At 62.0% G+C, this 56680-nt stretch carries 53 protein-coding genes (1 of these 53 only partly in view); 28 read left to right on the forward strand and 25 right to left on the reverse strand.

All coding sequences use genetic code 11. The annotated features are described in order from the left end of the window. The 5 genes from NKH99_RS04245 to amaB all read left to right on the forward strand — a co-directional run. Positions 1-514, forward strand: partial view of a transglutaminase family protein gene (locus tag NKH99_RS04245; protein ID WP_352448166.1) — the 3' portion only. The gene continues 371 nt to the left of window position 1, outside the view; only the last 514 of its 885 coding nucleotides appear in the window; its start codon lies off the left edge, out of view; the stop codon is at positions 512-514. Positions 515-632: 118 nt separating this feature from the next. Beyond that, positions 633-1754 (forward strand): DNA topoisomerase IB, encoded by a 1122-nt coding sequence (locus tag NKH99_RS04250; RefSeq protein ID WP_353012799.1) that lies wholly within the window; start codon positions 633-635, stop codon positions 1752-1754. Positions 1755-1838: 84 nt separating this feature from the next. Further along, positions 1839-2213: a YciI family protein gene (locus tag NKH99_RS04255; protein ID WP_254817007.1), complete on the forward strand. Its 375-nt coding sequence runs from the start codon at positions 1839-1841 to the stop codon at positions 2211-2213. Next, positions 2210-3484: an RNA polymerase sigma factor gene (locus tag NKH99_RS04260; protein WP_352448164.1), complete on the forward strand. Its 1275-nt coding sequence runs from the start codon at positions 2210-2212 to the stop codon at positions 3482-3484. The genes NKH99_RS04255 and NKH99_RS04260 overlap by 4 nt, the downstream gene beginning before the upstream one ends. Positions 3485-3667: 183 nt before the next feature. Then, complete coding sequence (gene amaB, locus NKH99_RS04265) at positions 3668-5182, forward strand: L-piperidine-6-carboxylate dehydrogenase (protein WP_352501921.1); 1515 nt, start codon at positions 3668-3670, stop codon at positions 5180-5182. Between the two features lie 59 nt (positions 5183-5241). Here the strand turns inward: amaB and NKH99_RS04270 are convergent, their stop codons facing one another. Continuing rightward, positions 5242-6114, reverse strand: coding sequence for a hypothetical protein (locus NKH99_RS04270; RefSeq protein WP_353012802.1), 873 nt, complete (start codon positions 6112-6114; stop codon positions 5242-5244). A 718-nt stretch (positions 6115-6832) separates the two neighbouring features. On the opposite strand from NKH99_RS04270, the gene NKH99_RS04275 reads away from it, so the two are divergent. Further along, positions 6833-7645 (forward strand): nucleotidyltransferase family protein, encoded by an 813-nt coding sequence (locus NKH99_RS04275; RefSeq protein ID WP_352539322.1) that lies wholly within the window; start codon positions 6833-6835, stop codon positions 7643-7645. Further along, entirely contained in the window at positions 7638-8390 is a 753-nt protein-coding gene (locus NKH99_RS04280) for a metallophosphoesterase family protein (protein WP_352488808.1), read from the forward strand. The genes NKH99_RS04275 and NKH99_RS04280 overlap by 8 nt, the downstream gene beginning before the upstream one ends. 4 nt (positions 8391-8394) lie before the next feature. Here the strand turns inward: NKH99_RS04280 and NKH99_RS04285 are convergent, their stop codons facing one another. From NKH99_RS04285 to NKH99_RS04295, 3 genes are all read right to left on the reverse strand, one after another. Next, the gene (locus NKH99_RS04285; protein ID WP_352448160.1) at positions 8395-8562 is read right to left on the reverse strand and encodes a hypothetical protein; all 168 of its coding nucleotides are present in this window, start codon (positions 8560-8562) and stop codon (positions 8395-8397) included. A 91-nt stretch (positions 8563-8653) separates the two neighbouring features. Then, complete coding sequence (locus NKH99_RS04290; RefSeq protein ID WP_353012806.1) at positions 8654-10267, reverse strand: DHA2 family efflux MFS transporter permease subunit; 1614 nt, start codon at positions 10265-10267, stop codon at positions 8654-8656. Then, on the reverse strand, positions 10264-11223 hold the full coding sequence (locus NKH99_RS04295; protein WP_353013114.1) for an HlyD family secretion protein: 960 nt from the start codon (positions 11221-11223) through the stop codon (positions 10264-10266). The genes NKH99_RS04290 and NKH99_RS04295 overlap by 4 nt, the downstream gene beginning before the upstream one ends. A 484-nt stretch (positions 11224-11707) precedes the next feature. On the opposite strand from NKH99_RS04295, the gene NKH99_RS04300 reads away from it, so the two are divergent. Beyond that, complete coding sequence (locus tag NKH99_RS04300; RefSeq protein ID WP_023675469.1) at positions 11708-12139, forward strand: hypothetical protein; 432 nt, start codon at positions 11708-11710, stop codon at positions 12137-12139. A gap of 286 nt (positions 12140-12425) precedes the next feature. On the opposite strand, the gene NKH99_RS04305 is transcribed toward NKH99_RS04300, so the two are convergent. The 3 genes from NKH99_RS04305 to NKH99_RS04315 form a co-directional block, all read right to left on the reverse strand. Next, on the reverse strand, positions 12426-13616 hold the full coding sequence (locus NKH99_RS04305) for an NADH-quinone oxidoreductase subunit D (RefSeq protein ID WP_352501918.1): 1191 nt from the start codon (positions 13614-13616) through the stop codon (positions 12426-12428). A 66-nt stretch (positions 13617-13682) separates the two neighbouring features. After that, the gene (locus tag NKH99_RS04310) at positions 13683-14108 is read right to left on the reverse strand and encodes a hypothetical protein (RefSeq protein ID WP_352469585.1); all 426 of its coding nucleotides are present in this window, start codon (positions 14106-14108) and stop codon (positions 13683-13685) included. Between the two features lie 146 nt (positions 14109-14254). Continuing rightward, positions 14255-14929, reverse strand: coding sequence for a DUF2161 domain-containing phosphodiesterase (locus NKH99_RS04315; protein WP_352488814.1), 675 nt, complete (start codon positions 14927-14929; stop codon positions 14255-14257). 341 nt (positions 14930-15270) lie between these two features. Between NKH99_RS04315 and NKH99_RS04320 the strand changes: the two genes are divergently transcribed. The 7 genes from NKH99_RS04320 to apnL all read left to right on the forward strand — a co-directional run bounded on the left by NKH99_RS04320 (position 15271) and on the right by apnL (position 23612). After that, complete coding sequence (locus tag NKH99_RS04320) at positions 15271-16098, forward strand: phosphogluconate dehydrogenase C-terminal domain-containing protein (RefSeq protein ID WP_352469587.1); 828 nt, start codon at positions 15271-15273, stop codon at positions 16096-16098. 263 nt (positions 16099-16361) lie between these two features. After that, on the forward strand, positions 16362-17303 hold the full coding sequence (locus NKH99_RS04325; RefSeq protein ID WP_353012811.1) for a D-ribose ABC transporter substrate-binding protein: 942 nt from the start codon (positions 16362-16364) through the stop codon (positions 17301-17303). Between the two features lie 113 nt (positions 17304-17416). Beyond that, positions 17417-18070 (forward strand): DUF2291 family protein, encoded by a 654-nt coding sequence (locus tag NKH99_RS04330; RefSeq protein ID WP_352682588.1) that lies wholly within the window; start codon positions 17417-17419, stop codon positions 18068-18070. Beyond that, complete coding sequence (locus NKH99_RS04335; RefSeq protein ID WP_353012814.1) at positions 18067-19611, forward strand: sugar ABC transporter ATP-binding protein; 1545 nt, start codon at positions 18067-18069, stop codon at positions 19609-19611. The genes NKH99_RS04330 and NKH99_RS04335 overlap by 4 nt, the downstream gene beginning before the upstream one ends. Then, positions 19608-20672, forward strand: coding sequence for an ABC transporter permease (locus NKH99_RS04340; RefSeq protein WP_353012817.1), 1065 nt, complete (start codon positions 19608-19610; stop codon positions 20670-20672). Before NKH99_RS04335 ends, NKH99_RS04340 begins: the two co-directional genes overlap by 4 nt. Position 20673: 1 nt before the next feature. Next, positions 20674-21708: a Gfo/Idh/MocA family protein gene (locus NKH99_RS04345; RefSeq protein WP_352926817.1), complete on the forward strand. Its 1035-nt coding sequence runs from the start codon at positions 20674-20676 to the stop codon at positions 21706-21708. Then, complete coding sequence (gene apnL, locus NKH99_RS04350; RefSeq protein WP_353012820.1) at positions 21705-23612, forward strand: D-apionate lactonase; 1908 nt, start codon at positions 21705-21707, stop codon at positions 23610-23612. Before NKH99_RS04345 ends, apnL begins: the two co-directional genes overlap by 4 nt. A 76-nt stretch (positions 23613-23688) precedes the next feature. Here the strand turns inward: apnL and NKH99_RS04355 are convergent, their stop codons facing one another. Both NKH99_RS04355 and NKH99_RS04360 read right to left on the reverse strand, forming a co-directional pair. Next, positions 23689-24657, reverse strand: coding sequence for a GlxA family transcriptional regulator (locus tag NKH99_RS04355; protein ID WP_352469593.1), 969 nt, complete (start codon positions 24655-24657; stop codon positions 23689-23691). Positions 24658-24961: 304 nt separating this feature from the next. After that, positions 24962-25675: a transcriptional regulator NanR gene (locus NKH99_RS04360; RefSeq protein ID WP_292663135.1), complete on the reverse strand. Its 714-nt coding sequence runs from the start codon at positions 25673-25675 to the stop codon at positions 24962-24964. A gap of 181 nt (positions 25676-25856) precedes the next feature. On the opposite strand from NKH99_RS04360, the gene oiaX reads away from it, so the two are divergent. Further along, on the forward strand, positions 25857-27119 hold the full coding sequence (gene oiaX / locus NKH99_RS04365) for a 3-oxo-isoapionate-4-phosphate decarboxylase OiaX (RefSeq protein WP_352469595.1): 1263 nt from the start codon (positions 25857-25859) through the stop codon (positions 27117-27119). A gap of 4 nt (positions 27120-27123) precedes the next feature. Beyond that, complete coding sequence (locus tag NKH99_RS04370; RefSeq protein WP_352682599.1) at positions 27124-28458, forward strand: four-carbon acid sugar kinase family protein; 1335 nt, start codon at positions 27124-27126, stop codon at positions 28456-28458. A 109-nt stretch (positions 28459-28567) separates the two neighbouring features. On the opposite strand, the gene NKH99_RS04375 is transcribed toward NKH99_RS04370, so the two are convergent. Continuing rightward, positions 28568-29065, reverse strand: coding sequence for a hypothetical protein (locus tag NKH99_RS04375; protein WP_352682601.1), 498 nt, complete (start codon positions 29063-29065; stop codon positions 28568-28570). 278 nt (positions 29066-29343) lie between these two features. Between NKH99_RS04375 and NKH99_RS04380 the strand changes: the two genes are divergently transcribed. The 3 genes from NKH99_RS04380 (at position 29344) to NKH99_RS04390 (ending at position 33123) form a co-directional block, all read left to right on the forward strand. Further along, positions 29344-30861 carry a S10 family peptidase gene (locus NKH99_RS04380; protein ID WP_352469598.1) on the forward strand — a complete coding sequence of 506 codons (1518 nt, stop codon included), beginning with the start codon at positions 29344-29346 and terminating at the stop codon, positions 30859-30861. 148 nt (positions 30862-31009) lie between these two features. Next, entirely contained in the window at positions 31010-32452 is a 1443-nt protein-coding gene (locus NKH99_RS04385) for a sensor histidine kinase (protein ID WP_352682603.1), read from the forward strand. Further along, positions 32449-33123: a LuxR C-terminal-related transcriptional regulator gene (locus tag NKH99_RS04390; protein WP_352682605.1), complete on the forward strand. Its 675-nt coding sequence runs from the start codon at positions 32449-32451 to the stop codon at positions 33121-33123. The genes NKH99_RS04385 and NKH99_RS04390 overlap by 4 nt, the downstream gene beginning before the upstream one ends. Positions 33124-33162: 39 nt before the next feature. Here the strand turns inward: NKH99_RS04390 and NKH99_RS04395 are convergent, their stop codons facing one another. Continuing rightward, a complete protein-coding gene (locus tag NKH99_RS04395; protein ID WP_352682607.1) occupies positions 33163-33621 on the reverse strand; it encodes a hypothetical protein in 459 nt (152 codons plus the stop codon). 894 nt (positions 33622-34515) lie between these two features. Here NKH99_RS04395 and NKH99_RS04400 point away from each other — a divergent pair. From NKH99_RS04400 to NKH99_RS04420, 5 genes are all read left to right on the forward strand, one after another. Then, on the forward strand, positions 34516-35520 hold the full coding sequence (locus NKH99_RS04400) for a LacI family DNA-binding transcriptional regulator (RefSeq protein WP_352469815.1): 1005 nt from the start codon (positions 34516-34518) through the stop codon (positions 35518-35520). Positions 35521-35593: 73 nt separating this feature from the next. Next, the gene (locus tag NKH99_RS04405; protein ID WP_352682609.1) at positions 35594-36949 is read left to right on the forward strand and encodes an ABC transporter substrate-binding protein; all 1356 of its coding nucleotides are present in this window, start codon (positions 35594-35596) and stop codon (positions 36947-36949) included. 21 nt (positions 36950-36970) lie between these two features. Then, a complete protein-coding gene (locus NKH99_RS04410) occupies positions 36971-37897 on the forward strand; it encodes a carbohydrate ABC transporter permease (protein ID WP_031211400.1) in 927 nt (308 codons plus the stop codon). Beyond that, a complete protein-coding gene (locus NKH99_RS04415; protein WP_352682611.1) occupies positions 37890-38732 on the forward strand; it encodes a carbohydrate ABC transporter permease in 843 nt (280 codons plus the stop codon). The genes NKH99_RS04410 and NKH99_RS04415 overlap by 8 nt, the downstream gene beginning before the upstream one ends. A 24-nt stretch (positions 38733-38756) precedes the next feature. Beyond that, the gene (locus NKH99_RS04420) at positions 38757-39953 is read left to right on the forward strand and encodes a glycoside hydrolase family 172 protein (RefSeq protein WP_353012826.1); all 1197 of its coding nucleotides are present in this window, start codon (positions 38757-38759) and stop codon (positions 39951-39953) included. 76 nt (positions 39954-40029) lie between these two features. Here the strand turns inward: NKH99_RS04420 and NKH99_RS04425 are convergent, their stop codons facing one another. Next, positions 40030-40455, reverse strand: a complete 426-nt coding sequence (locus NKH99_RS04425) for a VOC family protein (RefSeq protein WP_352469607.1) — start codon at positions 40453-40455, stop codon at positions 40030-40032. Between the two features lie 342 nt (positions 40456-40797). Between NKH99_RS04425 and NKH99_RS04430 the strand changes: the two genes are divergently transcribed. Both NKH99_RS04430 and NKH99_RS04435 read left to right on the forward strand, forming a co-directional pair. Next, positions 40798-41028: a hypothetical protein gene (locus NKH99_RS04430; RefSeq protein ID WP_353012829.1), complete on the forward strand. Its 231-nt coding sequence runs from the start codon at positions 40798-40800 to the stop codon at positions 41026-41028. Between the two features lie 120 nt (positions 41029-41148). Beyond that, entirely contained in the window at positions 41149-41589 is a 441-nt protein-coding gene (locus tag NKH99_RS04435) for a DUF2267 domain-containing protein (RefSeq protein WP_352448133.1), read from the forward strand. Between the two features lie 12 nt (positions 41590-41601). Here NKH99_RS04435 and NKH99_RS04440 read toward each other — a convergent pair whose 3' ends face one another. The 12 genes from NKH99_RS04440 to NKH99_RS04495 form a co-directional block, all read right to left on the reverse strand. After that, a complete protein-coding gene (locus NKH99_RS04440) occupies positions 41602-42597 on the reverse strand; it encodes a LacI family DNA-binding transcriptional regulator (protein ID WP_353012832.1) in 996 nt (331 codons plus the stop codon). A gap of 68 nt (positions 42598-42665) precedes the next feature. Then, on the reverse strand, positions 42666-44000 hold the full coding sequence (locus NKH99_RS04445) for a sulfatase family protein (protein WP_353012835.1): 1335 nt from the start codon (positions 43998-44000) through the stop codon (positions 42666-42668). Between the two features lie 22 nt (positions 44001-44022). Then, entirely contained in the window at positions 44023-44838 is an 816-nt protein-coding gene (locus NKH99_RS04450) for a carbohydrate ABC transporter permease (protein ID WP_352539303.1), read from the reverse strand. A 7-nt stretch (positions 44839-44845) separates the two neighbouring features. Further along, entirely contained in the window at positions 44846-45799 is a 954-nt protein-coding gene (locus tag NKH99_RS04455) for a carbohydrate ABC transporter permease (protein ID WP_023675501.1), read from the reverse strand. A 4-nt stretch (positions 45800-45803) separates the two neighbouring features. Continuing rightward, positions 45804-47051 (reverse strand): ABC transporter substrate-binding protein, encoded by a 1248-nt coding sequence (locus NKH99_RS04460; RefSeq protein WP_353012838.1) that lies wholly within the window; start codon positions 47049-47051, stop codon positions 45804-45806. Positions 47052-47251: 200 nt separating this feature from the next. Then, positions 47252-48064: an SDR family NAD(P)-dependent oxidoreductase gene (locus NKH99_RS04465; RefSeq protein ID WP_353012841.1), complete on the reverse strand. Its 813-nt coding sequence runs from the start codon at positions 48062-48064 to the stop codon at positions 47252-47254. Continuing rightward, positions 48061-49062 carry a sugar phosphate isomerase/epimerase family protein gene (locus tag NKH99_RS04470; RefSeq protein WP_353012844.1) on the reverse strand — a complete coding sequence of 334 codons (1002 nt, stop codon included), beginning with the start codon at positions 49060-49062 and terminating at the stop codon, positions 48061-48063. The genes NKH99_RS04465 and NKH99_RS04470 overlap by 4 nt, the downstream gene beginning before the upstream one ends. Positions 49063-49099: 37 nt before the next feature. Further along, the gene (locus NKH99_RS04475; RefSeq protein WP_502899997.1) at positions 49100-49873 is read right to left on the reverse strand and encodes an SDR family NAD(P)-dependent oxidoreductase; all 774 of its coding nucleotides are present in this window, start codon (positions 49871-49873) and stop codon (positions 49100-49102) included. Positions 49874-49877: 4 nt separating this feature from the next. Beyond that, positions 49878-50975, reverse strand: coding sequence for an ABC transporter ATP-binding protein (locus NKH99_RS04480; protein WP_352918172.1), 1098 nt, complete (start codon positions 50973-50975; stop codon positions 49878-49880). A 10-nt stretch (positions 50976-50985) separates the two neighbouring features. Beyond that, positions 50986-51888 carry a carbohydrate ABC transporter permease gene (locus tag NKH99_RS04485; protein WP_352539299.1) on the reverse strand — a complete coding sequence of 301 codons (903 nt, stop codon included), beginning with the start codon at positions 51886-51888 and terminating at the stop codon, positions 50986-50988. Then, a complete protein-coding gene (locus NKH99_RS04490; protein WP_352466746.1) occupies positions 51881-52819 on the reverse strand; it encodes a carbohydrate ABC transporter permease in 939 nt (312 codons plus the stop codon). The genes NKH99_RS04485 and NKH99_RS04490 overlap by 8 nt, the downstream gene beginning before the upstream one ends. A 57-nt stretch (positions 52820-52876) precedes the next feature. Next, positions 52877-54142, reverse strand: a complete 1266-nt coding sequence (locus NKH99_RS04495) for an ABC transporter substrate-binding protein (RefSeq protein WP_023675509.1) — start codon at positions 54140-54142, stop codon at positions 52877-52879. A 101-nt stretch (positions 54143-54243) separates the two neighbouring features. On the opposite strand from NKH99_RS04495, the gene NKH99_RS04500 reads away from it, so the two are divergent. Then, positions 54244-55482: an ROK family transcriptional regulator gene (locus NKH99_RS04500; RefSeq protein WP_353012850.1), complete on the forward strand. Its 1239-nt coding sequence runs from the start codon at positions 54244-54246 to the stop codon at positions 55480-55482. A gap of 68 nt (positions 55483-55550) precedes the next feature. Here NKH99_RS04500 and NKH99_RS04505 read toward each other — a convergent pair whose 3' ends face one another. Continuing rightward, a complete protein-coding gene (locus NKH99_RS04505) occupies positions 55551-56510 on the reverse strand; it encodes a DMT family transporter (protein WP_352539483.1) in 960 nt (319 codons plus the stop codon). Positions 56511-56680 lie beyond the last annotated feature (170 nt).

Raw genomic sequence — 56680 nt, forward strand, 5'->3', positions numbered from 1 at the left:
TGCCGGCATCGACGCGGCAATCACTGCCTATGCGAAAGGCAGTGCCGGCAGTTCGACAGTCGGCACGGCCATGGCTCTGTGCAACCGCATTCACCGCGATTTCACCTATGACGGCGAGGCGACCACCGTGCAGACGCGGGCCAGCGACGCCTTTGGCCTGAAGCGCGGCGTCTGCCAGGATTTTTCCCACATCATGATCGCCGGCCTGCGCGGCCTCGGTATTCCCGCGGGCTATGTCAGCGGGTTCCTGCGCACCATCCCGCCGCGCGGGAAGCCGCGGCTCGAAGGTGCCGACGCCATGCACGCCTGGGTCAAGGTGTGGTGCGGGCGCGATGCCGGCTGGCAGGAATTCGATCCGACCAATGGCATGCGGGCAAGCAACGACCATATCACGGTCGGCTACGGCCGCGATTACTCCGATGTGGCGCCGATCGTCGGCGTGCTGAAAACCACCGGCGGGCAGGTCGGCGAGCAAGCGGTCGACGTCATTCCGGTCGTGCTCGAAAAGGCGTGACGACGCACGTCTTCGTTGCACGGCGACGTCGATAGGCTGTTCTGGAACCAAGAGATCAAGAGGCGTTGGAACCCGCAGCCGGCAAGCGGCTTATCTACGGAAATTCCGTGGAGAGGACATGCTGGACAAATCCGGGTCGTCGTCTGGCCAATCGGCTGTGAGGAAAGCTGCACCAAAAAACGCGGTGCCGCACAACGGAGCGCTGGAGAACGGCGCGCAAGCCTCGGCCGTTCGGGCCTCGCTCAACTATGTCACCGACACTGAACCCGGTATTCGCCGGCTGCGTTCGGGCAAGGGGTTCTCGTACAAAGGACCCGACGGGCGGATTGTCGACGGGGAGGCGCTGGCACGCATCAAGGCGCTCGCCATTCCACCGGCCTGGACGGATGTGTGGATCTCGCCGGATGCCGACGGTCACATCCAGGCGACCGGTCGGGACCAGCGCGGCCGCAAACAATACCGCTATCACCCGCACTGGGCGGAGGAGCGTGACGGCGTCAAATATTCGAGCCTGATCGCCTTCGCCGAAAGCCTGCCCGAACTGCGGCGGCAGATCGACGTCGATTTGCGCCGTCACGGCCTGCCGCTGGAACGCGTCGTTGCGGCTATCGTCTGGCTGCTCGACAACACGATGATCCGTGTCGGCAATGCCGCCTATGCCCGCGACAACAAGAGTTTTGGGCTGACCACGCTGCGTGACCGCCATGTCGACATCAAGGGCTCGAGCCTGCGTTTTGCCTTCATCGGTAAATCCGGCAAGGAATGGAGATTGAAGCTTGTCGATCGCCGGATTGCCAAGGTCGTGCGTGGAGCGCAGGACCTGCCGGGCCAAAAACTGTTCCAGTATCTCGACGAGGACGGAAACAGGCATCCGGTGCGCTCAGACGACGTCAACCGCTATATCAGGGAGAACGCCGGAGCGGAGTTCAGCTCCAAGCACTTCAGAACCTGGGGTGGCACCATCCATGCGGCGTCGCTGTTTGCGCAAACCGAACGTCCGGAAAGCCAGGCGCAGCAAAAGCGGGTGATGAACAATGTCATCGACAAGGTTGCCGAGCGGCTCGGCAATACGCGCGCGGTTTGTCGCCAATGCTACATCCATCCGGAAGTGTTCCGCGCCTGGCCCGAAGGACGGCTGCTGGACGAAATGGCGGATGCCAACCAAGGCAAGCGCTCGATCGCCGGGCTCGACGACGAGGAGGCCTTGGTCTTGAGATGGCTGAAGGCGAGAGAGGGCTGACGCCGGACGGAGCGTATTTTTTTGTCGACGCCATGTCGGCATCGGTCCTAGTGTTTCGTCCTTTGACAGAGAAAAGGACGACCCATGCTCTACGCGATCCTCTGCTATGCCTCCGAAGACGTCGTCTGCTCCTGGAGCAAGGAGCAGGACGACGCCGTCATGGAAAAACTTCTGGGTGTGCAGGAAAAATATGCCCAGGCGGGCCGGCTTGGCCCGGTGGCGCGGCTCTTGCCGACGACCGCGGCGACGACGCTGAGGAAGGTCAAGGGCGAATCGATCGTCATCGACGGCCCGTTTGCCGAAACCAAGGAACAGTTCCTCGGCTTTTACACGCTCGAATGCGCCGACCTCGATGAGGCCGTCGACTTCGCGCGCGAGCTTTCCGAGGTCAACCCGAGCGGCGGCTCCTACGAAATCCGGCCGGTCTCGCTCTTCAATCCCGCCAAGGTTTCCGCATGACCGAACTCGCCTGGATCAGCACGGCAATCAGCACCGCTCGCCCGCAGGCGATGGGGGCATTGCTGCGCTACTTCCGCGACCTCGACGCGGCGGAGGAAGCATTCCAGGACGCCTGCCTGAGGGCACTGAACAACTGGCCGAAAAACGGTCCGCCGCGCGATCCGGCAGCCTGGCTGATCTTCGTCGGCCGCAACAGCGGCATCGATGCGGTGCGCAAGCGCGCCAAGCAGGCGCCGCTGCCGGAGGAGGACCAGATCTCCGATCTGGAGGATGCCGAGAGCGACGTCGCCGAGCGGCTGGACGGGGCGCATTACCGCGACGATATTTTGCGGCTGCTGTTTATCTGCTGCCATCCCGACCTGCCGGCCACACAGCAGATCGCGGTGGCGTTACGCATCGTCTCCGGCCTGACGGTCAAGCAGATCGCCCGCGCCTTCCTCGTCGGTGAAAGCGCCATGGAGCAGCGTATCACACGCGCCAAGGCGCGTATCGCCGACGCCGGGGTGCCGTTCGAGACGCCGGGAGCGGTCGAGCGCTCCGAACGGCTCGCCGCCGTCGCCGCCATGGTCTACCTGATCTTCAACGAAGGCTATTCCAGCAACAGCGGCGAGGCTTCGGCGCGTGCGCCGCTTTGCGAAGAGGCGATCCGGCTGGCCCGGCTGCTGCTCAGGCTGTTCCAGACCGAGCCGGAGATCATGGGGCTGACGGCGCTGTTGCTGCTGCAGCATGCACGCTCGCCGGCTCGCTTCGACGAGAACGGCGAGATCGTGCTGCTCGAAGACCAGGACCGCAGCCTGTGGAGCCGCAAGATGATCGATGAAGGCCTGGCGCTGGTCGATAAGGCGTTGCGCCATCGCAAGCCCGGTCCCTACCAGGTGCAAGCGGCGATCGCCGCACTGCATGCGCGGGCGGAAAAGCCCGAGGACACGGACTGGAACGAGATCGACCTGCTCTACGGCCTGCTCGAGCAGATGCAGCCGTCGCCGGTGGTGACGCTCAACCGCGCCGTCGCGGTCTCCAAGGTGCGTGGACCGGAAGCCGCACTCGCCATGATCGAGCCGCTGGAGGGAAGGCTTTCCGGCTATTTCCATTTCTTCGGCCTCAAGGGCGGACTGCTGATGCAGCTTGGCCGCGGCGAGGAGGCGCGCGTCGCTTTCGACCGCGCCATCGCGCTTGCCAATACGGCCGCCGAGGCAGCGCATATCCGCATGCATATCGACCGGCTGATGAAAGAAAGCGCCGTGCGGGAAACCGCCAAGACGGCACACTGATTCGCTCTATCTGGCTGGTTCAACAGTCGGACGCCGGCTTGGACCATGCCGGGGTGGCGATTTCTCCCTGAAACGCGTAATGCCACGCCATGACAGCGCCTGGTGTGCCGACCGGCAGGGAGTGGGTTTGGCGCAAGGCTTGGACCGACGCCATATGAGCGACGGAATCTGAAAGGGATGAAAATGACGATTGCGAAGGAAACGGCCGGGCTTCTGGCGAAACTGGGCGTTGCCGAGCGCGCGCTTACGGGCGGCGATCTTATCGTGCGCAGCCCGGTGACCGGCGAGCAGATCGCCGCGCTGAAGACCATCTCGCCGGCCGATGCGGCAACGACCATCGACAATGCCCACAGAGCTTTCCTGGCGTGGCGGCAGGTGCCAGCTCCCAAGCGTGGCGAACTGGTGCGGCTGCTCGGCGAGGAATTGCGCACACACAAGGCCGAGCTTGGCCGGTTGGTATCGATCGAAGTCGGCAAGATCCCATCCGAAGGTCTTGGCGAAGTGCAGGAGATGATCGACATCTGCGATTTCGCCGTCGGTCTTTCCCGGCAATTGTACGGCCTGACCATCGCCACCGAGCGTCCCGGCCATCGCATGATGGAGACCTGGCATCCGCTCGGCGTCGTAGGCGTCATCTCGGCCTTCAACTTTCCGGTCGCGGTGTGGTCGTGGAACGCAGCACTTGCGCTGGTCTGCGGCGACGCGGTGGTGTGGAAGCCGTCGGAGAAGACACCGCTGACGGCGCTCGCCTGTGAGGCGATTTTTGCACGCGCGGTAAAGCGTTTCGGTGCTGACGCGCCGCAGGGACTGGCGCCCGTGCTGATCGGCGATCGCGCCGTCGGCGAGATCCTGGTCGATCATCCCAGGGTGCCGCTGGTCTCGGCCACCGGCTCGACGCGCATGGGCAGGGATGTCGGCCCACGGCTGGCGAAGCGCTTTGCTCGTGCCGTGCTGGAGCTCGGCGGCAACAATGCCGGCATCGTCTGCCCGACGGCCGATCTGGACATGGCGCTCCGCGCTATCGCCTTCGGCGCCATGGGCACGGCCGGCCAGCGCTGCACGACGCTCAGGCGCCTGTTCGTGCATGAGAGCGTCTATGACCAGCTCGTTCCGCGCCTGAAGAAGGCTTATGAGAGCGTCTCGGTCGGCAATCCGCTGGAGACAAGCGCTCTGGTTGGCCCGCTGATCGACAAGGCTGCCTACGAGAATATGCAGAAGGCGCTGGAGGAGGCGGCTTCGCATGGCGGTAAGATAACCGGCGGAATGCGGGTCGAGAACGGTCACCCCGACGCCTACTATGTGCGTCCGGCGCTGGTCGAAATGCCGCGGCAGGTTTCGCCGGTGACGGAGGAAACCTTCGCGCCCATCCTCTATGTGATGAAATATTCGGACTTCGACACCGTGCTAGAAGAACACAATGCGGTGGGAGCGGGGCTGTCATCCTCGATCTTTACCCGCGACCTGCAGGAATCCGAGCGCTTTCTTAGCGTCGACGGATCGGACTGCGGTATCGCCAACGTCAATATAGGCACGTCAGGGGCCGAGATCGGCGGTGCCTTCGGTGGCGAGAAGGAAACCGGCGGCGGCCGCGAGAGCGGCTCCGATGCCTGGAAGGCCTATATGCGGCGCGCCACCAATACGGTGAATTATTCCAAGGCGCTGCCGCTTGCGCAGGGCGTGTCGTTCGACATCGATTGAAATGCCGGACCTCCGTCGCGGCGGCGCCAAGGCTGCCACGACGGCGGTCGGCTCGCGGTTCAGCTGGCTTGCGAAGTTACAACACAGTTATCGAAGGCTGCATCGATGATGGCGAGCTTGACCGCCTGGGCGGTCATGTATTCCTGATAGAACTCGCTCGACACCCACATGACCGAGTGACCGCGCTGGCCCAACCAGCCGACGCTGCCGAGTTCTTCGGCATCGCCCAATTTGCGTGACAGGTGGGTCCGGGAAAGCTTGAGCCAGTTCGCGAAATCTCCGATTGAGACGACACCGGTCGGGATTCGGTCCAGGTCGGCATGATCGGGGTCGACGCCGGACATCAGCCAATCCATGACGATGCCGCCATTGTCGAGCCAGGTGAACAAGGAAAAGGTCTGTCTCGGCTCCCGCACGGCATGCGACGAAATCAGGCCGTCGGCCACCAGCGGCTGCAGTTTGGCGAGCATGTCCGGTTGTGCGACGAATGCAGCCAGTCGAAATCCGCTGTCCAGGCTGTCCAGGCTGTCCAGCGTTCTGAGATGAGCCATGACCCAGCCGGCAACCGTCTCCAGAGTGCCCGCGGTCGGCTCAAAGGGGCGGATGCGCCCATATTTGATCGGCAGATGCGGGATGAAGCCGTAATGCAGCATCTCCTTCAGGAAGGCGTCGGCGGTGTTGCGGCTGGCCACCGAATGCCGGCAGATGTCGTCCATGAACCGTGCGGACGTAAGTCCCTTGCGATGATCGTCCGGCTCTCGATTGAAATACAAGGCAAGGCCGATATGGGCCATCAGCCAACGTTGTTGGGTGGCGAATACGGAGGCCAGCCGCGGGTTCGCTTCATAGGTCTGGAGAAGCGTCCGCGACTGAGCCTGGACATGGCGACGCAGCGCCGGATGGCGGGCAATGTCTTCAGAAACCAGCGCCATCCCCGCCGAGCCCAACCAAATTTGCAACTGGAAATGCGATCACAATTTCAGCCTTCGCGGGTCGTGTCCAGAGCCGGCGCATCAGGATACGAGCCGAATCCCGCCGGCTGGTAGCTGAATTCCGCCACTTGATCGCCGAAGCTGATCTCGCGAGGCGCTGATCTCGCTGCAGAAGGCTAGCCTGCTCGAACCTGCCAATGATGGCCTCGCCCCGTCCAGCCCGTGCTCCCGCCGATGGCGACGCGGAACCAACATAAGCTTTGCTCGTTGAAGAACGCTGATTTGGACTGAGACTGTGAGGAACTACAAAATGGAGAATGGCCTTTTCGCCACGCCGCCTGCAGCGTTCCGGAAAACAGAGTCGGTTTGGCTACGGGCGCTGAAAGGGCTGTTGCGCCGGGTGCGCAGCGCCTCCGACAGCTCCGGAACCATGTTGAAGCCAATCCTTTCCGGACCTGAGGATGATAGCGGGCCTACTCCGCCTCGACGGGCTTGAGGCTGATTGCACTGCGATCCTGACGCCAAAATAACCGGTCGCATGTCTTTTCATCACTGCCGCGACGGCGACAGCCATGACCGCTTCGAAGGCCTGCGACGGCGATGTGTTCGCCTGATGCAGCGGCGGGAGCGGCAGTGCCGCGTAACGGCGGGAACCATCGGGCGTGCTTGGCTATTAGATACAGGCGGCTGCTGGTCTGCCGGGCCAGGAGCCATAGCTATGATCATTAATCCCCCACCGGAAAGCGCCATCCCGGCATCCGTTCCGTCGGTCGATCCAAAAGCCGCCCCGACGCCTCGCAATGCCGAAGCGGAGGTCTTTTATATCGAGGCGATCCGCGAGCTTGTCACGACCGGCATCCCCTTTCTCGTCGCCGGCACCTATGCCGTAAGCGCCTATACCGGGATCACCCGCCTGACCAAGGATCTCGATATTTTCTGCAAGGCCGGCGACTGCCCGCGCATCCTCGCCCATTTCAAGCGGATCGGTTACGCCGTCGTGGTCGAGGACGACCGGTGGCTCGGCAAAGTGTTCAAGGGGACGCATTTTTTCGACGTCATTTTCGCCTCGATGAACGGCACAATGCCCGTCGACGACCTGTGGCTGGAGCACGCCCGTCAGGGCGAATTGCTGGGCAGCCAGGTGCGGATCATCGGCCCAACCGAGCTTATCTGGTCCAAAAGTTTCATCCAGGACCGCCGCCGCCACGATGGCGCCGACGTCGCGCACACCATCCTCAAGGCGCACGACCAGATCGATTGGCAAAGGCTGCTTTCCTACATGGAAGTCCATTGGGAAGTCTTGCTGATGCATCTCTTGAACTTCCGATGGATCTATCCGACGGAGCGAGACCGTGTGCCGGCGTGGCTGCTCGACGAATTGCTCGACCGGCTGGCCAAACAGCGCGAACTGCCGCCCTCCCGGATGCGGATCTGCCGCGGGCGCATGCTTTCACGAACCGACTATGAGATCGACGTCAAGGAATGGGGCTTTGCCGACGTCGGCGGTGAAGGAGAATATAGCGATGGCTGACGAACTCAAACCTGCTTCGGCAAAGGCGGAAAACGGCGGCACACTCAAGATTGCCGCCATCGGCGATCTGCATGTCGGCAAGGAGGACCAGGCGTCGTACCGCGATCTTTTCGGCGAGATGTCGCGCGAAGCCCAGGTTCTCGTGCTGACCGGCGACCTTACCAATCTCGGCAAGCCTCGGGAGGCCGAAATCCTTGCCGAGGAACTGCGTGCCTGCACGATCCCGGTCGTCGCCGTACTTGGCAACCACGACTATGAGTCAGGCGCCGTCGAGCAGGTCACGGACATTCTGCGCCAGGCGGGCGTTCATCTGCTCGATGGCGAGGCGACGGAGATTCACGAGGTCGGGTTCGTCGGGGTCAAGGGTTTCGTTGGCGGTTTTGGATCGCGCATGCTCGGCTCCTTCGGCGAACCGGCCATCAAGTCGATGGTGGCGGAAAGCGTGAACGAAGCGATGCGGCTTGAAAACGCGATGCGGCAGGTCCGCGCCAAACGCACGCTTGTCGTTCTTCACTACGCGCCTGTCGTCGAGACGGTCGAAGGCGAGCCGCTGGAGATCTTCCCGTTTCTCGGTTCGTCACGCCTGGCCGAAACAATAGACCGGTTCCAGGTCAGTGCGGTGGTGCATGGTCATGCGCATCGCGGCGCCTACGAGGGCCGCACACCGGGCGGGGCGTCGGTCTATAACGTTGCCATGCATGTCGCCAAGCCGACCGGCCGCCCCTACGCTGTGCTCGAAATCTAATAGGCTAGATGTTGAACGCCCGCTTCGGCGGAATATCGTTTTCATCCGGATTGGGAATGGGGTCCTCGTCGGGGAGCCTGTCGGGGTCCGGCTCACGCACGGGCTTGGGATCGGGGATGGGAGGCGGCGGCACCGGGGTCGGCATTGGCTCGGGTGTGGGAATAGTGGCCATCGTGATCATCTCCTCTTGGCGCAGAACAACGCAATGGGTCAGCTGGTTCCCGGCTTGCCCGTTTTTGGAACTACACCGTCGCGCCTGCGGGTCAGCCCATCTCCGGATTCGGCTGGCTGCCGCCTGACTTGCTTGACCGCAGCAGCAGCGCCAGCGGAACGAGCAGGGCGGTTGCCACCGCGCAGTAGCGGAAGACATCGACATAGGCGAGCAGCGTGGCCTGGCGAGCGATCAACTGACCAAGCCAGGCGATCGCCTGCTGCTTCGCCTCGACCATTGGCGAACCCTGGGCGACGAAATGCTCGGTCGCCTGCCGAAGCACCTGCTGATAGGCGGGCGACGACTGCACGGTGTGGCCGACCAGATTCGATTGATGGATCTGGGAGCTTTGCGCAATGACGGTGTTGGACAGCGAGACGCCGATGCTGCCGCCGATATTGCGTGCAACGTTGATCAGCGCAGATGCCTGGTTGGTCTTCTGCGGGGGCAGGCCGACATAGGCCGCGGTCGAGATGGGAATGAACAGGAACGGCAGCCCGACCATCAGGAAAACACGGGCAAAGGCAAAGAAGCGGAAGCTGGCGTCCGGAGTAAGCGAGGTCATATGCCAAAGGGCCACTGCGACCACCGACATGCCCATCATGATCAGATATCTGGGCTGCACGATGCTGCCTACAAATCCGGACACCGGCATCAAGATCAGCATGGCGATGCCGCCCGGCATCATCGAAAGGCCCGAGAGCGTCGCGGTGTAGGCAAATGTCGTCTGCTGCAGCTGAGGCACGATCTGGGTGGTGCTGAACAGGATAGCACCGACCGCCATCATGACCAGGAACGCCGTGCCGAACTGGCGCGTGAATAATAGGCGCATGTCGACGACCGGATCGCTGCGACTGAGTTCCCATGGGACAAGCAGCAGGAACGCGATCGCGGAAATCACTGCGAAAGTGGTGATGAAATCCGAGGCGAACCAATCGTAGCGCTGGCCCCGGTCGAGAAAAATCTCCAGGCACCCCAATGCCGTCGCTACCAGGACGAACCCGATCCCGTCGATCTTCAGGCCGCCTCTCAGCCGTTCCTTGCGTTCGCGTTCGAGTACGTCCGGTTCGACCAACAGCCATTGCACCAGGGCCAGCGACAGGATGCCGAACGGCACGTTGATGAAGAAGATCCAGTGCCAGGAGAAATGGTCGGTCAGCCAGCCGCCGATCGTCGGCCCGACCGTCGGTGCGACGATGACGGCAATGCCGTAAAGCGCGAAGGCCTGCGAGCGCTTTTCTGGCGGAAAGGTATCGGCAAGGATCGATTGCTCGCTTGGCGCCATGCCGCCGCCGCCGAGTCCCTGAAGGACCCTGAACAGGATGAGCAGTTCCAGGTTGGGCGCCAGTCCGCACAGCAGCGACGCGACGGTAAAGGTCGCAACGCAGAGCATGTAGTAGCGCTTGCGGCCGATGACGCTTGCCAGCCAGCCGCTGACCGGGATGATCACCGAGTTGGCAACGAGATAGGTGGTAATCACCCAGGTGCTTTCGTCCATTCCGGCCGCCAGGCTGCCGGCGATGTTGCGCAGGGCGACATTGGCGATCGAGGTGTCGAGCACCAGCATGAAAGTGGCGATGGAGACGACGACGGCGATAAGCCAGGGATTGTGCGTCCCGGCGGCGGATCGGCTTTCACCCTGATTTCTGGCGGTTTCGCCGCTCATCGCACCTTGACCGTCGGCACCACCGACAGGCCCGGCCCGAGAAGCACATCCGGCGGCTTGTCGAAGACGATCTTGACCGGCACGCGCTGTACCACCTTGACGAAATTGCCGGTGGCATTTTCGGCCGGCAGGAGGCTGAAGGCGGTGCCGCTGCCGGCCTGAATACTGTCGACGCGACCATGGAAGGACTTGTCCGGGTAGGCGTCGATGTCGATGTCGACCGGCTGTCCCTGCCGCATCAGATCGAGCTGCGTCTCCTTGAAATTGGCCTTCACCCAGACCTCGTCGGGAACGAACATCATCAATACCTGGCCGGGTTGGGCGTAGGTGCCCTTAGCGGCGGAAATGCTCGTTGCGCGCCCGGCTGCGGGTGCTGTGATAGTCGTGCGCGACAGCGTCGTGCGGGCTTGCTCCTGGCTGGCCTTTGTCTGCTCGAGCCGCGCCTCAGCGCTCCTGGCCTGTGCCTGCAAGACCGAAACCTGGCTTTTTGCGGAGGCGACATTGGCCTCGGCGCTGTCCAGCGCGGCCTGGTCCTGACGCAACGTCGATGCCGCCTGCTGCGCCTGCTGCTGCGTTGCTGTGCCCCTGGCCAGGAGTTCGCGATTGCGTTGATCCTCGGCCTTGGCGAAATCCAGCGCTGCCTTGGCCTGTGCAACCTGCCTCTGGGCAGCGTTTACCTTTGCTTTTTGAGCCTCGATCTGCGCGGCGACATTGACGATTTCGGCCTCGGCCGCGGCGACGCCGGCGTCGGCCTGCTTCAGGTTTGCCTGATAGTCGCTGTCGTCGATACGCAGGAGGACATCGCCCGCCTGTACGTGCTGATTGTCGGTAACCGCCAGCTCGGTAATGCGGCCGGCTATTTGCGCACCGATCGTCACTATGCGCGCATCTATGAAGGCGTCGTCGGTCGATTCGTACTGGCGAGCGTTCAGCCACCAGATCGCGATGCCTGCCACGACGAGCAACAGCGCAAGCGCGATGGCTGCGGCCGCATAGGGATGGCGCCTGAGAAAGCCGAGCAGACCGGCCTTTCGTTGCGAGGCATTCCCGTCGGGTTTTTCCTGCCGGGGCTCTGCCGATCGCTCACGAGATTCTCGAACAGGGGCCGGTTGCTCCCGGGTTTCATTTACAGGCTCGACGTCTTGCTCGACGCGTTGAGGCTTCGTGTCCAACGGAATTGCTTTCAAGATTGATATTGCAGCCGCCGAAGCGGACGCAAAGCCAAACGGCAAGCTTCCGCAAAAGTTCCTGTCCGGAAACGGGTTCGGTTAACGGGTCGACATCGAACACAGGCGGGGGCGCGTCGGAATTCGAGCGCCGCTTCACCGGGCAGGTGATCCGTACGCCTCATGTTGCGGCGGTCCGGCCTTGTCAGCGCTCCATGGCGCGATAATTGCTCATATAGGCGTGGGCGAATTCACCTGTCGACAGGAGCCGACCATGAAACATCAAACACTCGACCAACTGCAGGCCGTCGCGGAAGTTGAGTCCTTCGCGGCGTATCCGGCGATGACTCGAACCCAGCGGATTGAACGTTGGGCGGAACTTCTCGAACAAAACCCGACGCGATGCCTTGGGGCGCTTCCAGGCACCGAATATATGAACAGGGAAGCGCGCGACAGATCGCGTGGCGCTGGGACGCCGCTCACTGTCGCCTTCGAGGATCCGGTTCTGCGTGCCATGGGCCTCAGCGATGATACCTATGGTGAGGCAAAGCGCTTCTTCGAACTGAGCGACCGGCAGTTGCACCAAATCGTCTGCCATTGCCATGTCGGCGCTACGATGCAAGCGAGATGGGCCGCTGCCAGGGTGCGCGGGATAGTTCGCGGCAACAGATTTGTTGCCTGGATGAAGGGCTTGATCGTGCATTGAGGCGGTACGAGGAACGGCGGAACACGCGTTCTTTCCGCGCCGTGGAGAGCGCTTCCGAACTTGGAAGGGCTCGTGCGCCGTCGGGCCGCGCAGATTGTGAAACTCCTTGACGCTTGGCTGCGCCTTGTCGCGGCCATGCGTCCGTCTTTGATGTGAGAATTTGAGCTGGCCCGCCACAGGTGAGAGCCTTCGTCTGACCGGTGGTCGAGCGCCGTCCAGGCCTGCCTGCGCGGCTACTAACGACGAATGATCCTGCGATCGGGGAAGATCCTGCGACCTGGCTAAACTAGCGATCGATTTCTCCGAACACGATGTCGAGCGAGCCGATGATCGCGGCAACATCGGCGATCATATGGCCTCGGGACAGGAAATCCATCGCTTGCAGGTGGGCGAAGGAAGGTGCGCGGATCTTGCATCGGTAGGGAACGTTGCCCCCGTCCGACACGAGGTAGACGCCGAATTCACCCTTCGGCGCCTCGACGGCGGCATAGACTTCACCGCTCGGCACGCGAATGCCTTCGGTATAAAGTTTGAAGTGGTGGATCGTCGCTTCCATCGAGCGCTTCATCGTGGCACGCGGCGGCGGCGTGATCTTGTGGCTCGGAATCGCGACCGGTCCCTGGCCTTCTGGTGAGCGCAACTTTTCCAGACATTGCCGCATGATCCGGACCGACTGGCGCATTTCCTCCATGCGGACGAGATAGCGGTCGTAGCAGTCGCCATGCTTGCCGACTGGGATATCGAAATCCATCTCCGAATAGCATTCGTATGGCTGCGCCTTGCGCAGGTCCCAGGACGCGCCCGATCCGCGCACCATCACGCCGGAAAAGCCCCAGGCCCAGGCATCATCGAGGCCGATCACCCCGACATCGACATTGCGCTGCTTGAAGATGCGGTTCTCGGTCAACAGCTCTTCGAGATTGTCGCAGACCTTGAGGAACGGATCACAGAACTTCCAGATGTCGTCTAGGAGTTCCGGCGGCAGATCCTGATGCACGCCGCCGACCCTGAAATAATTCGCGTGCATGCGGGCGCCGGACGCGCGCTCATAAAAGACCATCAGCTTCTCGCGCTCGGCGAAACCCCAGAGCGGCGGCGTCAGCGCGCCGATGTCCATGGCTTGCGTGGTGACGTTGAGGAGGTGCGATAACAGCCGGCCTATTTCGCAGAAAAGCACGCGGATGAGCTGTCCGCGTTTCGGAACCGATATTTCGAGGAGCTTCTCGGCGGCGAGACAGAATGCATGCTCCTGGTTCATCGGCGCGACGTAGTCGAGCCGGTCGAAATAGGGCAAGGCCTGCAGGTAGTTCTTGTACTCGATGAGCTTTTCGGTGCCGCGATGCAGCAGGCCGATATGGGGATCGGCGCGTTCCACGATCTCGCCGTCGAGTTCGAGCACCAGCCGCAGGACGCCGTGAGCGGAGGGATGTTGTGGCCCGAAATTGATGGTGAAGTTGCGAACTGCAGCCTCGGCCATGACAGTCCTCCGCGATCAAGCGGGCTTTGGTTCCGTGCCGGAGCCGGCTTGTCCGCTTTCAGCCGCTCACGTCGTCGTCTGGATGATCAGCGTCAGGGTGCCGTCGCCGTCGATATTAGCTGCGACGACCTGCGTGGAATTAAGCCCGTTCGCCGCCAACGCCGATGCCGCCTGCGGCGATGCGTCGATCGAACTTTGCAGGATGCGCAAATCCTCGGCGCTGGTCTGGGTGACGACGGCCTCCGCCTGTGCCTTGATTTCAGGAGGCAGATCCTCCATCGCCACGATTGTCACAGCGGTGAAATTCTGGGCGGAGAAGGCTTGGTCAGGTGTAGCCTGGTCGGGAGTGGTCCCTTCGGGCGTGGCTTGCTCTGGCAGGGTTTGCGGGGCCGTCGGCGGGACAGGGGCAAGCTCTGGTGCCACGGATTGCGCATAGACCGGCGAGGCAAGGGCCAGCGCCGAAAGTGTGGCAATTGTCGTCGATAGGCGCATGGCCGTTCCTTCCGTTTGCTCAGCGGACGATCAATTCGGTGACGACAAAACCATCGTGTCGAAATATGGTTCCGTGACGAGGTGATGTCTTGCCGAAAGCCGTGATTGTCGCGGAAAGCAGGGCGCGAAATCCGGCGTTGCCTGTCTCAGGCAGCGGTGTGGCTGCGATCGGGCTGCGGCCAGCGCTGCAACGCCTCACGGCCCTGAGCGGTCAGTTCGTAGATCCCGCGATCGGTGCGCGCGAACCAGCGATACACATTGTGCAGCAGAATCTTGGGCGCGTTCGGCAGCTTGGGCTTCAAGTCACGCGGCCGCTTTGGGCCGTCGGCGAGTGCTGCGGCGCATGCCAGTGCCTGCTGGCGATAGGCGGTCATGATCGGCGCACGCGAGCCGCCGCCGGCGACAGGATCTCCCTGCCGACGCCGATGTTCGTCGATCAGCTTCGAGCGGCGCCGGGGGTCCCGACGCGGAGCCAATGCCGTCGGGCTGAGCAGCACCTGAACCTCGCCGTTCGGTCGCACGCCAAGCAGGCCAAAGCCGAGCCGACGGCAGAGATTGCGGTATCTCACATCGCTCTCACGGCCCTTGCCACGGGCCGACATGCATGCCGCTAGCCAGACCTCGTCGCTCGCCGCCATACGGTCGACGCCCTGGAGCACCAGTTCGAGGTTGAACTTCAGCTTCAGCTCGCAGATGACGACGATCGGCGGAGAGTCGGCACTCAGCGCCAGCAGATCGCAGCCGCCGATCTCGCCCTTGACCATAAATCCCAGGCCTTCCAGGAAGGTCTTGACCGGGCTGTAGAGTGAAGTTTCGAGCATGGGCCTTTGTCGGCTGCGAATCATCCCGCCGATCGGCGGTTCAGCGCGATGATCGCTCCTTGCCGTTGAACAGGAGGTAAACGACGGTCGAGCAAGTGGTCAGAGCCGTGCCATGGCCGCTTGCCAATTTGGTATGCTGGTATAATGTGTACCTAAGGTAGCATGCTCCGCGTAGCTGCGCTGTGCTGGACATCCGGGCGCGCGAGACATCGTCCATGGCATCGTCATTTGAGCGGCGGCTCCCCTGCGTTCTCTAATCCGCCAACCGGCGGCAATGTGCATACAAGTCAATGGGATGACGATCGGCAGGGCCATCGTTGGAATTCAGGAGTAACGGACACATGACAACGATTGCGCTGTTTGGTGCGGGCGGCAAAATGGGTTACCGTCTGTCGACCAATTTTCGCGGATCTCCCTATACGATACGCCATGTCGAGGTCAGCGACGCCGGCCGCGAGCGGCTTAAGTCGGGCCTCGGCATCGATGCCGTCAGCGCCGATGAGGCGCTTGATGGCGCCGATGTGGTGATCCTGGCGGTGCCGGACACGCATATCGGCAAGGTCGCGGCGAACATCGAGAGCAAGCTTGCATCAGGCACGATGGTCGTCGTGCTCGACGCCGCGGCACCTTTCGCCGGGCATTTGCCGAAGCGGCCGGACCTGACGTATTTCGTCACCCACCCGTGCCATCCGCCGATCTTCAACGACGAGACCGACATGGCGGCGAAGAAGGACTATTTCGGCGGCGTCAAGGCCAAGCAACACATGGTCAGCGCCTTGATGCAGGGACCCGAGGAGGATTTCGCCAAGGGTGAGGCGATCGCCAAGATCATCTGGGCCCCGGTCATGCGCTCGCATCGCGTCACCGTCGATCAGATGGCGCTGCTCGAGCCCGGCCTTTCGGAAACGGTATGCGCTTCGCTGCTCGTCGTCATGAAGGAGGCCGTTGACGAGGTGGTGGCGCGCGGGGTCGACAAGCAGGCGGCGCTCGACTTCCTGCTTGGTCATATGAACGTGCTTGGCGCCGTCATCTTCGGCGAGACCAAAGGCGTGTTCTCCGACGCCTGCAACAAGGCGATAGAGTTCGGCAAGCCGGTGCTGATGCGCGACGACTGGAAGCGGGTGTTCGAGCCGGAGGAGATTGCCGCGAGCATTCAGCGCATCACTTGAGGGCAGCGACGCGTTCTCCGGAACATGTCACCTGAAATTGTCATTGACTCATTATACCAGTTGGCTTAGCTGTTCGATGGATCGGACCGTCAAGCTTCGCAGCAGGAGTCAGGCGCTGGATGAGTGGAGGATAGGGGGAGCGATCCGTCGAAGTGAAGCCGGCCAAGGGCTTGTGAATATGACGCGACCCGCCGCCTACGACTAACCAAATCGAATGCATATAGCCTTGGGGACAAGGCACAGATTTTCAACGGGAGGAATACATGAAACTGACACGCAGAATGACGCTTGCGGCTTTTGCCGGCTTGCTGGCGCTTGGCACCGCCGCACCCGCCTACGCGGCGGATCTGATCGCCATCATCACGCCCTCGCACGACAATCCGTTCTTCAAGGCGGAAGCTGTCGGCGCGGAGGCCAAGGCCAAGGAACTCGGTTACGAGGCGTTGGTGCTCGTCCATGACGACGACGCCAACAAGCAGTCCGAATTGATCGACACGGCGATTGGCCGCGGCGCCAAGGCGATCATCCTCGACAATGCCGGCGCCGACGCCACCGTCGCCGCGGTGCAGAAGGCCAAGGACGCGGGCGTTCCTTCCTTCCTGATCGATCGCGAGATCAATGCCACCGGCGTTGCCGTCGCGCAGATCGTCTCCAACAATTATCAGGGCGCCCAGCTCGGCGCGCAGGAATTCGTCAAGCTGATGGGCGAGAAGGGTAATTTCGTCGAGCTCGTCGGCAAGGAATCCGACACCAATGCCGGCATCCGCTCCAAGGGTTACCACGACGTCATCGACGACTATCCGGACCTGAAGATGGTGGCGCAGCAGTCGGCCAATTGGAGCCAGACCGAGGCCTATTCAAAGATGGAATCGATCCTCCAGGCCAATCCCGATATCAAGGGCGTGATCTCCGGCAACGACACGATGGCGATGGGCGCTCATGCGGCACTTGCCGCTGCCGGCCGCAAGGACGTCATCGTCGTCGGCTTCGACGGGTCGAACGACGTGCGCGACTCGATCACCTCCGGCGGCATCAAGGCGACAGTCCTGCAGCCGGCCTTCGCGCAGGCGCAGATGGCGGTCGAGCAGGCCAACGACTTCATCAAGAGCAAGAAGTCTCCGGCCGAGGAAAAGCAGTTGATGGATTGCGTCCTGGTCAATGGCGACAATGCCGCCAAGCTGGAGACGTTCGCGCTCACCAACTGAGCCGGCGTTACATCAAGCAGCAAGGGACGAGCCTCCGGTTCGTCCCTTGCTTCCATTTCGCCCTTGCCTCCATTTCTCTGGGTGCTCCTGACCGCCATGCCGAACGAGCCGACATGTTCAACACGCTGACCCGGCCGATCCTTGTCGCGTTGTTCCTCGCAGCAATAGGCAGCCTGACCGCCTGCAAGATCCTGCCGACGCCGTCGGCGGAAAACGGCGGCACTGGCTCCGCATTCGATCCCGACAAGATGGTCGCGGACATCTGGGCGGCGAAAGTCATACCCTATCTGCAGCAGAAGGCCGGGCCGTTTGCCGAGGTTCACACCTTGGCCAAGACCGATCCCGCCGCTGCCGGCGCCAAATACGGCAACCCGAAGAAGCAGGCGAATTCGCCATGGACCTTCGCCGTTCGGCTCGAGGGCAAGGTCGTGGCAGCCAATACACAGTCACGCGCGGCGACGATGGACGTCGATGCCGACGGCGACGGCAAGGCGGACGCGCGGGTGCAGATCGGACCCGCAATGCGCGGAACCGCGCTACGCGACAGCCTCGACTTCATCCAGTTCAACGATTTCACCAACCAGATCGACTTCGCCCAGTTCGGCAAGGCTTTCAATGCCTATGCCGACAAGACCGTGCTTTCCAAGCTGCCGCGCGAGGCACTCGAGGGCCGCAGCGTCGAGGTACTTGGCGCCTATACGCCGGGCAGTGGCCAGGACCTGCCGCTGGTGACGCCGGCGGAGGCAAAGATCGGGCCGAAGTCATGAGCGGCGATCAAGATGTCATCCTGAAGCTGGAGGACGTCTCGAAAGTCTATTCGGGCACCGTCGCGGTCAAGCGGGCGAATTTCGAGGTGCGCAAAGGCGCGGTCAACGTGCTGGTCGGCGAAAACGGAGCCGGCAAATCGACGCTGATGAAGATCATCGCCGGCGTCGAGCAACCGACGCTCGGGCGCATCCTGCTGGACGGCGAGGAGGTTTCATTCTCGTCTTCCGGGGATGCCGTGAGCCACGGCATCGGCATGGTTTTCCAGGAGCTGAATCTGTTCGGCAATCTGACTGTCGCCGAAAATATTTTCGCCACCCGCGAGATCACCAACCGCTTCCGCAAGATCGACCGCAAGGAGCAGGAGCGCCGCGCGGCGGAGTTCCTTGAACGCCTGGAAGCCGGCATCCGGCCCGACATGCTGGTCGAGGATCTGCGCATCGGCCAGCAGCAGTTGGTCGAGATCGCCAAGGCGGTTTCGCTCGATGCGCGCATCCTGATCATGGATGAACCGACCTCGGCGCTCAGCGCGGCGGAAGTCGAGATCCTGTTCAAGGTGATTGCCGACCTCAAGGCACGCGGCGTGGCAATCGTCTACATCTCGCACCGGCTCGAGGAGCTGATCCGCATCGGCGACACCATCACGGTGCTGCGCGACGGGCGCATCACCGGCCAGGCGGAGATGAAAGACGTCGACACCCAGTGGATCGTGCGGCAGATGATCGGCTCGGATGCCAAGGACTTCGCCAAGGCCGACGGCCATGTGCCGGGCGAGGAAATATTCCGCGCCGAGGACATCTGCCTGCCGCGCGTCACCGGCGGGCTTGCGGTCGATCACGTCTCGCTGTCGCTGCGCGCCGGCGAAATTCTCGGCATCTATGGCCTGATGGGCGCCGGACGCAGCGAGCTGTTCGACTGCATCATGGGCCGCCATGGCCATTCGACGGGCACGATATTCATTGCCGGCAAAAAAGTGCACGAGCGCGACACGACGCGGCGCATCCGGCGCGGCCTGGCGCTGATCCCCGAAGACCGCCAGCGCGAAGGGCTGGTGTCGATCCTCTCCGTCGCCAGCAATCTGACGCTGGCCAGCCTGTCGCGGTTCGTGCGCCTGTTCCACATTCGTGGTGCCGCCGAACGACAGGCGGTGACCCAGACGGTGCGCGAACTGGCGATCAAGGTCGCCGATCCGGCGCAGGAAGTCTCGTCGCTGTCAGGCGGCAACCAGCAGAAGGTGGTGATCGGCAAGGCGCTGCTCACCGGGCCGAAGGTGCTGTTGATGGACGAGCCCAGCCGCGGCATCGACGTCGGCGCCAAGGCCGACGTGTTCCGCACCATGCGCAAGCTGTCGCGCGACGGCCTGGGGATTCTGTTTGCCACCTCCGATCTCGACGAAGTGATGGCGTTGTCCGACCGCATCGCGGTGATGAGCAATGGAAAACTGACCGGCATGTTCGACCGCGCCGAGGCGACGGAGGCCGCACTCGTCGCTGCCTCCGCCTTCGGCCACGGACCGGTCCCGCACGGAGAGCAAGACGCATGACTGACATCCCAGCCAAGGCGGCGGTCAACTCCATGTCGGGCGGCTCGGTCCTGCTGACGCTGATGAAGGCGAGGACGTTCATCGCGCTGATCGCCGTGCTGTTATTCTTCTCGATAGCCGCCCCCAATTTCCTATCGGCCGCCAATCTTATCCTGATGTCGAAGCATGTGGCGCTGAACGCATTCCTCGCAATGGGCATGACCTTCGTCATCATCACCGGCGGCATCGACCTGTCGGTCGGCTCGATCGTCGGCCTGTGCGGCATGGTGGCCGGCTATCTCGTGCTCAACGGCATCGACCTGCAGGTCGGCTACACCATCTATTTCAACGTCTTCGAGATCGCGCTGATCACGCTTGCCGTCGGCATATTGATCGGCGCCGTCAACGGCTTGCTGATCACCAGGCTCAACGTTGCGCCGTTCATTGCCACGCTCGGCGTGCTCTACGTCGCACGCGGCCTGGCGCTGCTGTCGTCGGACGGCCGTACTTTCCCTAATCTCGTCGGCAAGCCGGAGCTCGGCACCACCGGATTCGGCTTTCTCGGCGCCGGCCGGTTGCTCGGCCTGCCGATTGCGCTCTGGATTTTGCTCGTCGTTGCGCTAGGGGCGGCCTATCTCGCCAAGTACACCCCGCTCGGCCGCCACATCTTCGCGGTTGGTGGCAATGAACGGGCGGCGCGGATTTCGGGTGTCCGCGTCAATATGGTGAAGATGTTCGTCTACATGTTCTCCGGCTTCTGCGCGGCGATCGTCGGGCTGATCATCTCGTCGGAGCTGATGGCGTCGCATCCGGCGACCGGAGAGAGCTTCGAGCTCAACGCCATTGCCGCGGCGGTGCTCGGCGGCACCTCGATGTCGGGCGGTCGCGGCACGATCGGCGGCACCATTGTCGGCGCCTTCGTAATCGGCATCCTTTCGGACGGGCTGGTGATGATGGGAGTGAGTTCGTTCTGGCAGATGGTGATCAAGGGCCTCGTCATCATCGTCGCCGTCGTCGTCGACCAGGCACAGCGCCGGCTGCAGAGCCGTGTCACGCTGATGCAGATGGCAAAGGCCGGCTGACATGGCGGAACTGCGTGGAGCGCTGATCGGCTGCGGCTTCTTTGCCATCAACCAGATGCATGCCTGGCGCGATATAGAGGGCGCCTCGATCACCGCCATCTGCGACCGCGATCCGGACCGGCTACGGATCATTGGCGACCAGTTCGGGGTCGCACGGCGCTATACCGACGCGGCAGCGCTGTTTGCCGGCGAAAGGCTGGATTTCGTCGACATCGCCACCACGGCACCAAGCCACAGAATGCTCGTGGAGATGGCGGCGCAGCACGGCGTTCCGGCAATCTGCCAAAAACCGTTTGCGCCGACGCTTGCCGACGCCAAGGCGATGGTAAAGGCCTGTGCTGACGCCGGCGTGCCGCTGATGGTGCATGAGAATTTTCGCTGGCAGTCGCCGATCCAGGCGGTGCGTACCGTGCTCGACAGCGGCGAAATCGGCACCCCCTTTTTCGGACGGATCTCGTTCCGCTCTGCCTATGACGTGTTTTCCGGCCAGCCTTATCTGGCGACGGGAAAGCGCTTCATCATCGAGGATCTGGGTATCCACATCCTCGACATAGCCCGCTTCCTGCTGGGCGACGTCTCGACCGTCACTGCGCGAACGGCGCGCATCAATCCCGGCATTGCCGGGGAGGACGTTGCGACGATGCTGATGGACCACACGGGCGGAGCCACTTCCGTGGTCGACTGCAGCTACGCCAGCAGGCTCGCGACAGAGCCGTTCCCCGAGACGCTGATCGAGATCGACGGCAGCGACGGCACGATCCGGCTGGCGCAGGGCTACCGCCTCACCGTCACCGGCAGGAGCGGGACAGCTGTGAGCGACGTCTCGCCGCCGCTGCTGGCCTGGGCATCACGGCCGTGGCACAACATCCAGGAAAGCGTCGTCGCCATTCAAAAGCATTGGGTCGACTGCCTGACCAAGGGAACCGAGCCCGCGACCTCGGGCGCGGACAACCTCAAGACACTAGCGCTGGTCGAGGCTGCGTACGCTGGCGCCGCAAGCCGGGAGCCGGTGCAACTCGACGCCTTGCTGAAATGACAGCCGACGCCTTCCTCCTCTACGGCACACGTGCCGTTGAAGCCGAACCGGTCAGGCTGCGCGCCGGCGCGCTGACGGCGGACTTCGTCAACGGCAATCTGCGCACCATCCGGCATGGCGGCACCGAGGTTCTGCGCGCCGTCGCCTTCATCGTCAGGGATCGCGACTGGGGCACCTACGAGCCGGCGCTCACCGATTTAATCATCGACCAGGGCGATGACGCTTTCTTCGTCAGCTATTCGGCAGGTTGCTTCGGACCAGAGGGAAGCCGGCTCGACTTCCGTGCGACCATCAAGGGCTCGGCCGATGGCCAGCTGATCTTCGACGTGAGCGCTCTTCCCGACAACGATTTCGAGACCAATCGCTGCGGCTTCTGCATCCTGCATCCAATTGCCGGGCTGGCCGGCAGCCCGGTCACGGTCGAGCATACCGATGGCAGCGTGGTCGCGACGCGGCTTCCGGAGCTGATCGATCCCTGGCAGCCTTTCAAGGATCTGCGGGCGATCACCTATGAGGTCCGGCCGGGCGTCACCGCCGAATGCCGGATGCAAGGCGACATTTTCGAGATGGAGGACCAGCGCAACTGGTCGGATGCCTCCTACAAGACCTATGTCCGGCCGCTCGCGCTGCCATGGCCCTATGTGCTGCCTGCCGGCAAGACCTTCCGCCAGACCACTAGTTTGCGGATAGAGGGTCGCGGGAAAGTGCCGGCCGCTGCGGCAATCGCGGAACCAATTCGCGTCACGCTCGGCCAAGCCGGACCGGCGCTGCCGGATGTTGGCGTGATCATCTACCCGGATGAGGTCGAGGCGGCGCTGGGCAAGCTGCCGATGCTGTGCGAGCTTGGTCCGCAGCAATTGATGTTCCACTACGACCCGACGCGTGGCCATGGGCTCGACGCCTTGCGATCCTACGCCCGGCTCGCCGCCGCCTATCCGGTCCGGACAACGCTCGAATGTGTCATTGCCGGCGACGGCGATCTCGACGCCGAGCTTTCAGGCGTCGCCGACAGGGTGCGCCAGGCCGGGCTCAAGCTTTCGGCCATTGCCGTCTCGCCCTCGGTCGACCGGCAGTCGACGCCACCGGGCAGCGCGTGGCCGCACTGCCCGCCGCTCGAAGACGTCTACGCCGCGGCGCGGCGCTCCTTTCCCGACAGCCGCCTCGGCGGCGGCATGTTCAGCTATTTCACCGAACTCAATCGCAAGCGTGTGCCGGCCGACCCGCTCGATTTCGTCACGCATTGCACCTGCCCGATCGTGCACGCCGCCGACGATCTCAGCGTCATGCAATCGCTGGAAGCATTGCCTTTCATCACGGCGTCAGTACGAACGATCTTCGGAACAATACCTTATCGGGTCGGGCCGTCGACCATTGCCATGCGCCAGAACCCTTATGGCGGCGCGACCAAGGCTAATCCTGACAGTCAGCGCATTGCCATGGCCGACCGCGACCCTCGCCATGCCGGGCTGTTCGGGGCCGCATGGACGATCGGCTATGCGGCGCGCGTCGCGCCGGCCGGGCTCGAAATGCTGACGCTCTGCAGCTTCACCGGACCACTCGGCGTGCTGGCCTCGTCGGGCGAACCTGTCAAAGAAGGTACACCCCGGCCGATTTTCCACGCGGTGAAAGGACTTTGCGATCTGGCCGGCCATGCGCATGTGGCGGCGACAACGACCGATGAGACGCGGGTGCTGGCACTGGCCGGCCACTCCCAGACAGGCAAGATCATCGTCTGGCTGGCGAACCTTACTCCGGACGACCTTCCAGTCGATGTTTCCGGGCTCGGTTCCGATCAGGGTTTTCTGAATATCTGGGATGGACGAACGTCACGCCAGATTCAGCGCGACGCGTCGGGCCGAGACCGTCTTGTCATGACGCCCTACGCAATCGTCCGGATTGGCTGAAGTCACGCCGGGGTTCATGAATCGCCGCAGTTCCGCAGCGGTTGCCCGTAGCCGCAGCACTTCCGCTGCCGACTTGTCACCGGACTTGCTTTCGAAACTCGCCTGGTGCCATTCCAGTTGTCTTGGAAAAAAGACGGCTGAACGAAGCGACGTCCTGATATCCCACCCGATAGCAGATTTCTGAGACGCTCAGTTTCGTTTCCTCAAGCATGGACCTTGCCAACTCCAGCCGCCTTTCCTGGATCCATTTTCCCGGCGTTGTCTGGAGCTCGTCGAAAAACCTGCGAGACAGGGTTCGCGAAGACATTGCCAATTCGGTTGCAAGAAATTTCAAATCGATTTCTGACATCTTGTCTTTCGAGAGCTCGCGCAGCTTGTTCTCGAATGGGCTGGCGTCGTTCGAAATTTTGTCGAGAGGAAATTCGTAGGGACTCTGGAATTTGCGCGGCGGAGGAAGAACCAGAAGTTTTCGAATGATCCGTTCTTCCTTCTCGAAGCCCAGATCGATCAGCAAAGCCCTGGCGAGTTCGAGTCCGGAAAACCCGCCTCCACATGTGTAAAGGCGGTCCTGGCGAATGAGCAGGCGGGAAGCGTCCCATCGCACTTGCGGAAACCGGCGGCTTGCCTCGTTCTTCAGCCACCAGGATATCGTTGCGCGCTTGCCGTCCAACAATCCCGAAGTGGCGAGCAGATAACACGCGCCGCAATGTGCTGCGATGATTGCGTCCTGCTGCTGCGCGAGCGCGATCAGCGGTTTTGAATGCTCACTCTCCTCGTCGAGCGAGCGCAGAAGCTCCGGAATCTCGACACCCGGCATGGCAATGAGAATCAGGACATCCATTTTCCGGGATGGTTGAGCCTTTGTCGGGAAGGAAATTCCGGTGCTCGATGCCGACGGCGCGCTCCTTGAAACGAACTCACAGGAGAGAACCTGCGAACGGCAGACGTCATTCACAAGCTGAAACATTTCCACGAGCGTCGAGACGACGGCCGAATAGAAATTCGACGGCAGCCAGATCACAACGTGGAGGCCCCTGTCAGCCATTGCGGTACTCCAGTATCGTTCTCGGATGGCAAGCCTAGCATAGTCTTTGCAAGAATTGCCAATCCCAGAACAAGCGCGGCGCCTCCAGGAGGGCCTATGCGGGCTTGCTGACGAAAGCGGGCCGCGGAAATCCATGGCTGGGAAGATGCAAATGCTGAAATCGTTGAATGAAAACACGCGGCACATACATCGGATTCAGACGCAACAGAAAACTGCGTCGGTCCGGGCTCAGGCTGATCTGTGGTCAGTCAGTAGGCCGAGAGCAAGGTGCCGGCCGCTGCGGTCGGGACCTTGCTCTTGATTTTCAGCTGCCGGAGTTCATCACGTAAAGCGCACGCGAGCGTTCGAGGTGCTTGATCATCGCCTTCTCGGCGCCATCCGCATCCTTGGCCTCGATGCGTCCGATGATCTCTTCGTGCTCGGTCAGCGTGAACTTTTCCTTGCCAGTCCAGATCAGCATTTCGGTGTGGTATTCCTTTAGCCAGCCAAGCATTGCCTCGCTGACGGCGACATAGATCGGATTGCCGGATATTGCCGCGATCTGGGTGTGGAATTTCATGTCGGCGGATATAAAGGCTTCCGAGTCGCCACGATGGCTGCGCTGCTCGGCAACCGTTGCCCGCAACCGCTGCACGTCCTCGGCGGTTGCCTTCTCCGCGGCTTCCCTGACCATGCCGCGCTCGAAGAAGATACGCGCGTTCTTGAGGTGCTCCAGCGTGTCCTTCGACGACGACAGGATGATCTTGGCGGCACCGTCGACCTGTTTGATGATCGACTTGGCGGTCAGCTGCAGCACTTTCGCCCGCTCGCCATGCGAGATCGCGACAAGGCCCATATTGCTCAACGCCTGCATTGCCTCGCGGATCGCCGGCCTGCCGACCTCGAAGCGCTCCATCAATTCGCGCTCCGACGGCATGTCGTCACCCGGCAGCAATTCGCCGCTGGTGATCAGGCGCTTCAGTCTCAAGAATACTTCGTCGGAAAGCTTGCGCCGGACGATCGGCTCCGAACGGTTCATCGTCGCGAATCACTCCTTTGACCGGCCCCTATCTAGCATTTCCGCCGTGAATTCCGGAACGCCTGCTGCCGGCTCGCCCTTACCGCCAAGCCGGATAGGGCTTGCAAAGCTTATGTACTCATTATACCAGATTTCAAGGGCCAAGGAACCTTTTTCGAACCACCCGGCAGGCCGCGCGAATATGATTGTTCTCACCTATCGCATCGAAACGCCGGGCAATATCGAGGCGCTGGCGGCCAAGATCGCAAGCGACCAGTCGACCGGAACCTTCGTCGCGCTGGCCGGCGAGACCGAAGAGCTCAAGGCCAGGGTCGCAGCGCGAGTCCTGGCGATACGGCATCTGCCGGATGCGGATCGGCCGTCCCTTCCCGAAACCGGTCCCGAAGCGCGCAACGGCCCGGTCAAGCGCGCCGACGTCGACATCGCCTTTCCGCTGGACGCCATCGGCACCGACCTGTCGGCGCTGATGACCATCGTCATCGGCGGCACCTTTTCGATCAAGGGCCTGTCCGGCATTCGTGTCGTCGACATGAGGCTACCCGAGGAGTACCGGGGCGCGCATCCGGGCCCGCAATTCGGCGTCACGGGCAGCCGCAGGCTGACCGGTGTCGTGGATCGTCCGATCATCGGGACCATCGTCAAGCCGGCGCTGGGACTCCGCCCGTACGAGACGGCCGCAATGGTGCAAGAGCTGATTGCGGCCGGCGTCGACTTCATCAAGGACGACGAGAAGCTGATGAGCCCGGCCTATTCGCCGCTGTCGGAGCGGGTGAGGGCAATCATGCCGCTGATCCTCGACCACGAGCAGAAGACCGGTAAGAAGGTCATGTATGCCTTCGGCATTTCACATGCCGATCCCGACGAGATGATGCGAAACCACGATCTGGTGGCAAAGGCCGGCGGCAATTGCGCGGTGGTCAATATCAATTCGATCGGTTTCGGCGGCATGGCTTACCTTCGAAAACGCTCCAGCCTTGTGCTCCATGCCCACCGCAATGGCTGGGACATTCTCACCCGTCATCCCGGCCTTGGCATGGATTTCAAGGTCTGGCAGCAGTTCTGGCGCCTGCTCGGCGTCGACCAGTTCCAGATCAACGGCATCGCCTCAAAATACTGGGAACCCGACTGGTCCTTCGTCGAATCCTTCAAGGCGGTGACCACGCCGATCTTTTCGCCGGCCGATTGCGCATTGCCGGTCGCCGGCTCCGGCCAGTGGGGCGGGCAGGCGCCTGAAACCTTCCAGCGAACCGGCCGGACGGTCGATCTTCTCTATCTCTGCGGCGGTGGCATCGTCAGCCACCCGGACGGGCCGGGCGCCGGCGTGCGGGCCGTGCAGCAGGCCTGGCAGGCGGCGGTCCAGGACATTTCGTTGGCGGATTATGCCTTGAGCCATGTCGAGCTGGCGCGGTCGATCGAGAAGTTCGGCGGCGGCGAGGCGGCCTGACGCCATGCAAAACCTGCTTCTGAGTTACTATGGCGACGACCTGACCGGCTCGACCGACGTTATGGAGGCGCTCGAGCTCGGCGGCGTGCCGACCGTCCTGTTCATGCGCCAGCCGGACGAGGCGCTGCTTTCGCAATTTGCGCATTGCCGCGCCCTTGGGCTGGCCGGCACCAGCCGCAGCGAGACGCCGCAGTGGATGGACACGCATCTGCGAGATGCCTTCGCCTGGCTGAAGACCGTCAACGCCGAGATCTGCCACTACAAGGTCTGCTCGACCTTCGATTCCAGCCCGGCAATCGGCAGCATCGGCCGGGCGATCGAAATCGGCCGCTCGGTTTTCCGGCAAGAGGGCGTGCCGCTGGTGGTCGGCGCGCCGCAGCTGAAGCGCTACACCGCCTTCGGTCATCTGTTCGCGGCCTATCGCGAAAAATATTTCCGCATCGACCGCCATCCCGTGATGAGCCGCCATCCGACCACGCCGATGGACGAATCCGACCTGCTGATCCATCTGTCGCGCCAGACCAGCCTCGCCTCGGGCCTGGTCGACCTGGCGACGCTGCAGTCTGCGTCGCGGTCGAAAGCATTCGACCGGCTTGTGGAGAATGGCTCAGGTATTGTGCTTGTCGATGTCGATAGCCTGGAAACCCAGGCACTTGCCGGCAAGGAGATTTGGCGCGCTCGCAAGCCGGGCGGTTATTTCGTCGTCGGCTCTTCAGGCATCGAATATGCCTTGCTGGTCGAATGGGCAGCGAACCGGATCGTGGATACCAAATCCGCCTTTTCGCCGCCGGGCGCTGCCGACAGGATCGCCGTGGTCTCGGGGAGCTGCTCGCCGACGACGGAACGACAGATCCGTTATGCTCTGGCCGACGGCTTCGACGGGATCGAGCTCGACCCAGTCGAACTGGTTTCTGAGGCTTCGAACGACGCGATTGCGCGCGCGGTGGCAACCGGCCGCTCCAGCCTACGGGCCGGGCGCAGCGTCATCCTCTACACCGCGCTCGGGCCTGCGGCCGACCGCGGTGCAGAAATCGATCTCCGGGAAGGCGCCCGCCATAAGCTCGGCCACGGCCTTGGCGAGGTTCTCCGCGAACTGACGCTTCAAGAGAAGCTACTGCGCGTGGTCATCGCCGGCGGCGACACGTCGAGCCATGCACTTGCCCAGATGGGCGTCGACGCGCTGACTGTGCGAATGCCGCTGCCGGCATCGCCGGGCTCGCCACTTTGTGTGGCGCATTCAAGCATTAAGGCGATCGATGGGCTGGAAATTGCCCTCAAGGGCGGGCAGGTCGGAACCGACCGCTATTTCTCCACTATTCGCGATGGGGTCGGCGGTTGATAGCGGGGAAAGTCAGGTCAAATCGGTGATGCTCGATCGGGATCGAGGATACTAGCCGGCAAACCAGAAATCTCAGGCGTTCAGATCAGCGGCAATGCCACTCATCCCGCTATCTGCCCATTGTCCTGCCTGGATGATACTGACGGGCGTAGGCGACACAGGCGTCTACCGTGCTGACACAGAGCGCATCGCGGTTGTTCGGCAGGTTGTTGTCGCCGGCGTAGGCAACCTCGGCAACATGACCGTCAACCATTCGAATTTGCGTGTTGCAATAGCCGCCGGGGGCGACGTTGACGGAACCCCCCAGCGCCGGGACGGGGCCAATGGCCACGGTCGGAACGACAATGTTGAGATTGCCGCGTTGAACGACGCGCTGATAGGTCCAGATCTGGCCGGATTTGCCGACATCGGCAGTGGCGGTAGGAAAGCCGGCGCACATTCGAACGTCCGCCTCGCTAAGGCCGACCATCTCCCTGCGGGCTGCCGCCGCCGTGGCGTCTTCCTTCGCAGTGCTCGACGTGTCGTCGGGCATGACGCAGGAAGACAGGATGGTGGCGCTTGCCGATAGAAGGAGAAGGGCAAGCTTTCGGGTGTGGAAAGATGTCATACCAACTTCGGATTGCACGGGAGCCCCGAATGCCAACCTAGGAAGTGGGCCAATCGAGTCAACCGGCAGAAAATTCACGAAGTCGTTGGTCCGCCATTCCGCCGCACGCATCTGCTGGAAGAGGTTAGGCTGCCGCCGTGACCCTCGCGCCCTATCTTCCGCCTGGGCATTGGATTTCCAAATTCGACCCCTTCTTGTCAGATGTACTGGCGCACGGTGCTGTGACTTTGGTTCGGCCGACGGTGTGCTAGTTTCCAGCCAATTGCTCCGGAGACGTCATGCCTATCAAGCTGCAAGAAATCGCCCTCGCTCTTCTGCTGTTGGTTGCCGGAACTGGGTTCGGTCATGCGGAGACGGCCCAGCGGCCGCCGCCCACAGGCGGGGTTCTCTCGCTCCTGCCACCGCCGCAGACTTCCGATCATTCGATCGTCATTGCCGGACGCACGCTCGATTACGAGGCCAAGGCCGGTACGCTGTCATTGCCGTCCGGCAAAGGCGATATCACCGCCGAGATTTTCTATGTCGCCTATGCTCTGCACGCAGGGAAAGAAACGGGACCGGATCCGCGTCGCCCGATCACCTTCGTGTTCAATGGCGGTCCGGGAGCAGCTTCCGCCTATCTCCATCTCGGCGCGCTCGGTCCGCGGGTTCTGGCGACAGCGGCCGATGGAAGTTTCCTGCCGTCGCCGCAGAGGCTGTTCGATAACCCCGACACCTGGCTCGACATGACCGACCTGGTCTTTGTGGACCCTGTCGGAACCGGTTACAGCCGTGAAGCGCCCGGCACGGAAGCACACAGCTTCTGGGGCGTCAGCCAGGACGCCGCGTCGATAGGCGCGTTTATCCGACTCTATCTGGCGCAGACGAACCGTACGGCATCGCCTGTCTTCCTGGCTGGCGAAAGCTATGGCGGCTTTCGAGCAGCATTGCTCGCCAGGAAGCTTCAGGAAGACATCGGCATCAGCCCGAGTGGTGTCGTGCTGATTTCGCCGGCGCTCGAATTCACGCTGGTGCGCCCGGACGAGTTCCAGCCGCTCCACTGGGCGCTGGAACTGCCGTCGCTGGCGGCAGTGCGCCTACACAGCGAAGGCGTTTCCGGCCCGGCCCTGCAGGAGCGGCTGGCGGAAGTCGAACGCTATGCGCTCGGCGATTATCTGGCCGCGCTGGCCGGTGGGCTGGAGCAGGGTGGACGCCTGGCGAGCCAGCGTGTCGCCGCAATCACCGGTCTGCCGCTCGATCTCGTCCAGCGGCACTTTGCACGCATTCCCATAGGGCTGTTCGCCAAGGAGTTTGCACGGGCAAAGGGCAATGTTCTCAGCGCCTATGACGGCAACATCGCGACAGCGGACGTGGCGCCAGAGAGCCTGGGAGTCGAGGGTCCCGATCCGGTGCTCGACCGAAGCGTGCCGGCGCTCACCTCCGCTTTCGTCGGCTATGTGCGTGATGAATTGAACTTCCGCACGGATATCAGCTATCGGCTTCTCAACCGTGAAGTCAGCGGCAATTGGGACTATGGGACGAGCGCGACGCGTCAGGGCTATGCGGGTGTCATGGACGACCTTCAACAGGCGCGCGTGCTAAACCCCAGCCTCGGCGTGCTGATCGTCAACGGCTACAGCGACCTGGTGACGCCGTACATGGGCTCGCGCTACCTGCTTGGTCAAATTCCTTCGCTTGCCGGCGCAAAGCCCATTCGCACCGAGGTGCTGGAGGGCGGGCACATGATGTATCTGAGGCCGGATGGACGGGCGGCACTGAAGCAGGCCGCGTCCGAGCTTTACCGAACGACGCAATGAGACGGTTTGCCCAAAAAAGCGCCGGATACGCTGTTCGCCCTCTCATCAGGCCCTAGTTCCATCGCGATTGATCGGTTACACACCTAGGATGGCGTCTTTCAGCGACGTTCGACAACGGATTAGCCGGCTCTCCAGAATCGCGCCACTGGTGCGGCGTGCTGCCGAGCAGGCCATTCGGAACACCAAGCCACACAGGCTGACAAGCCTTGTTGACCGTTGGAATGCGCTGTCGCTGGCAACGCAGTTCCTGCTCGCGGGCGGTCTATTTTCCCTGTCAGCCATGGTGGTGGTCGGGATTTCCGTCACGAACCATATAGAAACCGTGGTCACGCAGAATTCGGCTTCCGCGACGGCTCTTTACGTGGACAGCGTTATCGCGCCGCTGCTTCCGGATATGCGCAAGAGCGAAGTGCTCGACGAGAGCGTCGCCCATGCGCTCGATGAAACGCTGGGACAAGGGGCACTCGGCACAAGGCTCGAATCCTTCAAGCTCTGGCGTCGCGACGGAACCATCCTGTATTCGACCGACAAGACATTGATCGGCAAGCGCTTTGAACCCAGCGACAATCTCCGGGCGGCATTCGCAGGCCAAATGGTCTCGGAGTTCGACAAGCTCGACGATCCGGACAGCGAGGCCGAAAGGGCCAGCGGCTTGCATCTTCTCGAGATCTACAATCCGGTGCTGCAGCCATGGTCGGGGGAAGTGGTGGCCGTTTCAGAATTCTACGAGGTCGCCACTGATTTTGAAAGAAACCTGCATCAGGCACTCATTCGAACCTGGCTGGACGTTGCCGCCGTCACAGCGGCCTTCTTTCTCGGGCTGTCGGCAATCGTGTTCCGTGGCAGCCGCATGATCAGTTCGCAGAGCCGCTCGTTGAAGCAGCGCATTGCCGAGCTTTCCGATCTGCTTGCGCAAAACAGACTGTTGAGGCTGCGGGTGCAGCGTGCCTCGCAGCGTGCCACCGCACTTAACGAACGCTATCTCAGGCGCATCGGTGCGGACTTGCACGATGGCCCGGCGCAATTGGTTGCTCTCGCGGCGCTGGGGATCGACAGCCCCGTCATTGCCGATCCCGCTACGCCGCAATCGAAGCGTGCACAGGAATTGCTGGCCATCAAAGCACATCTGGACGATGCCATGCGCGAGATCAGGAGCATCAGCAAGGGCCTTGTCCTGCCGCATATCGAGCATGCCGAACTGGGTGAAATTCTCCAGCTTGCCGTACGGGCGCACGAAGAACGAACCGGCGTCAAAGTGACACTATCGATGACCGGCGGCCATGCGCCGTTGTCGCCGGCGGCCAAGATCTGCATCTTCCGCTTCGTCCAGGAGGCGCTGAACAATGGATTCCGTCATGCCGGAGGTGAAGGTCAGTCGGTCGAGAAACATTTCGACGGCGAGCGCGTTTGTATCGAAGTGGCCGACGCCGGCGCCGGCTTTGACCCGCAAATCGTGCGTCCCGAGAGGCTGGGACTCGTAGGGCTGCGCGAGCGTGTGGAAAGCCTCGGGGGCCAGTTTACCGTGACTTCCTCACAGAGTGGCACAGTCGTAAGAATGGCCCTCAACATCGTTGAAATGGGGCAGACATGACAGTAGCCATCAAGCTCGCCATCGTCGACGACCACCCGCTGTTCAGGGAAGGCGTTGTGCGCACGCTCGATCAGATCGGCGGGTTCGAGATCGTCGGTGAAGGAAGCAGCAGAGACGATGCCCTGCGGATAATCGAAGACCAGCGGCCCGACATTCTGCTGATGGACATCTCGGTTCCTGGAGGTGGCCTTGGCGTGATCGGACCGGCCCTTGAGCGGCATCCGGCACTGAAAATTGTGATGCTGACCGTTTCGGAAGAAAACCAGCACGTGATGACCGCGTTGCAGAGCGGGGCCAGGGGCTATGTTCTGAAGGGGGTCGGGTCGAGGACGTTGGCTGCGATCCTGCGCACGGTAGCGTCGGGCGAACGATATGTCTGTCCACAATTGTCGGCGCGCCTGTTGGCCGATCTGTCAGCTCAATCAAAAGAGCCGGCGAAAGCTGACGGACTTGCCGACCTCACCAGCCGTGAAAGGGAGATCCTGACGCTGGTTGCCGCGGGACTGAGCAACAAACGGATCGGGCTTCGGCTGAACCTGCATGAAAAGACGATAAAGCACCACATGACGCGAATCCTGGCCAAGCTCAACGTCAGCAACAGGACCGAAGCCGCCATGACCTTGCGCGATGCGACTGAGCACCGGCATCCGCCTGTTCGCGATCATGCTTGAGCCGAAATTGCCGCACGGCGCGGCCATGTGAACTGGCCCTCAGTCGATCATTTCAAGCAACCTGTCCCGATCGGAACGCGTCGCCAGGCGCCGAATGATGGTGCGGCCCTTGGCGTCCCGCATTTCGTATTGGCCCCTGTCGATGCGTTCGCTGAGTCCATTCGAATGCACCACGCCAATGCTCGGGCCGCTCACCTCGACCCGGTCTCCTGTGGATGCGTTGACAAAGAGTTTTGGCTTGCTATCGGGGTTTACCGCAGGGGCGGGATCAGGGGGATTGTCGTCCTGCGACTTTGCTTTGCCCTTGCCGGCACCAGCATTCGAGTTCGAATTGCCGGAGTTTCCACCCGAATTGCCCGAATTGCCGTTCCCATTCCCGTTCCCGCCATTGCCGTTGCCGTTCCCGCCATCTTTGGCCCAGACAGCCTGCGGGCCGAGTGGCTGCGATGATCCATCGAACAAGACGCGATAGGGGCTTACGACGAGAATGAAGGTCAAGGCGACTACAGAAATGCCGACACGACGTCCTCGTGAAGATCCGGTCCTTCGTTTCCGGGTCGTCATCAATGAACTTGTCAGTCGCATGTCGGAACTCCCCTTAATCATACGGCTCTGTCGTACTGCCTCCTGTTCGAAATTCGTGTGATGCTTAAAACAATGGTTTGCGTCCGGAACGTCAAGACCCACCAGTCCCACGATGGTAACTGGTGGGTCTCGCTAGCGCAGGAAGGGACTATTTACTGCGCAAGTCTTTTGCCTTCCTTTGGTTGCGTCTCTCCGCGGTAGCGCCGACTTCCACCGTCAGCCAACAATAAATCCAATGGCCGCGACCCCGAAACACAGGCCAAATAACGGAAAAAGCAGCCAACGTGCCTGGTGAATGCTCGGGTCCATGGCGGCCTCCTGTAACAGTCGGCATCGCAACGGGGCTCCTCGGAACTCAGTTCCTGAAACTCTCGCATTTCGGGCTTTTGCGATAGCAGCCTCGGACCAAAGTTTGGCTGTGCGGGTCCTTGGTCGATAGGCTTACAGACTGAAGTCCCTATGCCAGGAGCCCGCCCTGCATTCGGCGACCTTTGTGTCCAACTGGCAGCTGCGATCCACCGCCCCTTCGAATGCTTTGCGTTTCTGGCTCTATGGCAGCAACGCCGTTGGTCTACTGCCGCATCGTTGAAACGCCACCAATGCAGACCCATATGCGAATTGCGTCGGATGTCTCCTCCCATTGCGTCCGGCGCGTTCCCCTCTGGAGGTTATAGACCTTCACACTTGGCCGGGCTTAACAACCCGGCCTTTTCTTTTGGCATTTGTATAATCGCCTGATGGCCCTAATTTGCGAGACATCGGTAAAATCGATTTGCAAATGCATTCAAGTGCCCATAGCCTGTCACCATGAGCACGATTTCCAAAGTTGCCACGCGAGCGGGCGTGTCGCGCACGACCGTGTCGCATGTCATCAACCATGCGGACCGGGTATCGAAATCGCTGCGTGAGCGCGTACAAGCGGCGATCGACGAACTCGGCTACACCCCGAACCCGCAGGCGCAGAGCCTGCGCACCGGCCGTACCAACATTATCGCGATGCTGATCCCGGACATCCGCAACCCGTTCTATCCGGAGCTGGTGAAAACGGCGCAGTCGACGCTCGAAGTGGTCGGCCTCGACATGCTGATCTTCAACACCGACGTGCCGGGCGGACATTCACAGGATCACGGCCGCGAGTATTTGCGCCAGATCGGGCGCAAGCGGGTCGACGGCGTCATCGTTGCCGACTTCGCGCTGCACGGCATGCACAGCGAACTGCTCAGCCTCGATCTGCCCGCCGTCTTCATCGGCCATCTGCCGAACCATGCTGTCGACAGCGTCCAGCTGGACGATTTCGGCGGCGGCTATCTGATGGGCGAGTATCTGGCGAAGAGGGGCCATCGCCGCATCGCCCATGTCACCGGGCCATCCTTTTTCAAGGAGGCGATGGCGCGTGCCGCCGGTTTCGAAAAAGGGCTCGCCGACAATGGCGTGCCAATCTCCGCCGATCTGCGGTTTGAGGGAAGCTATCTTGCCCCGTCAGGGCGGGAAGCGGTCACCTGGCTCAGGGAGAAGCACGGCGGACACCTGCCGTCGGCGATGTTCTTCGCCAATTATCTGATGGCCTCCGGTGCGCTGACCGAATTCTACGACCATGGGATCAATATCCCTCAGGATATCGCCATCGCAGTCTTCGATGACCTGCCTCAACTGGAATATGTCAGGCCGAAGCTGACCTGTGTCGGCAACAGTCCGACAATGCTTGCCAAGCGCGCCACGGAAATGCTGCTCGAACGGCTGGGTGGCAAAGTCGAGGGCGCGCCGCGCACCGAAGTGATCCCATGCGCGTTGAGCCCATTCGACAGCGCGTGACGCCAGATGCCGGCAAAGGGAACGGAGGTCCCTTCGCCAACGTTCGACCGAACAACATCCAAGGGAGGAATTGATGACTGACAAAACGACCCGCGACCGGCCATTGGCCAGCCTGAATCGCCGTCGGCTGATCCAGGGCGGCGCCACTTTCGCTGCCGCCGGCCTCACAGGCTTCCCGTTCATCAACAGGATGGCCGTGCGCGCTCAGGAAGCGCCGCTGAAATTCTGGCAGTTCTATGCGCCTGGCGGAGACGTGAAGCCGCAGGTCCAGTGGTTCGAGAAGCTGGTGGCCGACTGGAACGACGGCCACGACCAGAAGGTCGAGCTCGAATATGTCGTCAACAGCGAGTACATCTCCGGTTCCAAGCTGGCAACGGCCTTCGCGTCGGGCGAGGGTCCTGACATCTTCCTCATCAGCCCCGGCGATTTCCTGCGTTATTACAATGGCGGCGTGCTTGCCGACCTGACGCCGCATATCGAGGATGCCGCCCAAGCCGATTTCCCGGAAAGCGTCATCGCCAACCGCATGGTGGACGGCAAGATCTACGGTGTGCCGATGGAAGTCGAGCCGATGGCCTTCTACTATTCGGTCAAAGCCTTCGAGGATGCAAAGCTCAACGAGAACGACGTACCGAAGACCTGGGACGAGCTGTTGGCGGTCGCCAAAAAGCTGACGACGCCCAGCCGCTACGGCGTGCTGTTCGAAACGACTCCCGGCTATTACCAGAACTTCACCTGGTATCCGTTCCTGTGGCAGGGCGGCGGCGAATTCCAGGGCAAGGACGGCAAGAGCGCCTTCGATTCGCCGGCCACCGTCCAGGCGCTGAAACTCTGGCAGGATGCCATCAATACCGGCGTGGCGCCGCGTCAAGTGGTCGGCGGTGGTTTCGACATAGTCGCCAATCTCGGGGCAGGGCTGTGCGCCATGCAGAACTGCGGCATCTGGGGCATTTCGGCGATGGACAACAACGCCAAGGATGTGCCCTACGGCATCTTCAAATTGCCGACGCCGGCCAATGGCAAATACGTCACTGTCGGCGGCGGCTGGGCCTTCGTCGCCAATGCCGGGGGCAAGAACCCGGATGCCTCCGCCCAGTTCTGCGCCTGGGCGCTGGCCTCGATGGACCAGGCCTCGATCGACCGTGTCGTCAACTGGTGCACGGTCGCCAAGAGCGACATGCCGCCGCGCAACAGCGCGCTGAAGGCCGGCGCCGATGTCTTCAGCACGGGCAAGTTCGGCACCTTCGCCAAGGAGATCCACCCGGGAACGCGTGCCGAGCCGCGGGTTCCGCCGGAGGCGTACAAGATCATCTCCGACGCCATCCAGTCGGCACAGCTTGGCGGGGTTGATGCCCAGCAGGCGGCGACGACGGCCAGTCAGCAACTCGATGCGTTCCTCGCTTCCTATTCCGGCGCGCCGATCCTTTAGGCCCTTTCCAGCATGGATCAGATGAAACCGCCAGCCGCGGGCGCGAATTCCGCCCGCGGCCTCACCGCCAAGCAAAGGGAGCGTTGCGCCGCATGGCTGTTCGTCCTGCCCGATGCGCTTGGCCTGCTGGTGTTCGTCGGCGTACCGATGCTGCTGTCGCTCGTAGTCGGGTTCTTCGAGGTCAACGGCTTCGGCGGCTACAGGTTCGTCGGGTTCGGCAATTACAGGCGCATGTGGGGCGACCCGCTGTTCTGGTCGTCCGTGAAGGTGACGGTAGCCTATGCCGTCATGCTGGTGCCGGCGCTCTACGTCGCCGGACTGGGACTGGCGCTTCTGGTGCAGAAGACCAACCGCTTCAACGCGGTCATGCGCTCGATGTTCTTTGCGCCGCAGATGGTCAGCCTGGTCGTGGTGGCGCTCGTGTGGCAGCTCATGCTGGTCGAAAAGGTCGGCATCGTCAGCCGGCTGGCGCCGCTCGTCGGTCTCGGCGGAATTTCGCTGCTCGGCGATCCAAATCTGGCGCTGTTCACGCTGGTGCTGGTCAGCGTCTGGTTCCTGATGGGTTTCTACATGCTGATCTTCCTCGGCGGGCTCCAGGACATCCCGGCAGAGTACTACGAAGCCGCAAAGATCGACGGTGCCGGGCCGGTGACAAGCTTCTGGTACATTACTTTGCCCTTGCTCAAGCCGACCAGCTTCTTCGTCCTCCTGGTCTCGCTCGTCGCGGCTGTCGCCGGCGGCCAGGTCTTCGACCTGATCTATGTGATGACCAAAGGCGGGCCGGTCAATTCGACCTCGGTGCTGATCATCTACATCTACAAGCAGGCGTTCCAGTTCGGCGCCTTCGGCTATGCATCGGCAATGGCATCGCTGCTGGTGCTGGCGCTGATGCTGGTCACGGTCTTCTTCTTCGTGCTGACGCGCGGCGGACGTTTCGAGCATGACTGACGGCCGAACTCATTCCGGCCGTTCGCAGATACGAGCGGCGAGGCTTGCCTGGATGCTGGCGACCGCAGCGCTTGGCCTGATGACGGTGTTCCCGCTTGTCTGGATGCTGGTCATCTCGCTCAAGCCGGCGAGCGACGTCTTCACGCCGAGCCTCATTCCGGAACGGCCGACGCTCGGCAATTTCCTCTATGTGCTGACCGAGGTGCCGTTCCTGCGCTATCTCTTCAATTCGTTCTTTGTGTCGGCCACAGTAACCGTCGCTGCGCTGTTCTTCCATTCGATGGCCGGCTATTCGCTCGCACGGCTGCGTTTTCCGGGCCGCGACATTCTGTTCCTCGCCATGTTCTCGACCTTCCTGGTGTCGCTGCCAGTAATCATCGTGCCGCTGTTCATTTTGACGCGGACGCTGCACATGTTGGACAGCTATGCCGGGCTGATCATTCCGGCGATCTTCAACGCGTTCGGCATCTTTCTGCTCAGGCAATACTACCTGTCGCTGCCCAGGGAACTGGAAGAAGCCGCGATCATGGACGGCGCCGGCTACTGGCGCATCTATTGGAGCATCATCCTGCCGCTCAGCCGGCCGATCCTGTCGGCACTGGCGATCCTGTTCTTCCTCGCCAACTGGAACGCTTTCCTGTGGCCGTTGACGATCACATCGGACCTCAACCTCTGGGTGGTGCAGGTAGCCATTGCGAACTTCAAGAGCCAGTACGCCGCCGCCTGGAATTATGTCATGGCCGCCTCGACCATCGTCGCCGTGCCGATGCTGGTCCTCTTCGTGATCTTCCAGCGCCAGATCATGGAATCCATCAAGACAAGCGGCCTGAAATAACCGCTGAAGCAAGAGGAGAAACACATGGATAATGCCGGCCTGTCGCCGCTTCGCGGGCTCGCCAAATTGCGCGACGCCAAAACCCGCCGGTTCTCAAGCTACGACCGCACCGGCGGCAATGACGACCGGCTGCACATTGAACCCGGCCAGACGGTGGTGATTGCCGAGCATGACGGTGCCGGCATCGTCACGCATATCTGGGCGACGCTCGCCTGCGAGAGCGAGGCGTTCCTGCGCAAGATCGTACTGCGCGCCTATTGGGATGGTGAGGCACATCCGAGCATCGAAACGCCGATCGGCGATTTCTTCGGCATGGGCCATGCCCGCACCCGCAATTTTGCCAGCCTGCCGGTGCAGGCAAGTCCAGAGGATGGCAAGGCCTTCAACTGCTACTTTCCGATGCCGTTTGCCAGCCACATGCGCTTCACCGTCACCAATGAGGCTGAGGACGACCTGCTTTTCTATTACTATGTCGATCTCGAACTGCATGAGGAACTCGAGGAAGGCCTGGGCCGCTTCCACGCCCAATACAGGCAGCAGCGACCTGACGGCATAGACGAGACGGGGCTGGCCAACGAGCAGGTCCTGTTTGGCGGGGAAAACACCGACGGGAACGGCAACTACACCATCCTGGAGGCGGAAGGTCATGGCCACTATGTCGGCGTACTCTATTCCGTCTATTCGCGGCGGCGTTCCGCACTATGGGACTGGTATGGCGAGGGCGACGACATGATCTTCGTCGATGGCGAGCCGGGCATTTCCGTGCCGGATACAGTGCGCAAGCCCGATCCGCGCATCGGACCGAAGGCCGAACTGATCGACGATCGCGGCGAGACCGGCCCCGGCGCCAACGATGCCTGGCCGCCGACGCTGCACGGCACCGGCACGGAAGATTATTTCAATACGGCATGGTGCCCGACACGGGACTACAGCGCGCCCTATCACGGCATCATCGCCGCCGGCGGGCCGAACTGGACCGAGCCGGTTACGCTCTATCGCTGGCACATAGAGGACCCGGTCATCTTCCACAAACGCATCCGGGTGACCATCGAGCACGGTCACGCCAATCGCCGCTCGGACGACATTTCGTCGGTCGCCTTCTGGTATCAGGCCGAACCGCACAAACCGTTCGAAGCGCTTGTCGATGTCGAGGACCGCACCCCCACCTATCGCGCGCCTTATCACAATTGGAATGCCGCCTTCGACGAGAAGAGGCGTTAGGCCGGGATGCGTTCGAATTGAACCGTGCATCCCGCGCTATCTGTGTCGGGGCACGACCCTGCCGCAGCGTGCCGTCTCAGCTGCGAGGTGGAAGTTGCTGGACAGACCAGGTGTTGCCGTCGGGATCCTCAAAGAAGACAAATCTGCCCCAGGGAAAATCCTTGATATCGCTGACCTCGATACCTTGAGCGGCCAGGTACCGGTGAGCCTCATCGATATCGGGCACGACGAGTTGCAGGCCCCTTATGGATCCCGGGGGGCTGTCGACGAGGCCCTTGCCCATGGCAATCGAACAGGCCGAACCGGGCGGCGTCAATTGCACGAAACGTATCTCGTCGCTTACGGTGTGGTCGTGATCGAGATGAAAGCCGACCTTCCCAACATAAAAGGCAATTGCTCTATCGACGTCCGATACGGGGACCGGGACCAGCTCCAGCTTCCAATCCATGACAGCCCTTTCGCAGCTTGATCGCCAAGTGGTGCCGAACACCGTGGGCGCCATCCCGCCATCTTCCCAATGCCATTGTCGGCGCGGGCCGCTCAGTCAGTCAAGAGATACCCGGGCTCGGGCAACGTGAGGACTGGTCTCATTGCTGAGACGGCGTTCGGAACCGATGAGCACAAGCTCAGTTAGGCGGAGGACAACCACCTTTCGGATCAGCAAGGCCGACTTTTATGATCGGAACGCAGGCGCCGAATACAACTGTGGGAAGGTTGAACGGGCGTCGTTGACGCGCGAAGGGATTGCTTGGAAGCGACGCTCGCCGAAGCTGGCGAGATCGTCGGACGGCGAAGTCGAAGCGCAATTATGCCGTGAATGCCTACGATTCGGCCTGCCTTCTCCTTGCCGCGATCAAAGACGCCAGCACTGTATCCAAGGGGACATCCGAGCCGGCGCGACGTTCTGGCGGCGGTGCACAATATCCGTTTCAAGGGAATCGCTTATCGCGAGCCCGTTCGGTGGGATGAAAAGGGTGACAATCTGGCCGCTGTGACTGCACTCAACGGGGTGGAAAACGGCCGCTTCCGACAGATCGCCGAAATCCAGCAGATGCAGAGTGTCGAGCAGACCTGACGCCGACAGGCTCTCCGACCGAACCGGTTTCCGCCGCTTTGCCAGGACGATTTTCACAGGACCACGAAACAATAATCTCCGGTCGCCGTTTCGCCCGCAGAACCTTTCGAGGAGGCGACGATGAGCGCAACCGGCTTGGACGTTTTCGACAAAACGCTGCAAATAACAAACATCTGGCTTGACGAGATCATGGCGGATCTTGGTCCGGATCGACACGTCGCCTGGCATACATTGGGCGCCGTTCTGCGAACCCTTCGCGACAGGCTGCAGATCGGACTGGCGGCCAAATTGGGAGCGGAACTGCCGCTGCTCGTGCGCGGCGCCTACTATGATCGCTATCGGCCCGCCGACATGCCCGACAAGACACGCTCGCTCGAGAAATTCCTGCAACACATCGCCGATGAATTGAAATCGACCCGTCCTGTCGATCCCGAGGATGCGGCACGCTCTGTGCTGCGTGTGCTTGCACGGCATATCGACCTTGGCCAGTCGGCAAAGGTGCGGGATGCGCTGCCAAAGGAAATCCAGGTCCTCTGGCCTGAAAGCGTGGGCGTCAAATAGCGGCGATCCTGCTCATGCGGACGCGCGACGGACCAACTGCCACGAAACGCTGAAAAGGGTAGGTATTGCGCCCGGTGTTGCCGAGATCAATGAGATCAGATGATCGGCAAGATGGTCGTAGTGGGCAGTTTCGGGGCCGATTGTCGTCAATGCCGGATGACTGAATTCGCCCTCGTCGATATTGCCGCAGCCGATGACTGCAATGTCGCCGGGCACGGAGAGGCCGGCCTCCTCGAATGCGTGCAGGGCGGTCACGGCGGCAAGATCGGATTCGACGAAAAGCGCGGTCGGCCGATCCGCGCGGGCGGCCAGCGCCGTAGCATTGGCAAACGCAGCCTTGCGCGCCTCTGCACCGCCGATCACCAGGTCGTCTCGCAGCGGAAGGCCGCGTGCTTGCAGGAAGCTGCGATAGGCGGCGAGACGGCTCCCGTCCACCGCTTGCTCATGCACCATATAGGCGATGCAGCGATGGCCGGCTCGGTAGAGGTAGTCGAGTGCCTCGAAGACGGCCCTGCCGGTATGCTGGCGCACAACCGAGAAGCCTGCCGGCTCGATGGTCGGATGGAAGATCACCGCTGGCCGGCCCGCGGCCGCCAAGCGCGCGGCCAAGAGCATCACCTCGGGCTCGGAGAGATGCTGCCAGTCGGCGATAATGCCGTCTGCCAGCCCGCTCTCGATTTCCCTCACGATCCGGTCGGTTCGTTCGAACGTGTCTCCCGCGGTGATAATTGTCGAAAATCCCCTCAGCGCCGCTCCAGATTGGATATCCTGCGCGATCCGGTCGCTGAACGGCACGCCGAGACGAGGCAGTACAAGGCAGATTCGCTCGGCCTGCTGGCGGCGCAGCTGCCGCGCGGTGCGGTTTTGCACATAGTTGAGCTCAGCGACGGCCTCGAGGATGCGCTGCCGCGCATCCTTGCCGACGAACTTCAGGCGCGTGCTGTCGCCGCTGAGCAGGTAGGACACGGCAGCGGTCGATACATTGGCGCGCCGGGCGACATCGGCCATGGTCGGCGCCTTTCTGCGATCGGGACTTCTCTCGTGCATTGTTGGATCCGCTGCGCGACGTGACATGATCAGCTGTCGCTCAGCCGGATTTCATTCCAGCTTCCATGCCCGGCGGCAAGGATCTCGGGCCTTGCCTCGCCGGCCTCCTCCATCAGGGCAACGATGCGGCCTCGCAGCCATGCACGCGTCTCTGCGTTATCGGGCGAAGCTATGAGATTGGTTAGTTCGTTTGGATCGGCATCGAGGTCGTAGAGCCTCGCCTCGACATAGAAATCGCTGCCGGAATCCCGCCAGCCGTCTTTTCCCGGTGCCTCGACCTCATATTTCCACCGTCTGGTGCGCAAGGCGCGGCCGACATGGTGCTCGCTGATTTGAATGAATATCTCGTCGCGCGGCGGCCGTTCGCCCTGCAGTGCGTCGAGCAGCGAGACGCCCTGCATCGAATTGGGCACTTTCAGGCCGGCCGCGGCGAGCAGGGTCGGCGCGAGATCGACGAGGCTGACCAGGCCTTCATATGTGCCGATGCGCTGGAAGCCGGGGCCGTGGAATAGCGTCGGCACGCGGATCGACGCCTCATGACAGGAACGCTTGTATTCGTTGTTGCGAGTCTTGAAGTGACATCCGTGGTCGGAGGTGAAGAGGATGATCGTGTCGTCAAGCCGGCCAAGGCTGTAGAGCGCCTCGATCAGCCGTCCAAACGCCTCGTCGAGGCGTGCGACCATGCCCAGATAGCCGGGGAAATGTTCCGCTGTCGTGCCGCCAAGTGCGGCGAGATCGCCGGGAATGGCGAGCTTCTTGCGGATCCTGTCCTCGTATCCGAGCGGGGCAGGGTAGTTGTCCGTCTGGTTCTGGTGATGCGGCTCGAGGAAGGACAGGAATAGAAAGAACGGCTCGTCTTCCCTCGATGCGACATAGCGGATTGCAGCGTCGGTTAGGGCATCGACGCGGTATCCCGGCAGCTTCACCGCCTTGCCGTCATTGTCGTGGACGACGGTGTCGAAGGGGCCGGAAGTGAACTCCAGGATGTTGGAGGCCAGCCAGTAGCGATAGCCGCCGCGTTGTTCCTGGGTGACCGGCTCGGCGGACCCCAGGTGCCACTTGCCGATGTAGGCGGTGTCATAACCTGCCGCGGTGAAATGATGCGCGAGCGTGCGCTCGCTCTTCGGCAGTGGGATGTCGTTGCGGTAGCAGCCGGTGATGGTCGGGTACCGCCCCGTCTGGAATACGGAGCGGGCGGGTCCGCAAACGGGCTGGCAGGTAAACGAATTCGCCACGAACGTGCCGGTCCCGGCGAGGCGGTCGAAATTTGGCGTAAGCTCGAGCGGATTGCCATGGACGCCAACGGTGTCCCAACGCTGCTGGTCGGTGAAGAAGACGATTACGTTCGGTCGGCGGGACGTCATAGGGTGCAATGGCTCCGAATGGTCATTTCATGCCTGCCAGCATCACGCTGCGGACGAAGTAGCGCTGCGTGAAGAGGAACAGCAGCAGGCTCGGGATGAAGAGAATGATCCCGCCCGTCGCCGTCAGGTTCCACTGGGTGAAGAATTCCTGGTTGAAAAGCGTCAGTCCCGTCGTGATCGGCCGCATTTCGGTGGTGTTGACGGCGACCAGCGGCCAGAGGAATTCGTTCCACTGGAACACGAAGGTGAGGAGGGCCAGCGTCGCCAGTGCCGGACGGACCTGCGGCAGCACGATGCGCCAGTAAAGGCCGAGTTCCGAGCAGCCGTCCATCCGTGCAGCGTCAAGCAACTCGTCGGGAATCGGACGGATGAACTGCCGCATCAGGAAGATTCCATAGGCGCTCATGGCGAATGGAAGGATAAGGCCCTGATAGGTGTTGAGCCATCCCATCCGCGCGGTGAGCACATAGAGCGGGATCATGCGGATGAAGAATGGGATCATCAGCGTAGACAGCACCGCGACAAACATGACGCGCTTACCGGCGAATTCCATCTTCGCGAAGACGTAGCCGATCAACGGATCGAAGATCAGATGGAGGAAGGTAATCCCGCCGGCGATGATGAAGCTGTTGAGCGTGAAACGCGCGAACGGCGCCTTCTGCCAGATGTCGATGTAATTCGTGAATTGCCACGTCTCGGGGATCAGAATCGGAATGCCGCTGAAGACGTCGGCATCGCTCTGCAGCGACAGCGAAAGCATGTAGAGGAACGGAAAGATCGACAGCGCCACGCAGAAGAGCAGCAGTAGGTAGGACGGGAGCGTTTTTGCCAATGTCATGCCAACCTCAATAGGTGGTTTCGCGGTTGAGCAGGCGGAACTGAACGAAGGTGATGGCCAGGATCAGCAGGAACATCAGGAAAGACAGCGCCGAGGCGTAGCCGATGTTGAGCTCGAAGAAGGCTGCCTCGAACACGTGCAGGCTGAAGAACCGCGTCGCGTCGGCCGGTCCGCCCTTGGTTATCAGGTAGGCCGGCGCCAGCTCCTGCAGTTGGCTGATCGTGCTGACGACCGCGATGAACAGCGTGGTCGGCGTCAACAACGGCCAGGTCAGATAGCGGAATTGCTGCGTCGGCGTGGCGCCGTCGATGGATGCGGCATCATAGAAGTCGGACGGGATCGACTGCAACGCGGAGAGGTAGATCAGCATGGCATAGCCGACATCCTTCCAGACCGTGATGGCGATGAGGGTCGGCAGCGCGGTGGAGGTGTCGCCGAGCCAATTCTGGGTCGGCAGCCCAAGCTCGGCAAGGAAGCTGTTCAAGATGCCAGTGTAGGGATCGAGAATTGCCTGCCACATCAACGCGACGATCACGAAGGAGGTGATGTAGGGAAAGAAGATGATTGCGCGGATCAGAGTGCGCCCCGGGATCGGCCGGTTGAGCACGACCGCCAGTCCGAGGCCAATGGCGATACTGGCCGCGGTGACGCCTATCGCGAAGGCCAGCGTCACGAAGAGCGACTGCCGAACGCGCGCGTCGCCGAGGGCAGCAACGTAGTTGTCCAGTCCGGCGAATCGGCTCTCGCCGATCAGCGGCTGGCCGCTGTACAGGCTCGCCCAAAACTCCAGTCCAATCGGATAGAAGAAATAGACCGAAAAATAGAGGATTGCTGGCGACAGCAGCAGGTAAGCGAGAAGCGTTTGCCGGGTGCGCCGGCTGAAGCGGGCAGCTCGCCGGGTCGGCATCGCGCCGACGCGAATGTCCGTATCGGCCGTATCGGTGCTGCCGCTGATAAACATCGGCCTAGTTGTTGGCCAAGATGACGTTGGCCTCGGCCGCGAATTTCGGCATGATCTCGGCTGCTGGCTTCTGATTGTAGATGATATCCTCGAGCGCGCTTTGCAGGAGCTTCTCGATTCGCGCGTGCTTGCCGGTGAGGCGCAGCTCGGCGGTGACGTCTTGCGCGTAAGGCAGGCATTTGCTGAAGCTGCCGATGACCGGATCGGCCTGAACCTCGGCGTTTTTGGCCCAGGATTTGCGCGGCATCGTCATGCCCGCTTCCTTGGTAGCCGCCAGTTCCGTGTCGAGCGCGACGAGCCGCTTCAACAACTCCCAGGCCTCCTTCGGGTGCTTGGCGTCCTTAGGGATCATCACGCTGACGCCGCCCGCGAACGTCGCCTGCACCTTGTGCTTGAGTGATGGCGCAACCGCCCAGTTGAGCTTCGGGTTGCCCGAGCGGATCGGCTTCACGTCCCACGGACCGGTTATGATCATGGCGACCCGGTTGGCCGTGAACAGCTTTTGCGGACCCTCATAGTCAGCACCCGCCGCCGGCTTGGTCGCTGCTTTTTCCTTGTGGATCAGGTCGGCGAGGAACTGGATCGCTTCGATCGCCTCTGGACTGTCGAGATTGACCTTGTTTGTCTTGGGATCGTAGTAGGTCACGCCGTTCTGCAGCAGCCACGACGAGTAATATCCGATGCTCGGGTTGGGAGCGAAGCCGAAGCGGGCGCCGGTCGTCGTCGCCTTGGCAACCTTCAGGAACTCCTCCCAGGTCGCAGGCGGCGCGTCGAAGCCCGCCTGCTTCAGCATATCGACGTTGTAGACGAGGGTGGCGCAGGTGAGGTGGATCTGGACGCCATAGTACTGGTCGCCGAGCTTGTTACGCTCGACGGAATAGGCTTGCCAGTCGTCGGGATAGCCGATCGTCTTGCCGTCTTGTTGGATGAAGTCGTTCAGCGGCCGCAGCAGATTCCGCTGGCCGAATTCCTGCACCCAGCCGCCGGGTTCGGCGACGAGATCGGGCGGGCTCTTCGCAGCAAAATCCGCCACCAGCTTGGTGCGCATATCCGGCCACTGGAATTTCTCCCACTGCACCGACCATCCGGGATGATCGGCCTCGAACTTTGCTATTGCATCGGCATAAGCTTGATAGGCGTGGCCGGCGTTCCAATAGAGCGTCAAGGTCTCGGCATGGGCCGCAGTCGCGGTCGTCAGGGCCACGCCCAAAACCATGCCGTGCAGGAATCCGACTGACTTGTAGCGGCTCATCTTGGTCTCCTCCTTGGTTTGCCAACCGCCTTCCTCACCATGGATGGCGTCATATTATTCGATTAATATACCCGCTGTACCGCAGTTTTTGTCAAGCTCCGACTGTAATGCAGTGCATAGTTCTGGCCGAACTCGGGCGGAGCTATCTACAGCGCGCGATGGCGAAGTTGCTTCCGGTACCCGGTATGGACGATCGCGGCCTAACCTGGAAAGATCGTGAAACCGCCATCGACGCGGATTACCTGCCCGTTGATGAAGCGCGCGCGCGGACCGGCGAGGAAGGCAACCGCGTCGGCGATCTCTTCAGGCTCCGCATACCGGTTCAGCGATTTCTTGCTCGAATCCATGCGCTGCGGATCGACCACGCGGCTCGCCTGGAACCGTGCCGTCTTGGTGGCGCCGGGGCTCACCGCATTGACGCGTACGCCATCGTCGATCAGTTCCTTGGCGAGGCAGCGCGTATAATGGACGACAGCCGCCTTGAGCGTCGAGTAGACCACCTCGGGCGAGCATCCGATATGCGCTGCCGCCGAGGCGATGTTGATCACCGAGCCTGAGCCACGCTTGACCATCGGCGGAACGAACGCCTGGCAGACCAGCATCGTGCCGATGAGGTTGTTCTCGGTTAGAACCTTGATGTCTTCGTAGTCGATGTCCAGTGCGTTGTTGGGATTGGGCTTTACGCCCTTGGCGCCGATGTCGCCGCCGGCGCAGTTTACCAAGACGTGCACGTCGCCGAGCTCCGCCTCGATCTTCCTCTTCATTTCCGCGACAGCTTGCTTGTCGCCGATGTTGCCGGTGACCGCGGTGATACGCGTCCCATGCTTCTCCAAGCCCCTGGCAGAGTCGCCGAGGTCCGCGAATTCGCCATATTGAGATGGCCGGGCCCAATCGAGGTCGTGGACCGCGACGTTTGCGCCAAGTTCGGCCAAGCGGTCGGCCATCACGCGGCCGAGGCCGCGTCCCGAGCCGGTGACGAAGGCGGTCAGGCCGCTGAGTTCTCGGGCAGTCATGCTGATTTCTCCATTGCAATGAAATCGAATTTCATCATGTTGGCGGCGCTGCGCCGGATCATGTCGAGCTCGTACGAAACGAGCGCACCGTCATCATCGCGCTCCCATGGCGTGCGGTAGTCGGCGTCGTCCGCAAGGCGGTTCAGGCGCGCAGCACTCAGGCAGGCCGCGAATTCGCGGGCGGTCTTCGGCGCATATCCGTTCCACCAGTCGTCGGTGAGACAGCGAACGTGACGGGCCTCCAGCGCGCCGGGCTCAAGCACCGCCGTCAGCGTGTCGTGGTGCTCGCCAAGGATGGCTGCCAGTTCGGCGAAAGGCACGGCGCCGTCGCCGATCGCGCAGCGGACCAGACGGTAGCCCTCATCCGTGAACTGGACGCGATAGTCCTTGAGGTGAACGTGGCGGACATGGGGCGCGATCCGGCGCGTGAAGGCAAGCGGCGCCTCGCCGACAGGAAAGGTGTTGCCGGTGTCGTAGGTGATGCCGACACCCGGTCCGCCAAGTTCGCAGAACGCAACCAGTTCGTCGCTGCCGAAGTCCTGATGGTTCTCGATGCCGAGCACGCGTCCCTCGGCCGCCGCACGCGGCCCCCATTCCGTCAAGGCAGCGCGAATCGTTGCGTTGAACTCGCTCCATTTCGGACCCCACGCATTGCGGTCGCCGCACAGGACAGGCGTCAGTGCGATACGGATCGTCGTCGCCTCGAGCAGGCGCGCAGCCCGGAAGGCGGTGTCCAGCGGACCTGCCACCACCAGTCCGCCGCTCACCACCGGGACGATGTCCAGCGCGGCAAGACGCCTGCGCAGCGCGACGATTTCGGCGTCAGTCAAGTCGGTCAACCAGGGTTCGTAGATCTCGAGCGTGCGTGCGCCCAGTTCCTGCCCCAGCGTGATGAAGCCTTCCAGCCCCACGCCGTCCGGATTGTGCCGCGGCGTGCCGCGGCCCTGCAGGCCGAGATAGTAGGTCAGTCCGTAGGGGTTGAGGCCGAGACGAAGCATCAGCTTGGCGATTCCAATGGAGAGCGGAGAGGCGTCACTAGCGCAGACCGGCATCGACGGTTATGGACTGTTTGGTGATCATGCGGCTGTCGTCGGCCGCCAGGAAGAGCACGGTGCGTGCAATCTCCTCGCCCAGCAGGACGCGGCGGATCAATTGCCGCCGCACCGTCTGGTCGACTGCCTCCTGCGTCTTGAACCACAGCTCGCGCTGCCGCTCGGTCATGACGGCGCCGGGTTCGATCGCATTGACGCGGATGTTATCCGGTCCGAACGACCGCGCCAACGCACGCGTCAGCGCCACCACGGCCCCCTTGGCGGTGGCATAGGCCACCATCTGGTCCGCTCCGAACCGCCAGGCAATGGAGGAGAAGTTTATGATCGAGCCGAAGCCGAGTTCCTTCATATGCGGATGCACTGCCTGCGCGGCGAAGAAGTGATGCCTCAGATTGACATCGAAGCTGCGGTCCCAATAGTCGGCCGTTATCGCGTCGAGGGGATGGCGCTGATCATTGGCTGCGTTATTCACCAGGACGGCGATCGGACCAAGCCGCGCGCGTACGCGTGCTACCGACGCCTTTAGCGCATCGACGTCGGTCACATCGCAATGGAGATATAACGGAGCCTGCCCGGCGGCACCAGCGAGCTCGCGCACCAACGCCTCCGCTGGTTCGTCCTGCACATCGAGAAAGGCTATCCGGGCGCCGTTCGCCACGAAGGCGCGGACCATATCGGCGCCAATACCGGAGGCGCCGCCGGAGATCAGCACGACCCGATCGGTCAAGCTTGGATAAGTCGCGAATTGTACGGACATCAAACTACAGAAGCGCCTTGGTTGTTGGATCGAACAGACAGGCGCGCGACATGTCGATGCCGAGCGTTATCGTCTCGCCCATGACGGGAGCGTCATCCGGCTCGAAACGGCCGGTGATCTCCAGGTCACCCAGCCTGAGCACGGCAAGCGTCTCGGCCCCGGTAGGCTCGACCAATTCGACCGGCGCCTGCATGGACGCTACAGCAGGTTTGCGCGACTTCAGATCGGTCGTGAAACGGTAGATGTGTTCCGGCCGGATACCGAGCACGACGTCCTTTGGCGCGCCGGCGGGCATCGGCGCGGCAAGGGCAAGGCTGACGTCGCTGCCGTCAGCGGCGCGTACCGAGATGCTGGTCGAGCCCGTAAGCCGGGCGGGAATGAAATTCATCGCCGGCGATCCCATGAAACCGGCAACGAACATGTTGGTCGGCCGGTCGTAGATCCGTTTCGGCGTGTCGAACTGCTGTACCGAGCCCTGGTTCATCACCGCAATGCGGGATGCAAGCGTCATCGCCTCGACCTGATCATGGGTGACATACACCGTGGTCTTGCCGACGCGATGGTGAAGCTTCTTGATTTCGGTACGCATGTCGACGCGCAGCTTGGCGTCGAGGTTGGACAAGGGCTCGTCGAACAGAAACAGCTTCGGGTCGCGCACGAGGGCACGCCCCATCGCAACGCGCTGCCGCTGGCCTCCCGAGAGCTGGCCGGGCTTGCGTTTAAGCAGCTGTTCGATCTGCAGGAGTGCGGTAACCCGCTTGACAGCTTCCGCCTGCGCCGCTTTTGGCACGCCGCGGCTCTCCATGCCGAAGGTGATGTTCTGGCGCACCGTCATGGTGGGATAGAGAGCGTATGACTGGAACACCATCGCAATATCGCGGTCCTTGGGTTGCACCGAGTTCACCAGCCGGTCGCCGATCCATATCTCGCCCGACGTGACGGTTTCCAGTCCGGCGATCATGGCGAGCAAGGTTGACTTGCCGCAACCCGACGGGCCGACAAGGGCGACGAATTCTCCGGTCTTAGCCTCGAGATCGATGCCGGCAAGAATCTCGAGCGAGCCGTAGCTCTTGTGAAGGTTGCGGATCATCAACGCGGACATGGGCGACGCCTCATTTTATGGCGCCCTGGGTGAGGCCGCGCACGAAGTATTTTCCACCAAACAGATAGATCAGCAGCGGAGGCAACGCGCCGATCAGCACGGCTGCGCTCATCACATCGTAAGCACGCGCGGTCGTGCCGCCGGCCGTGAGCGCGACCAGTGCCGCTGTGATCGGCTGCTGCTGGCCCGATGTGAAGACGACGCCGAACAGATACTCGTTCCAGATGCCGGTGAACTGCCAGATGACGGTGACGATCAGGATGGGCGGCGACAGGGGCAGGATGATCTTGCGGAAGATCCGCCAGAACCCGGCGCCGTCGATGCGTGCCGCCTTGATCAGGTCGTCCGGTATGCTGACGTAGAAATTGCGGCAGAACAGGGTGGTGAACGAGATGCCCTGGACGACGTGGATCAACACCAGCCCGTATGTGGAATTGGTCAGGCCGAGCTTGCCGAGCAGGAACGCCCACGGCATCAACGAAATCTGGCCGGGCATGAATACGCCGAGCAGCATCAGATTGAAGATCAGTTCGGAGCCCCTGAAGCGCCATTTGGAGAGGATGTAGCCGTTCATGGCGCCGAGAATGGTCGAGATGATGGTGGCGGGGATCGTCATCGCCAGGGAGTTGAAGAAATTGCGCTTCATTCCCTCGCAGGTACCGCTGACGCAGTAGGATCCCCAGGCCTGCGCCCACGCATCGAACCGGAAGCTGCGCGGTACGGAGATGAGGCCGTTGCGGGCAATCTCCGACTGCTCGCGCAATGAGTTGAAGATCACCACCAGCAGCGGCACGAGATAGACGACCGCGAAAAGCGTCAGCACGGCATAGACAAGGAAGCGGCTCCAGAAATGCCGGCGCGTGGCAGCGGCTTCTTCCGGATCAAAACGGGCATTAGGGCCAATTTCAGCCATTGCGGCCCTCCGCCCGCCGGCGCCAGACGATCCACAAGGAGTACGGCACCAGCACCACCGCGACCGCCGCGAGCATCATCATCGCCGCGGCGGCACCCTCACCGATTTGGCCGCGCTGGAACATCAGGTCGTAGACATAGATGGCTGGGAAGGTGGTGGACACACCTGGCCCGCCCCGCGTCAACGCCGCCACCAGGTCGAAGGTCTTGATGGCGAATTGTATCTGAATGACCGCCACCGCCAGGAATATCGGGGCGATGGTTGGCAGGATGACCCTCCGATAGGTCCGGAAAACCGACGCGCCGTCGATTTGCGCGGCCTTGACGAGATCCGGATCGACCGACCGCAGACCGGCCAGGAAAAGTGCCATTGCGAAGCCGGACGACTGCCAGATACCGGTTATGATCACCGCATAGATCGCAGTGTTGCGGTTGGCCGTCAGGGCGAAGCTGAAGTCGGTCCAGCCAAGCCCGCGAACGAAGGCCTGGATACCATCGACAGGATTATAGAGCCAACTCCACACCGTACCGGTGACGATGAAGGACACCGCCAACGGATAGAGGAAGATGGTGCGCCAAACCGCCTCGCCGCGGACGCGCTGGTCGATCGCGATCGCGAGCAGCAGGCCAACGGCCATCGAGCCAACGATATAGAAGCCGCTGAACAGGAAGAGATTGGTATAGGCGATGTTCCAGCGCCGGTTTGCCCAGAGCGAAGCGTAATTGTCCAGGCCGACGAACCCATAGGTCGGCAACAGCGACGAATTGGACAGCGAGATGTAGAGCGTCCAGAGCGTGAAGACGAAAACATAGATGAAACTCGCCGCTATCGACGGCGCCAGCACCAGAATGGGCACCATCGTGCCCAGGCGCTCGCGCCACGGACGGGCCGCGGCAGCTGCGGCTGGTACAATCAGATCATGGGTGGACATCGGGCTGCTCCGGCGAGGTCTGGCCGGGAGCTTCGCCCCCGGCCATCATCGGCAGCGTCACTTCTGCGCTTCGGCCGCATCCGCCATCGCATTGGCCGCGTCCTGCGCACTCATATCCGGCGTTGCTACAAACTCCGTGATGCTATCCATTATTGCGCCGCGGACCTTTTGCGGAACCGTCATGTTGTGCGCCATCGAACGCACGAGCGTGCCGGCGGCGATCGAGGCTTGCAAATCCTTTTGCGAGAGTTGCTGGCAGGGATTGAAGCCGTTCGAAAGATCGACATCGAGGCGCGCCGGAATGGACCCTTTGGTCTGATTGAAAATGGTCTGGAATTCGGGCGACAGGATGATGCTGGCAAGCAGCTTCTGTCCCTCGATATAGTCCGGGTCCTTCTGCTTGAAGAACACGACCGAATCTGAATTCAGGATGAAGCCCGGCTTGCCCCAATCGGTCGGCGCCTGGGCGCAGACATAGTCGGTGCCCTCCTTGAAGCCGCCGGCCGTCAGCAGGCCGATCGTCCAGTCGCCCATGATGTGAAAGGCGGCCTCGCCGCGGCCGACCAGATGCGACATGGTATCCCAGTCACGCCCGTTCATGCCGGGGTCCATGTACTTCGAGGTCATGGTGCGGAACTGCTCGAAGGCCTTGACCATGCCGTCGCTGCGCATGGCGTCGACGTCGCCCTCGACGAAGGCTTTCTTGTAGAGATCGAGGTCCTGACCGTACACGACCACTTCGAAGACGGTCGAGTCGGTCCAGTCGGCGGTCGAGTGCGAAATGCAGATCTTGCCGCTGGCCACGATCTTGTCGCAGGCGGCATTGAATTCCGCCCATGTCTTCGGCATCTCGGTGACGCCCGCGTCCTTCATGACCTTCGGCGATGCCCACAGCCAGTTGATGCGGTGGATGTTCATCGGCGCGGCCACCCAATTCCCGGTCGGCTTCATCACCGGCAGCAATTCGGGAGCGACGACCTTCTCCCAATTTTCCGCTTTCGCCAGGTCGTCGAGATTGGCTGTCATGCCCGTCTCGTTCCATTCGGCGATCTCGGGGCCCTTTAGCTGCACAGCGGGAGGGGCGTTGCCGGCGATCACATCGGCACGCAGTTTGGCCAGGGTATTGGCCGTATGGCCCGCGATGGAGGTCTGCTGCCAGGTGCCACCCTTGGCGGTAAACATCTCGCCGAGCTTGGCGATAGCCTGGGCGTCCGATCCGGTGGCCCATTGATGCAAGAGGTTGGTCTTCGGCTCCGCGAGGGCTGTTCCGGTAATCAAGGTGAAGGCGGTAGCGGCCGCAAAGGCCGTCCTCAGGTATTTCATCGTTTCACTCCCCTATATGATGCACGGTTCGTATCGACCGCTTGTGGCCCGCGATTTGAGGTCGTGGCCGGCGAGATGCAGTAATCTCCGTTCTTTCCAAGATGACATATCTGGGCTATCAGTCAACGTGCTTTGTGCCCATCATGAACAAACCTTCGCTTAGAAATTGGCTAATCGACAGGCCGTCCGCGTCGCCGGAGAGCCTGATCGTCCGATGTCTGCGCGAGCGCGGCGTGCTGTCTGCGTCGCAAATTACCCGCATTACCGGTTTGGCGCGGTCGACGGTTTCAACCGCGCTCAATGGCTTGAGAAAGTCGGGGATGGTAATCGAATCCCCGGCCCATCATGACGCGGCGAGGGGTATTGGCAGGCCTGCCACGACATTGATGCTCAATCCCGCTGCGGGCACCTGCGTCGGCATCCATCTGGGCCTCGACGAGATGCGGTGTGTCGTCGCTGACGTCTCGCATTCTTTCGTTGCCGAACAAACCATCCCCATGGGTCTGGACTACCAGCCGCAACAAGCGGCCCAGCTCGCCAAGTCAGTAATTGCCCGATGCTATGAAGAGAACGGTCTGCCGATGGCGGGGCTCCTGGGGGTTGGGGTCTCCGTCTCGGGCCCAGTCAGCCGCGAAGGAGTGGTGCTGCGCGCGAGTATCGTTCCGACCTGGGCCGGGGTCAACATCCGCGATGTGTTCGGGCCGGTCCTCGAACAGCCGATCTTCGCCGACAATGAGAGCAACTGCTCGGCCATTGCGGAGCTGATGTGGGGTGCGGCCGTCGGCCAGGACGACTTCGTGCTGTTCAAGGTCGATCTGGGCGTCGGCGGGGCCATTGTCCAGCACGGTCGGCTGGTGAGCGGCATCGCCGGCGGCGCCGGCGAATTCGGGCACATCAGCATCGATCCCGGCGGCGACCTTTGCCGGTGCGGCAATCGAGGATGCCTGGAGCTCTATGCCAGCTTTGCCCGACCGCTCGAGCAGATTTCGCGCATCGTGCGGCGGCCGGTCACGATGGACGACGTGATCATGATGGCCGAGCAGGGCGACGTGAGGGCGCTGCGGATGATCGAGGACACCGCCGAGTTCGCCGGCCGTGGCCTTGGCCTGATCGGTTCGGTTCTCAATCCGCCGCTCATCATCATCGGCGGCCGCATGGCCTTGGCGGGCGACATTCTCCTGGCGCCACTGATCGCATCATATGAACGCCACACGCTCATCAAGTCCCGCGATGTGGCGCCTGCGCTGCGCACGCGGATAATCGTTGGCAAGCACACGGAGAACGACGCATTGCTCGGCGCGGTCGGCCTCGTGCTGCGTCACAACAGCCGACTTCAGTGACCCGGCTTGCTTCGGGTGGCGCTCTGATTTTGCGAGCTGCTCGCCGAAGCAGCGGAACTGATGTTTGCCTACGCGACACGCACCGTGCGCTGTCTCGGCTTGATCGCGGTGGCGAGCAGCAGGCCGGCGATGATGAAGGCGGCGCCGGCGAGATCGTAGTCGTGCAAGCTTTCGCCAAGGACCAGATAAGCGAGAACGGCGACGAAGGCGGTCTGGAGATAGAGCAGCATGCTGGCGCGCCCCGCACCAAGCGTCTCGACGCTACGGTTGTAGAGATAGTACATCAGAGCGCCGCCGGGGCCGGCAACATAGGCGAGAGCCAGAAGGCCGTTCGCATGCAGCGCCGAACGATCCCCGGAAAACAGTTCCCAGAGATAGAAGGGCAGTGCGGCCAGCGCGCCGGCTCCCAGCAGCAGGACCACCATCGGCAGAAGCTCGATAGCGAATTTGGCGCGACGCAGCAGCACGGTGTAGAGGCCCCAACAAAACGCGCTGCCGACGATCCACAACTCGCCGGAATTGAACTGCAGCTGCATCAGCGCGGCAAGGTCGCCGCGCGCCACGATCACCACCATCCCGGCCAGAGCGACCAGCGCTCCAAGCGCTTTCCAGACACCGAGGGGCTCGCCGAGCACGAAGCGGGCAAGCACCATGGTCATGATCGGCGACAGCGCCATGATGATGCCGGCGGTTGTCGCGTTGGTGTAGTTGAGGCCTGTGTAGATCATGCCCTGACACAAGGTTAGCCCGATAGTGCCGATGACCAGCACCTCGATCACCCGGGATTGGATCAGCACGAGCATTGCCCCGTGATGACGATGGACGATCGGCAGCAGGATCGCGCACGCGAGCGTCAGCCGCCAGAAGCAGAGCGCCCAAGGCGGCATCTCGGGGGCAACCCACTTGGCGGCGATATAGACGCCGGCCGACAGGAGCCAGCAGAGCGTCGCGAGGGAATAGGCGAGCGGAAGTGATGCGCCGGGTGTCGCCTTCGCTACACTTGGATGTGCTATCGGCAGCGATTGGATATCCGTCTCCTCCCACCGCAGGCTTTAGCAGATTGGCAGCGTCTTGCTAAGCAGCAACAACAGCTGTTTCACCAGCTGGCGCAATCGGTGGGTCATTGTGGGTCCCGCCGTTCACGGTCTCCTTCCATTCGAACGCATGTTGGCCCATGAGCAACTCGATACCGAAAAGC

This window comes from Mesorhizobium sp. M0854 (assembly GCF_040319815.1).
Taxonomy (GTDB): Bacteria; Pseudomonadota; Alphaproteobacteria; order Rhizobiales; family Rhizobiaceae; genus Mesorhizobium.

Bases quoted from the DNA above. Each gene is read 5' to 3' on its own strand.
- NKH99_RS04445 (WP_353012835.1), bottom strand. From the start codon at position 44,000: ATGACGTCCCGCCGACCGAACGTAATCGTCTTCTTCACCGACCAGCAG.
- NKH99_RS04330 (WP_352682588.1), top strand. From the start codon at position 17,417: ATGTTCAACACGCTGACCCGGCCGATCCTTGTCGCGTTGTTCCTCGCA.
- NKH99_RS04260 (WP_352448164.1), top strand. From the start codon at position 2,210: ATGACCGAACTCGCCTGGATCAGCACGGCAATCAGCACCGCTCGCCCG.
- NKH99_RS04315 (WP_352488814.1), bottom strand. From the start codon at position 14,929: ATGCTCGAAACTTCACTCTACAGCCCGGTCAAGACCTTCCTGGAAGGC.
- NKH99_RS04400 (WP_352469815.1), top strand. From the start codon at position 34,516: ATGAGCACGATTTCCAAAGTTGCCACGCGAGCGGGCGTGTCGCGCACG.
- NKH99_RS04475 (WP_502899997.1), bottom strand. From the start codon at position 49,873: ATGTCCGTACAATTCGCGACTTATCCAAGCTTGACCGATCGGGTCGTG.
- NKH99_RS04255 (WP_254817007.1), top strand. From the start codon at position 1,839: ATGCTCTACGCGATCCTCTGCTATGCCTCCGAAGACGTCGTCTGCTCC.
- NKH99_RS04415 (WP_352682611.1), top strand. From the start codon at position 37,890: ATGACTGACGGCCGAACTCATTCCGGCCGTTCGCAGATACGAGCGGCG.
- NKH99_RS04390 (WP_352682605.1), top strand. From the start codon at position 32,449: ATGACAGTAGCCATCAAGCTCGCCATCGTCGACGACCACCCGCTGTTC.
- NKH99_RS04285 (WP_352448160.1), bottom strand. From the start codon at position 8,562: ATGGCCACTATTCCCACACCCGAGCCAATGCCGACCCCGGTGCCGCCG.
- NKH99_RS04480 (WP_352918172.1), bottom strand. From the start codon at position 50,975: ATGTCCGCGTTGATGATCCGCAACCTTCACAAGAGCTACGGCTCGCTC.
- NKH99_RS04305 (WP_352501918.1), bottom strand. From the start codon at position 13,616: ATGGCCGAGGCTGCAGTTCGCAACTTCACCATCAATTTCGGGCCACAA.
- NKH99_RS04500 (WP_353012850.1), top strand. From the start codon at position 54,244: ATGACATATCTGGGCTATCAGTCAACGTGCTTTGTGCCCATCATGAAC.
- NKH99_RS04345 (WP_352926817.1), top strand. From the start codon at position 20,674: ATGGCGGAACTGCGTGGAGCGCTGATCGGCTGCGGCTTCTTTGCCATC.
- NKH99_RS04490 (WP_352466746.1), bottom strand. From the start codon at position 52,819: ATGTCCACCCATGATCTGATTGTACCAGCCGCAGCTGCCGCGGCCCGT.
- NKH99_RS04440 (WP_353012832.1), bottom strand. From the start codon at position 42,597: ATGGCCGATGTCGCCCGGCGCGCCAATGTATCGACCGCTGCCGTGTCC.
- NKH99_RS04405 (WP_352682609.1), top strand. From the start codon at position 35,594: ATGACTGACAAAACGACCCGCGACCGGCCATTGGCCAGCCTGAATCGC.
- NKH99_RS04455 (WP_023675501.1), bottom strand. From the start codon at position 45,799: ATGTTTATCAGCGGCAGCACCGATACGGCCGATACGGACATTCGCGTC.
- NKH99_RS04355 (WP_352469593.1), bottom strand. From the start codon at position 24,657: ATGGCTGACAGGGGCCTCCACGTTGTGATCTGGCTGCCGTCGAATTTC.
- NKH99_RS04435 (WP_352448133.1), top strand. From the start codon at position 41,149: ATGAGCGCAACCGGCTTGGACGTTTTCGACAAAACGCTGCAAATAACA.
- NKH99_RS04380 (WP_352469598.1), top strand. From the start codon at position 29,344: ATGCCTATCAAGCTGCAAGAAATCGCCCTCGCTCTTCTGCTGTTGGTT.
- NKH99_RS04290 (WP_353012806.1), bottom strand. From the start codon at position 10,267: ATGAGCGGCGAAACCGCCAGAAATCAGGGTGAAAGCCGATCCGCCGCC.
- NKH99_RS04410 (WP_031211400.1), top strand. From the start codon at position 36,971: ATGAAACCGCCAGCCGCGGGCGCGAATTCCGCCCGCGGCCTCACCGCC.
- NKH99_RS04495 (WP_023675509.1), bottom strand. From the start codon at position 54,142: ATGAAATACCTGAGGACGGCCTTTGCGGCCGCTACCGCCTTCACCTTG.
- NKH99_RS04320 (WP_352469587.1), top strand. From the start codon at position 15,271: ATGACAACGATTGCGCTGTTTGGTGCGGGCGGCAAAATGGGTTACCGT.
- NKH99_RS04370 (WP_352682599.1), top strand. From the start codon at position 27,124: ATGCAAAACCTGCTTCTGAGTTACTATGGCGACGACCTGACCGGCTCG.
- NKH99_RS04465 (WP_353012841.1), bottom strand. From the start codon at position 48,064: ATGACTGCCCGAGAACTCAGCGGCCTGACCGCCTTCGTCACCGGCTCG.
- NKH99_RS04340 (WP_353012817.1), top strand. From the start codon at position 19,608: ATGACTGACATCCCAGCCAAGGCGGCGGTCAACTCCATGTCGGGCGGC.
- NKH99_RS04450 (WP_352539303.1), bottom strand. From the start codon at position 44,838: ATGACATTGGCAAAAACGCTCCCGTCCTACCTACTGCTGCTCTTCTGC.
- NKH99_RS04425 (WP_352469607.1), bottom strand. From the start codon at position 40,455: ATGGCGCCCACGGTGTTCGGCACCACTTGGCGATCAAGCTGCGAAAGG.
- NKH99_RS04375 (WP_352682601.1), bottom strand. From the start codon at position 29,065: ATGACATCTTTCCACACCCGAAAGCTTGCCCTTCTCCTTCTATCGGCA.
- NKH99_RS04300 (WP_023675469.1), top strand. From the start codon at position 11,708: ATGAAACATCAAACACTCGACCAACTGCAGGCCGTCGCGGAAGTTGAG.
- NKH99_RS04250 (WP_353012799.1), top strand. From the start codon at position 633: ATGCTGGACAAATCCGGGTCGTCGTCTGGCCAATCGGCTGTGAGGAAA.
- NKH99_RS04335 (WP_353012814.1), top strand. From the start codon at position 18,067: ATGAGCGGCGATCAAGATGTCATCCTGAAGCTGGAGGACGTCTCGAAA.
- NKH99_RS04470 (WP_353012844.1), bottom strand. From the start codon at position 49,062: ATGCTTCGTCTCGGCCTCAACCCCTACGGACTGACCTACTATCTCGGC.
- NKH99_RS04420 (WP_353012826.1), top strand. From the start codon at position 38,757: ATGGATAATGCCGGCCTGTCGCCGCTTCGCGGGCTCGCCAAATTGCGC.
- NKH99_RS04325 (WP_353012811.1), top strand. From the start codon at position 16,362: ATGAAACTGACACGCAGAATGACGCTTGCGGCTTTTGCCGGCTTGCTG.
- NKH99_RS04270 (WP_353012802.1), bottom strand. From the start codon at position 6,114: ATGGCGCTGGTTTCTGAAGACATTGCCCGCCATCCGGCGCTGCGTCGC.
- apnL (WP_353012820.1), top strand. From the start codon at position 21,705: ATGACAGCCGACGCCTTCCTCCTCTACGGCACACGTGCCGTTGAAGCC.
- NKH99_RS04485 (WP_352539299.1), bottom strand. From the start codon at position 51,888: ATGGCTGAAATTGGCCCTAATGCCCGTTTTGATCCGGAAGAAGCCGCT.
- NKH99_RS04275 (WP_352539322.1), top strand. From the start codon at position 6,833: ATGATCATTAATCCCCCACCGGAAAGCGCCATCCCGGCATCCGTTCCG.
- oiaX (WP_352469595.1), top strand. From the start codon at position 25,857: ATGATTGTTCTCACCTATCGCATCGAAACGCCGGGCAATATCGAGGCG.
- NKH99_RS04280 (WP_352488808.1), top strand. From the start codon at position 7,638: ATGGCTGACGAACTCAAACCTGCTTCGGCAAAGGCGGAAAACGGCGGC.
- NKH99_RS04310 (WP_352469585.1), bottom strand. From the start codon at position 14,108: ATGCGCCTATCGACGACAATTGCCACACTTTCGGCGCTGGCCCTTGCC.
- NKH99_RS04360 (WP_292663135.1), bottom strand. From the start codon at position 25,675: ATGAACCGTTCGGAGCCGATCGTCCGGCGCAAGCTTTCCGACGAAGTA.
- amaB (WP_352501921.1), top strand. From the start codon at position 3,668: ATGACGATTGCGAAGGAAACGGCCGGGCTTCTGGCGAAACTGGGCGTT.
- NKH99_RS04460 (WP_353012838.1), bottom strand. From the start codon at position 47,051: ATGAGCCGCTACAAGTCAGTCGGATTCCTGCACGGCATGGTTTTGGGC.